Source organism: Flavobacterium sp., assembly GCF_028689845.1.
GTDB lineage: Bacteria > Bacteroidota > Bacteroidia > Flavobacteriales > Flavobacteriaceae > Flavobacterium.
In genome coordinates, this window is sequence record NZ_JAQVCH010000001.1 from 57672 (window position 1) to 115342 (window position 57671).

42 protein-coding genes (2 of these 42 cut by a window edge) are annotated in these 57671 nt (G+C 34.2%); 13 read left to right on the forward strand and 29 right to left on the reverse strand.

The genetic code is table 11. The annotated features are described in order from the left end of the window. On the reverse strand, positions 1-927 hold the 5' portion of the coding sequence (locus tag PHR76_RS00210; protein WP_300057006.1) for a TonB-dependent receptor. Its footprint begins 2058 nt before the window's first position; the window shows 927 of its 2985 coding nt (coding positions 1-927); the start codon lies at positions 925-927; its stop codon lies off the left edge, out of view. 355 nt (positions 928-1282) lie between these two features. Between PHR76_RS00210 and PHR76_RS00215 the strand changes: the two genes are divergently transcribed. Continuing rightward, positions 1283-4192 carry a triple tyrosine motif-containing protein gene (locus PHR76_RS00215; protein ID WP_300057009.1) on the forward strand — a complete coding sequence of 970 codons (2910 nt, stop codon included), beginning with the start codon at positions 1283-1285 and terminating at the stop codon, positions 4190-4192. Between the two features lie 77 nt (positions 4193-4269). Here the strand turns inward: PHR76_RS00215 and PHR76_RS00220 are convergent, their stop codons facing one another. The 5 genes from PHR76_RS00220 to PHR76_RS00240 form a co-directional block, all read right to left on the reverse strand. Further along, complete coding sequence (locus tag PHR76_RS00220) at positions 4270-5028, reverse strand: succinate dehydrogenase/fumarate reductase iron-sulfur subunit (RefSeq protein WP_300057013.1); 759 nt, start codon at positions 5026-5028, stop codon at positions 4270-4272. Between the two features lie 6 nt (positions 5029-5034). Then, entirely contained in the window at positions 5035-7044 is a 2010-nt protein-coding gene (locus PHR76_RS00225; RefSeq protein ID WP_300057016.1) for a fumarate reductase/succinate dehydrogenase flavoprotein subunit, read from the reverse strand. Positions 7045-7061: 17 nt separating this feature from the next. Next, positions 7062-7928: a succinate dehydrogenase cytochrome b subunit gene (locus tag PHR76_RS00230; RefSeq protein WP_300057019.1), complete on the reverse strand. Its 867-nt coding sequence runs from the start codon at positions 7926-7928 to the stop codon at positions 7062-7064. A 338-nt stretch (positions 7929-8266) separates the two neighbouring features. Next, complete coding sequence (locus tag PHR76_RS00235) at positions 8267-9124, reverse strand: ChaN family lipoprotein (protein WP_300057022.1); 858 nt, start codon at positions 9122-9124, stop codon at positions 8267-8269. Next, on the reverse strand, positions 9111-11906 hold the full coding sequence (locus PHR76_RS00240) for an exo-alpha-sialidase (RefSeq protein ID WP_300057026.1): 2796 nt from the start codon (positions 11904-11906) through the stop codon (positions 9111-9113). Before PHR76_RS00240 ends, PHR76_RS00235 begins: the two co-directional genes overlap by 14 nt. A gap of 132 nt (positions 11907-12038) precedes the next feature. Between PHR76_RS00240 and PHR76_RS00245 the strand changes: the two genes are divergently transcribed. The 3 genes from PHR76_RS00245 to PHR76_RS00255 all read left to right on the forward strand — a co-directional run bounded on the left by PHR76_RS00245 (position 12039) and on the right by PHR76_RS00255 (position 15202). Beyond that, positions 12039-13331: an aminopeptidase P family protein gene (locus tag PHR76_RS00245; RefSeq protein ID WP_300057029.1), complete on the forward strand. Its 1293-nt coding sequence runs from the start codon at positions 12039-12041 to the stop codon at positions 13329-13331. A gap of 139 nt (positions 13332-13470) precedes the next feature. Beyond that, the gene (locus PHR76_RS00250; RefSeq protein WP_300057031.1) at positions 13471-14274 is read left to right on the forward strand and encodes a TIGR00266 family protein; all 804 of its coding nucleotides are present in this window, start codon (positions 13471-13473) and stop codon (positions 14272-14274) included. A 145-nt stretch (positions 14275-14419) separates the two neighbouring features. Then, entirely contained in the window at positions 14420-15202 is a 783-nt protein-coding gene (locus PHR76_RS00255; RefSeq protein WP_300057034.1) for an alpha/beta fold hydrolase, read from the forward strand. Here the strand turns inward: PHR76_RS00255 and PHR76_RS00260 are convergent, their stop codons facing one another. The 5 genes from PHR76_RS00260 to PHR76_RS00280 all read right to left on the reverse strand — a co-directional run bounded on the left by PHR76_RS00260 (position 15203) and on the right by PHR76_RS00280 (position 24721). Then, positions 15203-16045, reverse strand: a complete 843-nt coding sequence (locus PHR76_RS00260; protein WP_300057037.1) for a mechanosensitive ion channel domain-containing protein — start codon at positions 16043-16045, stop codon at positions 15203-15205. 6 nt (positions 16046-16051) lie between these two features. Continuing rightward, a complete protein-coding gene (locus tag PHR76_RS00265) occupies positions 16052-18805 on the reverse strand; it encodes a PD-(D/E)XK nuclease family protein (RefSeq protein WP_300057040.1) in 2754 nt (917 codons plus the stop codon). 63 nt (positions 18806-18868) lie between these two features. Next, entirely contained in the window at positions 18869-20251 is a 1383-nt protein-coding gene (locus PHR76_RS00270) for an OmpA family protein (RefSeq protein WP_300057043.1), read from the reverse strand. Positions 20252-20362: 111 nt separating this feature from the next. Further along, positions 20363-21556 (reverse strand): glycine C-acetyltransferase, encoded by a 1194-nt coding sequence (gene kbl, locus PHR76_RS00275; protein ID WP_300057046.1) that lies wholly within the window; start codon positions 21554-21556, stop codon positions 20363-20365. 12 nt (positions 21557-21568) lie between these two features. Next, positions 21569-24721 (reverse strand): UvrD-helicase domain-containing protein, encoded by a 3153-nt coding sequence (locus tag PHR76_RS00280; protein ID WP_300057049.1) that lies wholly within the window; start codon positions 24719-24721, stop codon positions 21569-21571. 103 nt (positions 24722-24824) lie between these two features. Here PHR76_RS00280 and PHR76_RS00285 point away from each other — a divergent pair, with 103 nt between their 5' ends. Continuing rightward, positions 24825-25430: a superoxide dismutase gene (locus tag PHR76_RS00285; RefSeq protein WP_300057052.1), complete on the forward strand. Its 606-nt coding sequence runs from the start codon at positions 24825-24827 to the stop codon at positions 25428-25430. A gap of 128 nt (positions 25431-25558) precedes the next feature. Here PHR76_RS00285 and PHR76_RS00290 read toward each other — a convergent pair whose 3' ends face one another. From PHR76_RS00290 to PHR76_RS00315, 6 genes are all read right to left on the reverse strand, one after another. After that, positions 25559-28351, reverse strand: a complete 2793-nt coding sequence (locus PHR76_RS00290; RefSeq protein WP_300057055.1) for a tail fiber domain-containing protein — start codon at positions 28349-28351, stop codon at positions 25559-25561. Between the two features lie 109 nt (positions 28352-28460). Further along, a complete protein-coding gene (locus PHR76_RS00295; RefSeq protein WP_300057058.1) occupies positions 28461-29291 on the reverse strand; it encodes a helix-turn-helix domain-containing protein in 831 nt (276 codons plus the stop codon). Positions 29292-29807: 516 nt separating this feature from the next. Next, complete coding sequence (locus PHR76_RS00300; protein WP_300057061.1) at positions 29808-31706, reverse strand: amidophosphoribosyltransferase; 1899 nt, start codon at positions 31704-31706, stop codon at positions 29808-29810. A gap of 120 nt (positions 31707-31826) precedes the next feature. After that, positions 31827-32753, reverse strand: coding sequence for a PfkB family carbohydrate kinase (locus PHR76_RS00305; protein WP_300057063.1), 927 nt, complete (start codon positions 32751-32753; stop codon positions 31827-31829). A 208-nt stretch (positions 32754-32961) separates the two neighbouring features. After that, positions 32962-33441, reverse strand: a complete 480-nt coding sequence (gene rnhA, locus PHR76_RS00310) for a ribonuclease HI (RefSeq protein ID WP_300057066.1) — start codon at positions 33439-33441, stop codon at positions 32962-32964. Between the two features lie 5 nt (positions 33442-33446). Next, complete coding sequence (locus tag PHR76_RS00315; protein ID WP_300057069.1) at positions 33447-34016, reverse strand: phosphoribosylglycinamide formyltransferase; 570 nt, start codon at positions 34014-34016, stop codon at positions 33447-33449. A 175-nt stretch (positions 34017-34191) separates the two neighbouring features. On the opposite strand from PHR76_RS00315, the gene PHR76_RS00320 reads away from it, so the two are divergent. From PHR76_RS00320 to PHR76_RS00345, 6 genes are all read left to right on the forward strand, one after another. Beyond that, a complete protein-coding gene (locus PHR76_RS00320; protein WP_007137004.1) occupies positions 34192-34428 on the forward strand; it encodes an acyl carrier protein in 237 nt (78 codons plus the stop codon). A gap of 175 nt (positions 34429-34603) precedes the next feature. Continuing rightward, positions 34604-35857 carry a beta-ketoacyl-ACP synthase II gene (fabF, locus tag PHR76_RS00325; RefSeq protein WP_300057073.1) on the forward strand — a complete coding sequence of 418 codons (1254 nt, stop codon included), beginning with the start codon at positions 34604-34606 and terminating at the stop codon, positions 35855-35857. A 6-nt stretch (positions 35858-35863) separates the two neighbouring features. After that, positions 35864-36607 (forward strand): ribonuclease III domain-containing protein, encoded by a 744-nt coding sequence (locus PHR76_RS00330; RefSeq protein WP_300057075.1) that lies wholly within the window; start codon positions 35864-35866, stop codon positions 36605-36607. 98 nt (positions 36608-36705) lie between these two features. Further along, on the forward strand, positions 36706-37191 hold the full coding sequence (locus tag PHR76_RS00335) for an IPExxxVDY family protein (protein ID WP_300057078.1): 486 nt from the start codon (positions 36706-36708) through the stop codon (positions 37189-37191). A 5-nt stretch (positions 37192-37196) separates the two neighbouring features. Then, positions 37197-38627, forward strand: a complete 1431-nt coding sequence (pyk, locus tag PHR76_RS00340) for a pyruvate kinase (protein WP_300057081.1) — start codon at positions 37197-37199, stop codon at positions 38625-38627. A gap of 37 nt (positions 38628-38664) precedes the next feature. Then, positions 38665-39435, forward strand: a complete 771-nt coding sequence (locus PHR76_RS00345; protein ID WP_300057083.1) for a Bax inhibitor-1/YccA family protein — start codon at positions 38665-38667, stop codon at positions 39433-39435. A 44-nt stretch (positions 39436-39479) separates the two neighbouring features. Here PHR76_RS00345 and PHR76_RS00350 read toward each other — a convergent pair whose 3' ends face one another. Then, a complete protein-coding gene (locus PHR76_RS00350; protein WP_300057085.1) occupies positions 39480-39995 on the reverse strand; it encodes a PAS domain-containing protein in 516 nt (171 codons plus the stop codon). 249 nt (positions 39996-40244) lie between these two features. After that, positions 40245-41327, reverse strand: a complete 1083-nt coding sequence (gene dinB / locus PHR76_RS00355) for a DNA polymerase IV (protein WP_300057087.1) — start codon at positions 41325-41327, stop codon at positions 40245-40247. A gap of 41 nt (positions 41328-41368) precedes the next feature. On the opposite strand from dinB, the gene PHR76_RS00360 reads away from it, so the two are divergent. Next, the gene (locus PHR76_RS00360; protein ID WP_300057089.1) at positions 41369-41839 is read left to right on the forward strand and encodes a CYTH domain-containing protein; all 471 of its coding nucleotides are present in this window, start codon (positions 41369-41371) and stop codon (positions 41837-41839) included. Position 41840: 1 nt separating this feature from the next. Here the strand turns inward: PHR76_RS00360 and PHR76_RS00365 are convergent, their stop codons facing one another. The 6 genes from PHR76_RS00365 to PHR76_RS00390 form a co-directional block, all read right to left on the reverse strand. Next, the gene (locus PHR76_RS00365; RefSeq protein WP_300057091.1) at positions 41841-42344 is read right to left on the reverse strand and encodes a septal ring lytic transglycosylase RlpA family protein; all 504 of its coding nucleotides are present in this window, start codon (positions 42342-42344) and stop codon (positions 41841-41843) included. A gap of 70 nt (positions 42345-42414) precedes the next feature. Next, complete coding sequence (locus PHR76_RS00370; protein ID WP_300057093.1) at positions 42415-42837, reverse strand: hypothetical protein; 423 nt, start codon at positions 42835-42837, stop codon at positions 42415-42417. A 59-nt stretch (positions 42838-42896) separates the two neighbouring features. After that, complete coding sequence (pgi, locus tag PHR76_RS00375; RefSeq protein ID WP_300057095.1) at positions 42897-44540, reverse strand: glucose-6-phosphate isomerase; 1644 nt, start codon at positions 44538-44540, stop codon at positions 42897-42899. A 10-nt stretch (positions 44541-44550) separates the two neighbouring features. Next, complete coding sequence (locus PHR76_RS00380; RefSeq protein WP_300057097.1) at positions 44551-45786, reverse strand: peptidoglycan DD-metalloendopeptidase family protein; 1236 nt, start codon at positions 45784-45786, stop codon at positions 44551-44553. Between the two features lie 18 nt (positions 45787-45804). Then, complete coding sequence (locus PHR76_RS00385) at positions 45805-46740, reverse strand: tryptophan 2,3-dioxygenase family protein (RefSeq protein ID WP_300057099.1); 936 nt, start codon at positions 46738-46740, stop codon at positions 45805-45807. Further along, the gene (locus PHR76_RS00390; RefSeq protein WP_300057101.1) at positions 46737-47534 is read right to left on the reverse strand and encodes a DUF3108 domain-containing protein; all 798 of its coding nucleotides are present in this window, start codon (positions 47532-47534) and stop codon (positions 46737-46739) included. Before PHR76_RS00390 ends, PHR76_RS00385 begins: the two co-directional genes overlap by 4 nt. 914 nt (positions 47535-48448) lie before the next feature. Here PHR76_RS00390 and PHR76_RS00395 point away from each other — a divergent pair. Continuing rightward, complete coding sequence (locus tag PHR76_RS00395) at positions 48449-50224, forward strand: T9SS type A sorting domain-containing protein (RefSeq protein WP_300057103.1); 1776 nt, start codon at positions 48449-48451, stop codon at positions 50222-50224. 696 nt (positions 50225-50920) lie between these two features. Here the strand turns inward: PHR76_RS00395 and hppD are convergent. From hppD to uvrC, 4 genes are all read right to left on the reverse strand, one after another. After that, positions 50921-52081 (reverse strand): 4-hydroxyphenylpyruvate dioxygenase, encoded by a 1161-nt coding sequence (gene hppD / locus PHR76_RS00400; protein ID WP_300057106.1) that lies wholly within the window; start codon positions 52079-52081, stop codon positions 50921-50923. Positions 52082-52150: 69 nt separating this feature from the next. Beyond that, entirely contained in the window at positions 52151-53308 is a 1158-nt protein-coding gene (locus PHR76_RS00405) for a homogentisate 1,2-dioxygenase (protein ID WP_300057109.1), read from the reverse strand. A 315-nt stretch (positions 53309-53623) separates the two neighbouring features. After that, positions 53624-55978 (reverse strand): patatin-like phospholipase family protein, encoded by a 2355-nt coding sequence (locus PHR76_RS00410; RefSeq protein WP_300057112.1) that lies wholly within the window; start codon positions 55976-55978, stop codon positions 53624-53626. After that, on the reverse strand, positions 55905-57671 hold the 3' portion of the coding sequence (gene uvrC / locus PHR76_RS00415; protein WP_300057497.1) for an excinuclease ABC subunit UvrC. Its footprint extends 33 nt past the window's final position; 1767 of the gene's 1800 nt are visible here — the last part of the coding sequence; its start codon lies off the right edge, out of view — the gene reads right to left on this strand; the stop codon is at positions 55905-55907. The genes PHR76_RS00410 and uvrC overlap by 74 nt, the downstream gene beginning before the upstream one ends.

Consider the following 57671-nt stretch of genomic DNA (forward strand, 5'->3'; position numbering starts at 1 on the left):
AACTTTTTCAGTTCCACCTGCATATGAAAAATTATAATTTTGGTCGACACCCGTTCTTAAAATTTCATCTTGCCAATCAGTATAAATTCCGGTGTACTTTGGATCGTTTGCCGTTGTTAAATAACTTGGATTAATTTCATTTAATAATGTTTTATAATCTGACAAATTCAAAACGTCTACATTGCTAACTGCATTTGAAATACCAACATAAGAGCTAAATTGAAAATCATTTTTATTTGATTTTCCTTTTTTTGTTGTAATGATTACAACCCCTGTTGAACCATTAACACCATATATAGCTGTTGCAGTCGCATCTTTTAAAATTGACAAATCCACAATATCTTCTGTGTTTAAACCAGAAATATCTTTAGTTTGAATTCCATCAACAACATATAAAGGTGAATTTTCAGAATTTATAGAACTTAGTCCTCTAATTCTTACATCGAAACTTGCTCCAGGTTTTCCTGAGGTTTGTACAACATTTACACCAGTAGCATTCCCTTGAATTGCTTGAGCAACAGATAAAATAGGACGGTTTTCAAACGATTCAGAATTAACCGTTGAAACGGCATTCGTTAAATTTTTTCTCTTCTGTGTTCCATAACCTATAACAACAACTTCTTCTAAGGCTTTATTTTCCTCGACCAGAATTATGTTAATAGTGTTTTCTGTTCCTACAGTAATTTCTTTTGTTACGTATCCTACAAACGAGAATACTAAAACATCTTTTACAGCTGCTTTGATTACATAATTCCCATCTAAATCAGTGGTAACTCCCTTAGAAGTGTTTTTGACTACAACACTTGTTCCTGGAAGCGGTTGACCACTTGAGCTTTCTGTAACAGTTCCTTTAATTTCAATATTCTGTGCAGTAATCATTGAAAAAGCAAACAGAAAGAGCATACTTAAATACTTGGTAAATTTCATAAATTAGGTAGTTTAAATTAATTGTTACGTTTTTGTCGTTTGTCATTTATTAAAAAAATAGAGAATTCTAATAAAAATCATCTAAAATATAAGATTTAAATAATTTCAAAACCAACTCTAACGATTTCGTTGTTATGACAGTTTAAAATTATATCTAATTAACATTCAATTAAGGTTCTTCTATACACTTGTGTCTCATCAAAAAAATAAAAATTACGCTTTTAACACACTTTATTTTATAATATATTATACATCAACAATTTAAAATATTAAAATAATACACCAAAAATCAAAATTTTTATTATTTTTGATAAAATTTATAGCTTTTTCATTCATATATTAATCAATTGAACAATTGAAAACCATCACACAACTTATAAGTGCCTTCATTTTTATATTTTATTTAAATCTTTTTGCTCAAAATGTAAGCTTTAATGAATTAAAGATAAATCCCGTAGCAAAAGTCACGAACTATAATCGGTCTCATTTTAATGCAGATCCACAATTTTGGGATGGCTGTGAGGATAATGATGGATACCTTATTTTTGGTAATAATGACGGTGCTGTATTTTTTGATGGCAATCAGTGGAGCAAAATCAATTTACCAAATAACTCCTCGGTAAGAAGTCTATATAAATCATCTTCTGGAAAGATTTATGCAGGTGGTTATAATGAATTTGGAACGCTTCAAAAGGATAATAAAGGAAAATATTATTATCATTCGTTAATGAATGAACTGCATTTAACCAATAAACACATCGAAAATATTTGGCAAATTCATGAATTTGGCGATTATATCATTTGCAGAACCTTTAATGGCTTAATTATGGTTAAAGGAAATACAGCCCTTTTTATTCCGGCCAACGAATCTTTCTTAAATTCCGCTGTTATACATGATACTTTTTATATCCAAGACAATAATTATGGTATTTATCACTATAATTTAAAAAACAAAGAATTAAACTTGGTTTTTTCATCCAATTTGTTTCAAAATGAAGAAATTGCCTCAATGCTCGAAAGTGAAAACAAGGAAGAAATTTTATTGTTTTCTAAATCTGGAAATATTTATAAAGGAAATTTAAAATCTTTTAAGGTAAAAAAAATAGCTAGTCTATTTGAAGCGACCAATCCAGATCAAATTTCTAAAGCAATTTTAAAAGATAACAGCACTATTCTAATTGGCACACTAGCTTCTAAAATTATTGAATTTACTATTGCGACGGGCACAATTAACAAAAACAATCCTTCTTATAGAAACTTAAAAAATGTTGCTATTCATAATCTTTTTAAATCAAATTCGAATTATTGGATAGTTACTAATAATGGTCTTTCCTTCGTAGATTTTAATCCTTCTTTTATCAATTTATTTGACAAAGCTTCTGTTTATGACGTGCTTATTCATAATTCAAGAATTTACTTAGCAACTAATGCTGGTGTTTATTTTGCAGATACATCGCTAAACAATAGTTCTAACACATATTATTCCTTTCAGAAAATCAATGAAACTCAAGGTCAAGTTTGGTCTATCCAATTGTTTGAAAATGACATTATCATTTCTCATAATGATGGATTATTTGTACTTAATGACTTAAAGCCAAAACGAATTGGCGATGAAAGTGGTTTTTGGAAAATAACTCCGATTGAAAATAATCCTGGAAAATATTTAGCCTCTAATTATTTGGGGTTATTTCTTTTAGAAAAAAGCAATGGCGATTGGAAAATACGTCATAAAATTGATGGATTTGAAGAATCCGCTAGAGACATACTTGCCTCTGAAGAAAAAAACACTTTTTGGATTTGTCATGGTTACCAAGGTGTTTTTAAAGTTCATTTAAACAGTTCTTTTACCAAAGCCATCGCGGTAGAACATTTTACTGACAAAAACGGATTAAAATCGTTTTATAATGTAAATGTCGTGAAGTGGGATAACCAAACTCTTTTTACAACCAATGATGGAATTTATCAGTATAATCTTAAACAGAATAAGTTTGTTCAATTTAAAAAATTGAACAACGTGTTTGACCCTACAAAAAACACGCGAAAATTAATTACACAAGGGTCTAAAACATGGTTTGTTTTAAATGATGAAGCTGGTTATTTTTATACAAATAGTGAACAAAAAACGCTTCATAAGGATTTGTTTTTAAATCTTAAAGGTTATTTTAACCGTGGAATGGAATGCATCGTGCCATTATCAGAAAACCAAGTGCTTTTTGGTTCAAATCTTGGATTGTTTTTTTATAATTTAAAAACCAATTCCACTAAAACAAAAGTACCTACGCAACTGACCTCTGTTAAATTTACAGCTGATCAAATTCCGTTTTTAGCAAATGTGACTAGTGAAAAGGCAATTGAATTTCCGAACAAGACGGCATTTTTGCGTTTTGAATTTGCCGCTCCTCAAATGACAAAAAACACAAATATTCAATTCAGTTATCAACTAGAACCCATTGACAAAAACTGGTCGAATTGGCAAAATTCTTCCTATAAAGAATTTACACATCTAAACGCGGGTAATTATACTTTTAAAATTAAAAGTCGAAACTTATCTGGAATTTCCGGGACTGAAACAAGTTATAAATTTAGCATTCTTCCAAAATGGTATCAAACCAATATTGCCTTTTTTCTTTACATTTCATCTTTAATTTTATTCATTTATATCATTTGGGTATGGTTAAAGAAAAAAATTGAAAAGGAAAAAACCAAAGCAAGAATAGAGTCTGATAAAACCAAAAAGCTCTTAGAACTTGAGCTTGAGCAACTCAAATTGTTGCGTGAAAAAGAAAAAATAAATGCCGCCAAAGTACATTTAGAGGAAGATGTAATTGAAAAAAGCAAGCAATTAGCTAATTATACGCTTATGCTAAGTCAGAAAAAGGAATTGTTTAATGAACTTCAATTTGATTTAAAAAGTCTTCGCGAAATTAACAAAAATGACGATTTTAGAAAACGTATTAGCCACATCTTTCAAAAATTACATCAGAACAAAATTGGAGAAGAATTTATGGAAATTTTTGATGTGAATTTTGAAAAAGTAAATCACAATTTTTTTGAAAAACTCAAACAAATAAATCCTTCAATAACCAAAAGAGAACTCCGTTTATGTGCTTTTGTAAAAATGGATTTAAGCAATAAAGAAATTGCTCCTTTGCTTAGTATTTCAATTCGTGGAGTAGAAAATGCTCGTTATCGAGTACGCAAAAAACTCAATGTACAACATGAAGAAAATTTTAGTGCTTACTTACTAAGTCTAGTTAATGATTAAAAAAACGCACCCCAAAAGAGGTGCGTTTAGAATATTACTCCCAAAAAATTAGAAGTTTAATAACAACCGTTATATTATTACAAATTCGCTTTTAGATATTCTCTATTTAAACGAGCGATGTTTTCTAAGGAGATGCCTTTTGGACATTCCACTTCACACGCACCAATGTTCGTACAGTTTCCGAAACCTTCTTCATCCATCTGACGTACCATGCTTAAAACGCGTTCTGTGGCCTCTACTTTTCCTTGTGGTAAAAGTGCATATTGTGACACTTTTGCCCCTACAAAAAGCATGGCAGAACCATTTACACAAGTCGCCACACAAGCTCCACACCCAATGCAGGCTGCTGCCATAAAAGCATGATCAGCGTCGTGTTTTGGAATCGGAATAGAATTGGCATCAATTGTATTGCCTGAAGTGTTTACCGAAACGAATCCGCCCGCTTGTTGAATACGTTCAAAAGCCATACGGTCTACTACTAAATCTTTAATTACCGGAAATGCCTTGCTTCTCCATGGTTCTACAAAAATAGTATCGCCATCATTGAACATCCGCATGTGTAATTGACAAGTGGTTATTCCAGTATCTGGTCCGTGAGCTCTTCCGTTAATATACAACGAACACGCTCCACAAATTCCTTCTCTACAATCATGATCAAACGCGACTGGTTCTTTTCTGTCATTAACCAATTGTTCATTTAATTGGTCTAACATTTCTAAAAAGGAACTTGCTGTTGAAACATTATCTAATTTATATGTTTCTATTGCACCCTTTGCTTTAGCATTTTTTTGACGCCAAATTTTTAAGGTAATATTTATATTTTTAGCTGCACTCATAGTATCTTATTTATAATTTCTAGCGGCAATTTTTATTTCTTCATAAACCAACACTTCTTTGTGTAATTCTGATTTAGAAATATCAGAACCTTTATATTCCCAAGCTCCCACAAATTTAAAGTTTTCATCATCACGAAGGGTTTCGCCTTCCGCATCTTGGTATTCTTCACGGAAGTGACCTCCGCAAGATTCATGTCGTTGCAAAGCATCCATCGCCATTAATTGTCCAAGTTCAAGAAAATCGGCTACTCGTAAAGCTTTTTCTAATTCAGGATTTAATTCGTCACTGCTTCCTGGAACGTATACATTTTGATAAAAATCCTCTTTAATAGCAGCAATTTCGCTGATAGCTTGTTTTAAACCTTGTTCATTTCGAGCCATTCCAACCTTATTCCACATTACCAAACCTAATCGTTTATGGAAGTGATCTACAGTTTTAGAACCATTATTGTTCATGAATTTATCAATTGAATTTTGAACTCGGCTTTCTGCTTCAGCAAATTCAGATAAATCGGTAGAAATTTTTCCTGTTCTAATTTCATCTGCTAAATAGTTAGAAACGGTATAAGGCAAAACAAAATAACCATCGGCCAAACCTTGCATTAACGCAGAAGCTCCGAGACGGTTAGCTCCATGGTCAGAAAAGTTTGCTTCTCCCGCTACAAAACAACCAGGAATAGTAGATTCTAAATTATAATCTACCCAAACGCCACCCATCGTATAATGTACCGCTGGATAAATTTTCATCGGTGTTTCATAAGGATTTTCGTCTGTGATTTTTTGATACATAGTAAATAAATTACCATATTTCTCTTCTAACCATTGCTTACCTAATTTTATAGTTTCTTCTTGAGAAGGATTATGATTACCTTGGGCATATGCCGTTTGCTTTCCTTTGCTTAAAATCTCGGTAGAAAAATCTAGGTAAACACCTTCGTTAGTGTCATTCGCTTCAATTCCATGTCCGGCATCACATCTTTCTTTTGCAGCTCTAGATGCCACATCACGTGGTACTAAGTTTCCAAAAGCAGGATAACGTCTTTCTAAATAATAATCTCTATTTTCTTCTGCAATTTGTGTTGGTTTTAATTGACCCGCACGAATAGCTTCTGCATCTTCTTTTTTCTTTGGTACCCATATTCTTCCAGAATTCCGTAATGATTCAGACATTAAGGTCAACTTAGACTGGTTAGACCCATGAACAGGAATACAAGTAGGGTGAATTTGAACATAACAAGGATTGGCAAATAAAGCCCCTTGTTTGTGAATTTTCCAACTTGCCGTAACATTACAACCCATCGCATTGGTAGAAAGAAAATAAACATTTCCATATCCTCCAGTTGCAATTATAACAGCATGACCAGAATGTCTTTCTAATTTACCCGTAATTAAATCACGTGCTATTATTCCACGTGCTTTTCCGTCTACTTTAACGATATCTAACATTTCGTGACGGTTAAACATTTTAACGCGTCCTAAACCAATTTGTCTTGATAAAGCAGAATATGCTCCTAATAATAACTGTTGTCCTGTTTGACCTGCAGCATAAAAAGTACGTTGTACTTGAACACCACCAAAAGAACGATTATCTAACATTCCACCATATTCACGAGCAAAAGGAACCCCTTGAGCTACACATTGATCAATAATATTTCCTGAAACTTCTGCTAATCGATGTACGTTAGCTTCGCGAGATCTATAATCACCACCTTTAATGGTATCATAAAAAAGGCGGTATACACTATCGCCATCATTTTGATAATTTTTGGCGGCATTAATTCCACCTTGAGCGGCAATTGAGTGTGCTCTTCGAGGGGAATCTTGGTAACAAAAAGCACTCACATTGTAACCCATTTCTCCAAAAGAAGCTGCTGCAGAAGCACCTGCTAATCCGGTTCCCACTACTATAATATCAATTTTTGGTCGATTATTTGGAGCAACTAATTTTAAATGGTCTTTGTGATTGGTCCACTTTTGAGCCATTGGACCTACTGGTATTTTGGAATCTAACTTCATAATATGTCTGATGTTGATTATTTACTAAAATGAATAAAGAGTGGAATAATGGCAAACAATAATGGTACAATTACTGAAAATGCTTTACCCACAAATTTAATGGTTGGTGTCCATTTCGGATTATTAATTCCTAAGGACTGGAAGGCACTTTGAAAACCATGCCATAAATGGAAAGCCAAAACCAACATTGAAAATACATAAAACAATGTATAAACCAATCCTAATTTTTTATCTTTAAACAAATCAAACGTAATGGCATATAGATCTTTATAAAGAGAAGCGATTTTAACATCTACTTCTGAGTTATACAAATCAGTTTGATTTTTAATCATCAAACGTTTTGCCGAACCTTCTTCAGGTTTTTCACCTTCTTTCAAAATTTGGTCCGCTTGATAATACTGCCCATCACTTTGTCCTACATAAAAAACGTTTTTAACACCAGGAGTAACTTCAATGATTTTTGTCATCAAAGGCATTTTTTCGTCAAAATGCATTCTTGCCCAAAAATTAACCATGTGTGTTGCGATAAAAACCATAACCAACGTTCCTAAAATCGCCATGTTACGAGAAGCAAAACCACTATTTGCTCCTGGGTTTGTTTTTGCATAAGCAATAGGTCTCGCTTTTCTGTTTTGTATCGTTAAAATGATTCCGTCCACTGCATGAAAAATAATGGAAAGATACGTTACGTAAGATAATATTTTTACGATTGGATTGGTAGTCATAAACAACGCGTATTGGTTGAATTGCATACGTCCATCAGGCATAAGTAATTGTAAATTACCCACCAAATGACCTACCAAAAACAAACATAAAAATAAGCCCGTCAGAGCCATCCAGTATTTCTTAGCAATGGATGACTTTAAAAATGCAGATTTTGCCATAGTGTTTGTGTTAACTTAATTTTTAAAAATTATCACACAAATTTAAAGGTAATTTGAGACAACTACAACCTTTTCGTTATAATTTAAAGTGATTTTAAAGAAGGATTAACAAGTGTTTATGAGGCTCTTCATAAAATCGCCCTAGTTAAAAACTATTGACCGTAAATCGATTAGGCTTAATACCAGCCTTTTTATTCATTAAAATAAATTGATTTGATGAAAAAAAAATTAAGACTTCGCCTTTACAGAACTACTTAAATAGAAAATTTTGAAGAAATTAGAACATTCAACTGCATTCGAGCATTTTTCGCTAAAGCGGATATTTAGTCTCTCTAAACTCAATATGTTTTGGTCACATCTTCATCAATTACCAAGATAAAATCGGCTTTTTTCAATTCTTCTTTATTAAATTTTGAAATGTCTTTTTGCTCAATAGTAGCAATCGTCAGGATTTTGACCTCTGGTTTATATTTTTTTAAATACCAACTAATTCCTTCATAATTATCACTATGATAGGTGCCATTATAATGGATAAAAATTGTATTCGGCTTACTGTTTTGCACAATAAAATGAGCCATCGTCGCGTCTTTTATCGCTTGAGCTTTCGGCATTTTGTCGCCAGCATGACCGCCTTGCATCGACATCATGTTTTGATATCCGGGCAAAGTTATGTCAAACAAAATAGGTAACGGAGCAATCCAGCTTTTGTCTTCCTCTGGGAGTTGCTCTAATTCTTCTAACCCTTTTTTAAAAACCATACTTGCATAACGCCTCGGAATATTTGTGGCTACAAACGAAATGTTTTTTTCTTTCGCAAAATCAACAAGCGGCTTATAATCGGTTTTATAATTGTTCCATAATCGTGCAGTAGAATCGAATTTCTTCTGGTCTATTTCACTTTTTAAATATTGATTTAATTGAATTTGATTATCGGCTTCTAACATTTCAGCTCCTAAAACAAGACTGTTCTTTTCTGCTAAATCTTTGGTTAGTTCCAATTGAAGCCAATGTACAATTGAATTATTGTGGTATTCGCCAAATAATACAATCTCATTTTTCTGAGCCGTTTTTAATAATTTTTGATAGCATGTTTTTTTACCTTTTGCCGTATAAAGCTGGTAAGATTTTTTGTTTTGACTCCAAGCGTTGATTTGAAAAAACAGAAAAAGTGTAAGTATAAAATTAATTTTTTTCATTTCTGATGATTTCTAGAGGTTTGATTTGTGAACTGTTTTCTGTGTTTATTTTGATTGAATAAATACCCGGAATTAAATAAATTTTACCGTTTTTAGATGGCGTTAAGCTCACCTTCTTATCTTTTTTTTTCCATTTTTCCGCAATTGCGGCTGTTATTTCTAAATTGTAATTCCATGAATTGATTCCAGCAGTAACTTGTTGTTTTTCTTCAAATAGCAACAATCCCTTTTCATTAAAAACCTGAATGGTTACTTCGGTTTGTTTTTTTACATAAAAATCAATTTGATTTTTTGGTTCAAAAGGTTCGTCCCAAACATTCCAACTAGAACCCCAACGTTTAGAATGAGTAATTTTATCTGTTTGAAAGATTTCTATCTCTTTTGCCAGAATTTCTTCTGTGAGTTGTTGAATTGATTTTACGTTTACCTTATAAATAGAACGTCCGTGTGTACCTATGACCAAATCATGAGTTTCCGTTTGCAAAACCACGTCATGTACCGCCACTGGAGGCAATCCATTACTAAATGGCAGCCAATCTTTACCCCGATTTAGGGAAATAAAAAGACCATTATCGGTTCCGACATATAAAACAGCAGGATTTATATTGTCTTCAACCAACACATTTACAGGAAATTCAGATAAGCCTATGGCACTATTTTTCCAAGTTTGCCCATAGTCTTCCGATACAAAAACATACGGTGCAAAATCATTATTTCGATAGCCGTTCAAAGTAACATAAACCCGTTCTTTTTGATGTTGCGACGCGACCACTCTCGAAATCCAACGATTTTTGGGTAAGGTTGTAGAAATGAGTTGCCAATTTACTCCGCCATCTTTTGAAACATGAAGCAAGCCATCATCCGAACCAACATAAAGCAATCCAAATTGAAACGGACTTTCACTTAACGTTGTAATGGTGCCAAAAGCAACATTTCCTTCTTTTTCACCTAAAGTCAAATCGGGTGAAATGATCGTCCACGAATCGCCTTGGTCAAATGAACGATGCAGTAGGTGCGAACCTAAATATAAAATATCTTGGTTCTGTTTAGAAAGTAAAATGGGCGTTTGCCAGTTAAATCGCAACGGTTTTTCCTCTTTTTTGGCGGCTGGTGAGATGAATTTTCGCGTATCTTTTTCTCGGTTAATTCGATAATAATTCCCAAATTGAAAACCCGTAAAAATGATGGAAGGATTTCTACTGTCGATTTGTGTTTGCATTCCATCACCGCCCATTAGAAATTCATATGGATACTGTCCTTCTTGATGCCAAGTTACGTCATACTTATACGTGCTCGGCCCTGCCCAAACACCATTGTCTTGCATTCCACCATAAATGGTATAGGGTTTTTGATAATCAACATTAATCGAATAAAATTGACTTACGCCGTGCGGATTACATTTAATCCAATTGGCACCATCATCGTAGGAAATATTTAAACCTCCATCATTTCCATTAATTAAATGTCCGGGTTTTTTCGGATTAACCCATACCATATGATGATCGGCGTGAACATTCTCTCGGTTAATGGAAACAAACGTTTTTCCGCCATCATCGGATTTTAAAATAGGAACACCCGAAATATAGAGCTTATCCGAATGAGTTAAATCAACACTGATTTTTCCAAAATAATAGCCGTACGAATAATAAAAATCATCTAGGTAATCCTGATTCATTTTTTGCCAAGTTCTTCCGCCATCTTTAGATTGGTAGATTTCTGCTCCAATCACTTCGGTTTCAAACAAAGCGGCATTGGCATCTTTTAGTAATTTTTTTACTTCAGAAGGCGACAGATTCGTTTTTTGAATCCAATTTTTGAGGTTTTCTGCCCGATATTTTTCGGTTAAACCCTGCTTTTTTAGCAACGCATTTAATTCTTTGTTAGGTATTTGTAAAAAAACCTCGCCGGGAGCACTAAACATTTCCGACTTTGATGCTGTTTTTGCGGCTGTAATAGGCCGCTTATTCTGATTGTCTAAAATTGCATAAATTATCGTCTCATTGAAAGCAGCTAAGCCAATTCGGCCAACCCCATCTCCCGTTGGAAAATTACTTTCGGCTGTTGATATTAACGTCCAATTAGAACCGCCATCTTCACTTTTATAAATTCCCGAAGCAGCTCCGCTTCCATTAAAATTCCATGCTTTCCGGTCTTTTTCCCAACTTGAAGCATATTGAATATTGAAATTTTGCGGCGACACTGAAAGATCCGCAACACCTGTTTTGTCATTTATATATAACGTTTGTTTCCATGTTTTTCCGCCATCCGTAGTTTTATAAATGCCTCGTTCACTATTTTCTGTATATAATTTTCCGGTAACGGCAACAACAACTTCGTCAGAATTTTTTGGATTAATTTCTATTTTTCCAATGTGATGACTTTCTTTCAAACCAACATTTTGCCACGTTTTGCCTTTGTCAATCGATTTTAGTACTCCAATTCCGGCATAAGAAGACCGCGAAGCATTGTTTTCTCCTGTTCCTACCCAAATAGTGCCCAATTTCCAATCGACTGCAATATCACCAACATTTTGAGTAGGTGAATTATCCATCACGGGCGTAAAACTCATTCCGTTGTTATTGGAATACCAAACGCCGCCAGAAGCATACCCAACATAAAATTCAGTTGGATTTTCGGGATTGACATCCACATCTACCACGCGTCCGCTCATAATGGAAGGACCGACACTTTGAATTGGAATTTGTTGTACCATTGAATTGGACTGTGACCAAAAGCCATGGCAAACCATTATCAAAAGACAAGAAAAATATAGGTTTTTCATTTCACGGATTTCTATTTGCATCTAAAAGTAAGAATAAGTCATTTGTTGGCAAAATTTTATAATTGATTTATCTACAAATTGCCATATTCTTGTTATTTTTGGATAATCATATAAAATTCTAATACAACTATTATGAAATACCATCCAATCGACCGCAATTTATACATTAAAAATCGTGCTAAATTCATGGCACAAATGAAGCCGAATAGTGTTGCTGTTTTTAATTCAAACGACATTTATCCGGTTAGTGCCGATTCTACCTTGCCTTTTGCACAACACCGCGACATTTTATATTTATCAGGGGTTGATCAAGAAGAGAGTATCTTATTGCTTTTTCCAGATGCTCCGTATGAACACTTAAAAGAAATTTTATTTGTTAGAGAAACCAATGACCACATTGCCATTTGGGAAGGTGAAAAACTGACTAAAGAACGAGCTTTTGAAGTGTCTGGCATCAAGACTGTGATTTGGGTGCAAGATTTTCATAAAACATTGAAAGAAGTGATGATTTATGCGGATAAAATGTACCTCAACACCAATGAACATTACCGTTCGTCGGTTGAAACAGAAACCCGTGAAGACCGTTTTATCAAATGGTGGAAACAAAATTATCCCGCTCATCAAGTGGAAAAAAGCAATCCGATTTTGCAACGGATTCGTTCTATCAAGGAAAGCGAAGAGTTGGATTTAATTCAAAAAGCATGTGATATTACCGAAAAAGGTTTTCGTAGAATCCTTTCGTTTGTGAAACCGAACGTCATGGAATATGAAATTGAAGCCGAATTTGCTTATGAATTTTTACGCAATCGCTCAAAAGGTTTTGCATATACGCCGATTATCGCTTCGGGAAACAATGCGAATGTGTTGCATTATATTGAAAACAACCAACAATGTAAAGCAGGCGATTTGATTTTATTAGATGTAGGAGCGGAATATGCCAATTATTCGAGTGATATGACGAGAACAATTCCTGTTTCAGGAAAATTCTCAGACCGACAAAAAGAGGTTTACAATGCCGTTTTACGGGTTAAAAATGATGCCACAAAAATGTTAGTTCCAGGAGCTTTATGGAAAGAATACCATATAGAAGTTGGTAAAATCATGACTTCTGAATTGTTAAGTTTGGGTTTATTGGACAAAGCCGATGTGCAAAACGAAAATCCAGAATGGCCAGCCTACAAAAAATATTTTATGCACGGAACTTCGCATCACATGGGCTTGGACACCCACGATTATGGTTTATTACACGAACCAATGCAGGCCAACATGGTTTTTACAGTTGAACCAGGCATCTATATTCCAGCTGAAGGATTTGGAATTCGTTTGGAAGATGATGTAGTGATTCAAAAAAGTGGTGAACCGTTCAATTTAATGCGAAACATTCCGGTTGAAGTAGAAGAAATTGAATCGATTATGAATAGTTAGTTTGGTTTAAGAGTTTAAAAGTTTAAAAGGGGACTTGTAGGAATGTGGGTCGTTTTTTTGTTTTAAACAAAATGTTCTGAACATTGTAACATTCTAAATTAAACTCTGACTTACTTTATACACTTAAAAAATAGAAATTATGCAAGCACACGAAATTGAATATCAGATTTTTGGAGAAGAAATGCAGTATGTTGAAATCGAATTGGACCCACAAGAAATTGTGGTAGCCGAAGCGGGAAGTTTTATGATGATGGGAAACCACATTGTAATGCAAACCATCTTTGGTGATGGCTCGGAGCAACAAAATTCGGGTTTGTTTGGCAAGCTTTTGAATGCTGGAAAACGAGTTCTTACCGGAGAAAGTTTATTTATGACCGCTTTTTTAAACCAAGGTCAAACCAAAAGTAAAGTTTCTTTTGCCTCGCCTTATCCTGGAAAAATTCTTCCGATTGATTTAACGCAGTTTCAAGGAAAATTTATTTGTCAAAAAAGTTCTTTTCTCTGTGCTGCCAAAGGTGTTTCTGTCGGAATTGAATTCTCCCAAAAACTAGGTCGCGGACTTTTTGGTGGTGAAGGTTTCATCATGCAAAAAATTGAAGGAGACGGCATGGCGTTTGTGCATTCTGGCGGAACAATGGCAAAAAAGGAATTGGCTCCTGGTGAAGTACTCAAAGTTGACACTGGTTGTATTATTGGTTTTACAAAAGACGTTGATTATGATATTGAATTTATAGGTGGAATCAAGAATTCGCTTTTCGGTGGCGAAGGATTATTTTATGCTACTTTAAAAGGTCCGGGAACTGTTTACATACAATCATTACCTTTTTCTCGATTAGCAGATAGAATTATTGCTTCCGCACCAAAATCGGGTGGAAAAAATCGCGAAGAAGGAAGCTTATTAGACGGTTTAGGTAATTTATTAGATGGTGATAATCGGTTTTAGTTTTAAAAACTACACAACAAATCATATTATTTCCAACGAGTAAACTAATCTTGGCTCTTTTGTTTGTCAAACTTTATCAACAATAATTCAGAAATTGATTGGGATGTCTTATTTTTGAAATCCTTTTTAAAATGACAGTCAAAACATGAAACAAACCTTTTTCAAAAACACCAAAATCAATTATACCGACACCGGAAAAGGTACGGTAGTGGTTTTATTACATGGTTTTTTGGAAAATTTAAGCATGTGGAATTCCTATATTGAACTTTTTTCTAAAAAAAATCGGGTTATCGCGATTGATTTGTTAGGTCACGGAGGAACGGATTGTTTAGGCTACATTCATACCATGGAAGACCAAGCTGACATGGTTCATCAAGTGTTGCATGATTTAAAAATTCGGAAAGCCATTCTTATCGGACATTCCATGGGTGGCTATATTGCGTTGGCTTTCGCCGAATTATATCCTGATTATATGAAAGGATTAGTTTTACTCAATTCGACCGCTCGAGCGGATAGCGACGAGCGAAAACTAAATCGCGATAGAGCCATCGCAGCCGTTAAGCAAAATTATACCGCTTTTGTGCGAATGTCGATTGCCAATTTATTTAGTGAAGAAAATCGTAAAAAATTACTTGAAGACATCGAACTTGTGCGAAAAGAAGCATTAAAAACGCCTTTACAAGGTATTGTGGCCGCATTAGAAGGAATGAAAGTCAGGAAAGACCGTGAAGTGCTTTTACATTTTACTAACTTCCCAAAGCTTCTTATATTAGGAAAAAAAGATCCTGTTTTAGATTTTGACGAACAGTTGTCACAAATTGAAAATACGAAGGTTGCATTTGCTGCTTTCGATGACGGTCACATGACGCACATTGAAAATCAAGCCGAATTGAAAACAATCTTATTGGCTTTTTTAAAACCAATTTAGTTAGCTTTTGTATTGCTTAATTTCTACAATATCAGACGGCATTTCAAAACCTTCCTCTGTTAATCGGAATAAAACCTGCTGCATCACCACATTCTTAATATTCATGTGATAGGTTTTAGAACTCGACTTTGTGGTATCAATCCAAAAGAAAATCTTTAGATTAATTGTGCTCGCCGCCAATTCATCAATGACAACAGTTGGAATTTTATCTACTTTCACTACACCTTCTATTTGTTGTAATGTATCCAAAATAAGAAGTATCGCTTTTTTTACATCACTACTGTAATCTAAACCAAGTTTAAAATCATACCGTAAAAAACCGTCTAACGTATAATTAATTAAAGGGTTTTTTAGAATTTGAGAGTTTGGAATAAAAACATCTTTACCATCGGTTGTTTTCACTAGCGTTTCTCGTATTCGCAATTCCTTCACATAGCCCACAATTCCTTCTGATTCTATCAAATCATTTTCTAAAAACGGACTTTTAAAGGCTAAAATAATCCCGGCTAAAAAGTTTTCGCCAATATCTTTAAAAGCAAAACCAATCACAAAGGTTAAGATTCCTGCTCCTGCTAAAATCTTAGTTGTAATATCATTGAATCCCAATAAACTAAGAAAAAACAAAAAGGTAATCACCTTTAAAATAATACGAATAATTTGAGCAATAAACAATTCAGACAAACTGCTGGTTACTTTTGTTTTTATTCTTTTCGTGAGTACTTTACTGATAAGATTTGCCAATAAAATTCCGATAATTAAAACACTAAAAGCCACTACTAAAACCGACCAGTTCTCTTGAAAATAGGTATAGGCTTCTGTTAGTTTTTCGTTTAATTTTTCCATTTGTTTTTATTTTTCTTCAAAAGGTATGTTTTCATCTAAAATTAAATTAATCAACTGAATTAATTCTGTTTTAAAATCTTCTATAACTTCGTTATTAACCAAATGAGTTACCACTTCTCGTCCTTCTTTAATTTGAAATGGCATAAAACCCGCTCTTAAATTTTTAAAGGAAATAATGCCTACTTCCATTTCTTGCTGGGGAAATTCAGTTTGAACCATCAAGGCATAACACATTAATTGAATGATTTTGTCATATTTAATGTCTTCCGTTAATCCCGTCCAACCTTGAATAGATAAACTCGGTTGTTCTACTTTTCCTGTTTTATAATCGATGATGCGAAGTGTTCCGTTTCGCAGTTCAATTCGGTCTACATTTCCTCTAATTTTTACAGGAAACGGCAATCTGTTATCTACGATTTCTTGACTAAAGTTTTGCTCTAAAAAGAGGATTTTAATTGCATCCCCTTGTTCCAACGCTTTTTTTTCTTGTTGTAGAAAATTAAAAACGTTGCGTTTAGCTACTTCAAAAGCTAAAAGGTTTTTCCCTTTGGTGATTTCGCCTTCTTTGTATTCTTTTTTAAATTGGTTAAAGACTTCCTCATTAACCAATAAAAATAGTGAATCTACAATTGAAACCGTCAAAAAAACATTTAAAAATGGTTTATAGAGTTCTTCTAACGTTCCGTGAATAATAGTTCCAAGTGTGTTCACCGCAATATTTTCTTCTACCTCTTCTGTCTCGCGAATGCGTAAAATCCGTTGAAAATAAAATTGGATTGGATTTCGGATATAGGTCGTTAAAGTAGAAGGCGAAAATCCTTCATTTGCCATTATTTTCAATCGCTGCAGCACTAAATCAGATTTAGGAACGAGCATTAATTCATTTGCCTTTTCGGGTAAAACGGCATTGTAAAGCTGATGTGAAATCACATGATTGGGTTGTTTTTCAACTTCCAATTGGGTAATAAACCGACTTTTTTCGCCTGCATCAAGTCCTTCCGCCTCTGTATTATAAAGCAAATAAATGGTTTTTGCCCGTTGCAATAAATGATAAAAATGATAGGTATAAATAGCGTCTTTTTCTTTAAACGTAGGCAAACCTAATTCTCGTTTTACATCAAGAGGAATAAATGAATTTTGAGATTTTCCTGCTGGAAAAACACCTTCGTTCATAGAAGTAATGATTACCGTATCAAAATCTAATACCCGGCTTTCTAAAACACCCATAATTTGAAGTCCTTCCAAGGGTTCTCCTTCAAAAGAGACTTCGGCCAAATCAACAATTTGTTTGTACAGGGCAAACAATCCTTCAATAGAATTAATATGCGAGTGCTCTGTACAAAAGTTGGTTAACTTATTTATAATCTTAAAAATAGCATATAAAAAACTTACTGTAATTTTATCTTCAGCAGATTGAGTTTGTAAAAACTGTTTTATTTCTAATAAGATAGTGGTAATCTTAGCCAAGATTTCCGTTGGATTACTATTCCATTTTTCCATCAAAAGCAAAAAAAACGGGGTCGGTTGTTCATTAAGTTCAATTACTTTGGCATAAGAAACAAACGTGTAATTATTTTGGTTGATTCGGCTAATTAAAGATTTTGCTCCTACAAATGGCTCCACCAAAGGATTTTGGAGCACATCCAAAATGTCTTTGTAATAAAACATATAACTTGTTGCACTGCGTTTAAATGCGTTTTGATGCATTCGAAATAATTTTGAAACAAGTAATTGGGCTGGATTATTTTTACCTGAATAACCCATCGTAATATTAAGTTTAGAAGCCGATTGCGGTAACGAATGCAACAACGGAATTAACAATTCCTCTTGTCCAAGCACCAACGCTACGTTTTCTAACGATTCTTCTGCAGCAATAGTTTCAATAAGATGACCTGCTAATTTTGCTTGCCCGATGGTTTTGGGCGTTCCCATGATGTGGATATTTTTTGATTCTTTAAATTCATTAAAAATCCATTGATAGGGGTTGTTTTTGTAAAAAGGCCAGCTTTTTTTAATTTTTCGAGCAAACAATCCGGCATCGTGATAAGGGTCGTTTAAAAATGTTTCTTCTACGTCCCACAAAACAGTTGCTAGTTCCTGGGTTAAAAGGTGTTGGAAAATCTTTTCTTCTGCTTGATTAAGTGCGTTAAAACCTGCAAAAATGTAATGATTCGACGTATTATTCGACGAAAAATGAGTTAGATTATCCACAGCTTCTCTATAGATCAAACCTTGGTATCCAATTCCTTTTTTAACTAAATAATCATAGAATGCTTCATAATACAAAGGCATTTTTTCCCAAAACTGAAGATAATTATCTATCAATTTCGTTTTATCTTCTGCCTCTAAGTTCCATCGTTTGATGGCTTCAATATCTTTTAGATAAGAAAAAACATGTTTTGGTTCTAAAAGATAGCGGTCAATTTCATTAAAATCGTGTAGCAAGGTTTTTCCCCAATTTGAAAATTGTTCAAAGGCTTGTTGTTCTTTACTTGGCGTAAGCGATAAATAAAGCGTATAAAATTCAAACAACAGTGTGATTGCATCGGCAGAACGAATTCCAGCAATGTCTTGCACAAATTCTTCAATACTAACAATTTTTGGAGCAAAGCTGTTTTGTTGAATTCCCTTTTTTAATTCTTCCAGCAAAAACACTTTTGCTCGTTTATTAGGAAGAACAACAGTTAAGCACTCCATCTTTGTGGAATGGTGTTTCAAGATATGATGGGCTAGCGTAGAAAGAAAAGGAATTGTTTTCATTTTATAAAAATAAAAAAAACGTCCCGATAAATCGAGACGTTTTAAAATATATTTAGAAGAAAATTATTTTATTAATTTCACTTCAACTCTTCTGTTATTAGCTTTACCAGCTCTAGTTTTGTTAGAATCAATTGGCATTGACTCACCAAATCCTTTAGAAGTTAATCTAGAAGCATTGATACCGTTTTCGATTAAATAATCTTTTACAGCAGCAGCTCTATCTTCCGATAATTTTTGGTTTAATGCATCACTACCATCACTGTCAGTATGACCTTCGATAGAGAATTTAGCACTAGGATATTCTTTTAAGATTCCAGTAATATTTTGTAAAACTGTGAATGTTCTTTGTTGGAAAGCAGCTTTACCAGATTCGAACAAAATTGTTTTAGCATAATCATTTAAAGATTTAATAACCGCTTCGCTCATTTCTGGACAACCATTGTTTTCAACAGTTCCTGGCTCGTCTGGACATTTGTCATCTTTATCAAATACTTTGTCACCGTCTCTATCTGGCCATGGACAACCTTGGTTTTCTTTTGGACCTTTAACGTCTGGACATTTATCATCTTTATCAGCAATTCCGTCACCGTCAGTATCAGGACAACCGTTTAATTCTTTAGGACCTTTAACGTCTGGACAAGAATCGTCTTTATCAGCAATTCCGTCACCATCAGTATCAGGACATCCTTGGAATTCAGCTAAACCGAATACATCTGGACAAGCATCACTAGCATCTACAATACCATCACTATCTGTATCAGGGCATCCTTGGAATTGAGCTAAACCAAATACATCTGGACAAGCATCATCTTTGTCATAAATACCGTCTCCATCAGTATCTTTACCTCCAAATTTGAAGATAACACCCGCAAAGTGTTGCATGTGTGTTGGCATCTCAGTTCTTACATCATCAAATGAATATTTGTAAGTTGAACGAAGAGTAAGACCAATTTTTTCAGATAACCAGATGTTTAAACCTAAACCTCCATTAACTGTTCCACCACTGTAATCACCAATGAAAGTATAACCTCCACCTACGTGTGCAGTTGGTTCGAAAGCATTTAAGTAAGTTCCGAAACTATAATTTACAACAGCATCAATTCCATAATACATTTCGTCTACTGTAGCGACAACATATTCGCCACCTACTCTAGGAAGAACAAGTTTTTCTAATCTGTTGAAAGATCCTGTTAATCCGAAAGAGAAATTGTCTCCAACGTATTTAGAAACTGACACATAAGAAACAGAAGGAACCATGCTCCAGTAATCTTTCGCGTTAAAATATTCAGAAAACTGATCTGCAACGCTTCCGGCGGCACTCACACGACCACCATCTAATGCATTAACCCCAAAAGCCAGAGACCAAGGGTTATTACTATCTTGTGCTTGCGAACTAAGACCCGCAAACATAAAAATAGCTAAAACTAATTTGTTAAGATGTTTCATACTTGATTTTGTTTTGTTACAATATATTGTTTATTACTTGCAAAAATAAGGTGTTTTAAATTAACTACAAAATTTAATGTTAAATATTTTAATAAGAATACTAAACAGTTATTAGATAACCTTCAGTGCTTTTCCTACTTCTATAAAAGCTTGTATCGCTTTGTCAAGGTGTTCTTTGGTATGTGCTGCCGACAATTGCACTCTAATTCTCGCTTTGTTCTTGGGCACAACCGGAAAGAAAAAGCCAATTACATAAATGCCTTTTTTCAATAATTCGTCTGCCATGACTTGCGATAATTTTGCGTCATACAACATTACAGGGACAATCGCTGAATCACCATCGATAATATCAAAACCAGCATCTTTCATTCCTTTTTTGAAATAATTCGTATTCCACTCCAATTGATCGCGTAACGTGGTGTCATTTTCTAACAACTCAAAAACCTTTATAGAAGCTCCCACGATAGTTGGAGCCAACGAATTAGAAAATAAATACGGTCGTGATCGTTGTCTTAAAATTTCAATAATTTCTTTTTTAGCGGTAGTATAGCCGCCCATTGCCCCACCTAATGCTTTTCCTAAAGTTCCAGTAATAATATCTACACGGCCTAAAACACCTTTTGCCTCCATTGTCCCTTTTCCTGTTGCTCCAATAAATCCAGCTGCATGACATTCATCAACCATTACTAACGCATCATATTTTTGGGCTAAATCACAAATTTTATCTAAGGGAGCTACGAGTCCATCCATAGAAAAAACACCATCGGTTACGATTAACTTAAAACGATGTCCTTGTTCGTTTGCTTTGATGAGTTGTTGCTCTAAATCTTCCATATTACTGTTTTCATATCGATATCGAGCTGCTTTACACAAACGGACTCCGTCAATAATGGATGCATGATTTAGACTGTCCGAAATAATAGCATCTTCTTCTCCTAATAAAGGCTCAAAAACACCGCCGTTGGCATCAAAAGCTGCTGCATATAAAATAGTGTCTTCCGTTCCGTAAAAACGTGCAATAGATTCTTCCAGTTTTTTATGAATGTCTTGGGTTCCACATATAAATCGAACCGAAGACATACCAAATCCATGAGAGTCTAAGGTGTCTTTTGCTGCTTGAATTACGGCTGGATGCGACGATAATCCTAAATAATTATTGGCACAAAAATTCAAGACTTTTTCACCCGTAGAAATTGTAATTTCTGCTCCTTGAGGCGATGTAATAATACGCTCTTTCTTGAATATCCCATTGTCTTCAATGGTTTGCAATTCTTTTTGTAAGTGTTGTTTGATTTTGCTATACATTGTTTTGTTTTTTTACAAAGTTACTATTTCCAATTTCTCACCAATATAAACTAAGGCTTTTTTAACGACTTGAAAGCCCATGTTAGTTATTGCTGACTCATACATTTCTAATTGTTTTTGATGTTTTTGATGTTTATCACCTGTTTTATAGTCTAATAATAGCACTTGATTTTGCGAATTAAAAACGATTCGATCGGGTTTAATCAAGCTCTCCGATTTTCTTAAAATTGTTTGTTCGGCTAAAACGTTATTCGATTCTTCAAAATACATTTGCAAATCGGGATGTAAACAAACTTGTTCAAGAATTGATACCACTTCTTTTTGTTGTCCAAAAGTAATCAAACCTTCTTCAATTGCTTTTTCAACAGTTAAACCGATGTCTTTTTTAGACTTAATATGTGCTAAAATTTCATGAATTACATTTCCGTATTCGATGGCTTTTTGTTGATGTGTTCCCCACATCAAACTTTCGCGTTGAGCGATTTTAATAGCATTTGATTCTAGTAAGGTTTTTACTACAGCAATTGGCGTTAATTCCATTGTTTTTTTGCTTGGCGAAGAAATTCGATTACCTATTCCTTGTTCATATACAAACTTGTTTTTGTCAAAAATTCCCTGATACATTAAAAACCGAATAAAAAACCCAGCCATATTGTTTTGTGGCGGCTCCTCTTTTACCGATAATTTCATTTCTGAAATAATATACAATTGTTCTTCTGCTCGGGTTAAGGCTACATATAGAATATTAGTGTTATCTAGTAATTCTTCTTCCTTTTTCTGCAGAAAAACTTGAGCGGCCGCTTCTCCTAAACTTTCTACCGTTTTATTATTATCTACTAATATTTTAGGCAATGCTATTAAAGATGATTCAGCTTCAATCCACAACTTATCTTTTGGGGTTCTAGAATAATCTTCATCGGCAAACGGAAAAATAACAACAGGAAATTCTAATCCTTTCGATTTATGTACCGTCATGATGCGAATTGCGTTATTTCCTTCTGGAGAAGGAATGCTAAATTTTTCACTATTTTCATCCCAATACATAAGAAAATCAGCAATGCCAGATTGGTTTTTGGCACTTCGCTCCAACACTCGGTCTAAAAAATCTTGCACATATGCGTTGGAAATGGTTGGTTGAATAACGGCGTGAATAATTTCTTCTACCACTTCATACAAGGCTTTTTTTCTGAGTTGCGAAAAAGATAACCGAATATCGAACGAAGTTAACCAAGCTTCAAAAGCGATTTCTTCTTTTAATTCCATTCCGTGTGCAATGAAATCATGAAGTTTATCGGTTTGACCGTTTTGTTTTCCTATATAATACAAAACATGAGCTTTCGACTCCTTATCATTTTCATTTTTTAAATACCGAAGTAAGGTGATGATGAAATTCACCTCTTTTGAATTTTGTAATAAAAGCGATTGAGAAGAAACAATTGGAATTCCGTGTTCGGTTAAAAACGTTGCGATTTTTATTCCGGCATCTGTTTTTCGAGTTAAAACAACGATGTCGCGATATGTAAAGCCTTCTGCTTGCACTTTGGTTAACGTTTCTAAAACGGCATTTAAGTATAAGTCATCTTTATTGTATTCGTCGTCGTCTTTTTGTTTAGACGGAATAAAGGTAAGGTTTACATAGCCGCCTATTTTATCATTTTTTTCTTGATGACTATGGTTTTCATACAGATCTTTATAATCAGGATGTTCAAAATCTTGAGCAATAAATTTAAAAAAAGCATTGTTAAAATCGATAATTTCCGAATAACTTCTCCAATTGGTTTTTAAGGATTTTAATTCTTTTGTTGGATTGGCAAACGGACTCTTATTTTTGCTCAACTCAATAAATTGTTCGGCTTTTCCACCACGCCAACGATAAATGGATTGTTTGGGGTCGCCCACAATGAGTAAAGAACCTCTTTCGCCAGATAATTCTTCGCCCGAAAGGGCGTTATTAATCAACGGAAATAAATTTTCCCATTGCATTTGTGACGTGTCTTGAAATTCATCAATAAAAAAATGTCTATAACGTTCGCCCATCCGTTCATATATAAAAGGAGCAGGTTGGTTTTGAATTTCGTTGTGAATTATCGTATTGAACTCAGAAATAGAAAGAATATTCTGCTCTTCTTGAATTTTATGCAATTCTTGACTGACACGATTGAGCAAGGATAAAGGTGTAATGTTTTTTAAAAAGGCATGGTACAACAAATATTCTTTTACCAACGTTTCAAGGTCTGAATAAAAGGTCAAAAGTTGAGAAGCTATAGCATCTACTGCCATTTTTTGTGATTCAGGAATGCTTTTGGCATACCGATTCCCTTCCGTTAAATAACCGATAACGCTGTCGTTCAGCGAAACATCACCCGCTTTTATTTTTTCAAAATAAGCATATACGGTTCCTCGATTAAACGATTTTTTATCTAATTGATTATCTAAAATTAATTGAAAAGCTTGTGTGCCAATTTCAACACTCTCTTTTTCTAAAACTTTTATTTTGTCGCGAACGGTTTTTTTGAGCTCTACAAATTCGGGTATTTGTTTGTTTTTAAAGTGCTCTAATTCATTCCGATTATTTTCTTTATTTAATAATTTCGAAACTTCTTTAATATCGCGAGTAACATCCCACGATTTATCATCGTCTGTTTTTTCTAAGGTAAAATCAACTAATAATTTGGTGAGCGTTTCATCTGTTCCTGCTTCAGCAATAATGGCATCAATGGCTTCTTGTAGTAAACTTTCGGTTTCTAAAGAAACTTCAAAAGTGGATGGCAGATTTAAATCATGGGCAAATGTTCGAATGACTTTATGCGTAAATTTATCAATCGTTGAAATATCAAAAGCGGCATAATTATGTATAATGTTTCGAATAATTGCTTTTGATTTGCTGTGAATTGCCTTTTTATCTAAAGCTGTTTCTTCGATTAGGGCTTCTAAAACGTTCATTGCTTTGGCATTGGGTTCTTCTTTTGCAAATTCTGAAAGCGTGTCCAAAACACGTGATTTCATTTCGCCTACCGCTTTATTGGTAAACGTAATCGCCAAAATTGATTTATAGGCATCTTCCCTTGGCGAAGTCAAAATAATTTTTAAATATTCTTTGACCAACGTGAATGTTTTCCCCGAACCAGCCGAGGCATCGTAAATTGAAAAAGCAACTTTATCCAAAGTTAAAAATGTAAATTAATAAAACTATAACAACTAGAATTTTATATTCCAAAGTTAATTGTTTAAATTTGAAGAACTATTGTCTAACTTAAAAATTTATACTATGTCTTTTGAATTACCACAATTACCTTATGCATATAATGCTTTAGAGCCTCATATTGATGCTCGAACGATGGAAATCCACCACACAAAACACCACGCTGCCTATACAAATAATTTGAATGCTGCTATTGCTGGTACGGATATGGAAGGAAAAAATATAGAAAATATACTAATCAATTTAGATAAATCTAATGCCGCTGTCCGTAATAATGGTGGTGGTTTTTATAACCATAATTTATTTTGGACAGTGATGTCTCCGAATGGTGGCGGCGAACCAAAAGGCGAATTAGCTGCCGCTATTGATCACGCTTTCGGCTCTTTTGAAGAATTTAAAGCAAAGTTTTCAAAAGCAGGAGCAACACAATTTGGTTCTGGCTGGGCTTTTATGTGTGTGAAAGACGGAAAATTAGAAATTTGTGGAACACCAAATCAAGATAATCCCTTAATGCCAGGTGTAGGCTGCGGCGGAACACCTATTTTAGCAATGGATGTTTGGGAACATGCTTATTATTTACATTATCAAAACAGAAGACCTGATTATATTCAAGCCTTTTTTAATGTTGTAAATTGGGAAGAAGTTTCTAGAAGATATGCTTTAGAAAAATAATTAAGAATTAAATGCAATTAAAAAGCAACCGCCTCAATACTGATAGTTGAGGCGGTTTTTTATTTGATTAAAATTTTAAGGGGTATAGCTTAAAAGGGTTCATCTCTAGTTCTTTTACTGTTCAGCAGCTATTTATTATGCTTTTCCTCTATTGCTTTTACTCTTTGTTCTAGAATTTTTATAATTTGATTTTGTTGTTCGATGATTTCTTGTTGTTCTTGTACTGCTTTTACGAGTGGGACGACGAATTCTGCATAGCGAAGACCGTACAGTTCGGCTTGGTCTGTTGGTGTATCGATGCCGGAAAATTCAAAGTTGTTTTCGAGGGCTGCCTGGGCTACTTCTTGAGCGATGAACCCAGTCTGTTTTATTTTTTCGATGTGGTATTTTCCTTCGAATTCTTCATTAGCTTCCTCTTTGTTTTGGTAGACAATTTGGTTTTGTTTTTGGATGTCGAGGTTGTATGTAACGGGACGTAGCTTTGTTATAAAGCTTAGTCCTGGGACGTTGTTTTGGATGTTGTTTTTGATTCTTTGGTCGCTGTAGGTTGTCCAGTTAACTTGTCCTCTTATTCTTGTGATACTGGTGTTTCCTATGTCGATAGAATTACTTATTGACGTTACCCCGCCAGCGTTATATCCAAGAGCAATAAAATTAGTTAGATTGTTTGTAGTTGGGTAGGCATTGTAACCTATTGTTGTATTGTATGACCCTGTAGTGTTTACATATAATGTGCGGACTCCTAGTGCGGTATTATAATAGCCTGTAAGGTTTTGTAATAATGCATTTTGTCCGATTGCTACATTTTCTGCTCCTGTGGAATTATTGCGTAAGGCATCTGTTCCATTAGCGGTATTGTTTTGTCCAGTGGTATTTCTATATAATGCACCGTTTCCTGTTGCGGTATTGTATACTCCAGTAGAATTATAATATAAGGTAGACATTCCTATTCCCGTGTTGCTGTAGCCGGTAGTATTACTGTATAATGATGATACTCCGATGGCCGTGTTTAATCTTCCGGTGGTGTTACTTGACAATGCTGAATTACCGAGAGCAGTGTTTAATTCCCCCTCTGTGTTGTTATATAAAGCGTGGTACCCTACGGCAGTGTTTCTCTCACCAATGGTATTATTATTTAGGGCATTTGTACCAATGGCTGTATTATCTATTCCAGTTATGTTTTCTTCTAGTGCATTAATTCCAAAGGCTGTATTTGCATATCCTATGGTATTTCTTCTTAAAGCACCACTACCTGTAGCCGTGTTTCGTGAACCAGTTGTATTACTGTTTAAAGCTCTATAACCTGTCGCTGTATTGACTGTTCCAGTAGTATTGCTACTTAGGGAATGATATCCTAGTGCAGTGTTGAGTCGCCCTGATGTGTTGTTGTTTAAAGCATTTGAGCCTACAGCTGTGTTCAAATCGCCCGTAGTGTTAGCATTTAATGCACTGTTTCCTATTGCAGTATTTTCATCTCCTATAGTGTTTGCATATAGGGCTCTATAACCTATGGCTGTATTGTTGTTTGCTGTTGTGGCGTTGTACAAGGCATTAAAACCATTTGCTACGTTAAAACTTCCTGTGGTATTATTGTATAATGCTCTATAGCCAATTGCATTGTTACTGTTAGCGGTGGTATTATTGTATAAAGCTTCAGGTCCATTTGCCACGTTAAAACTTCCAGAAGTATTACTGTATAATGCATGGTAACCTATGGCATTGTTATTATTTGCAGTAATACTGCTATATAAAGCTCTAGAACCTAGAGCAGCGTTTCTGCTTCCAGATGTATTATTTAATAAGGCATTATAGCCCATGGCAGTATTATAAACCCCGTTGATGTTTGAACCAAGAGCATAATTACCATTTGCGGTATTTTGAGAACCCGTGGTGTTTAACTGAAGTGCACTATAGCCATTGGCAGCGTTAAAATTTCCGGTGGTGTTGCTTAATAAAGCTTGAGATCCGGTTGCTGTATTTTGGGCACCTGTGGTATTAGCAGCTAATGTTCTGTAACCTAGTGCAACATTATTGTTTCCACTTATGGTGTTAACAAGCGACTCGTAACCTACGGCAGTATTTTGACCGCCATCGGTGTTATTATTTAGGGCTCTATAACCAATTGCTATATTGTAATTTCCTGTAGTGTTTTCTCTTAAGGCATATTGTCCAGTGGCGGTATTTTGATTACCGGTTGTGTTACTGTATAACGCTTCAATACCTATAGCATTGTTGTTACTTCCAGTAGTGTTACTATATAAGGACGAAAAGCCAATTGCGGTGTTTCCGATACCGGTGGTGTTTAGGAATAAAGCACTGGCACCAACAGCGGTATTGTTATTAGCTGTAGTGTTTGAGAATAATGAAAAAGCACCCACGGCAGTGTTTTGAGAGCCGGTGGTGTTTAGTTGCATTGCATTATATCCAATTGCTGCATTATACTGACCATTAAGGTTATTTAATAAACTTCGATGTCCAAATGATGTTGTGTAAGGAGTTTGTGACTGAATTTTTCCTGAGTTTATATTGTTAACTCTAAAGTTTAGCGGTGCATTTGTTGTGGTTCCAATAAAGTGTGTAGCATCCACAATACCCGCATTACCCGTGATTTGCCAATCTTTTCCACTACCATCATTTTCTAATGGTTTCCAATTCAACAAAGCATGATTCCAGTAGTAAAATCCTGGAAGACTGCTACCTACAGCAGTGGTTAAATAGACAAGCATACTGTTTTGTGCTGCTGTTGGATTGGTAGCAGGAAATGTATTTACTTTAGGAATTAATACACCATCTGTTGGTGACGGCATTGCGGCATTACTAGACTGAATCTCTAACCTTGCTTGTGGTGTCGTGGTACCGATACCTACTTGAGAAAAAACTACTGTAGTAAATAATAAGAAGATTAACTGTATAAACCTCACGATTTTAATTTTTAAAATTACGAGGTGAAGTTCTATAACATTTTATGGATAGGATAGGAAAAAAGGGACAGCTTAACTTGTGTTTAAAAAGTCAAGGTTTTCGTTGAGTCTATATTACTGGAATTCTGAATTTATTTACGTCTCTTTTTAAGTTCGTATGGTAAACAGTCGGTGTCATACCGGAGAAGCGTTTAAATTCTGATAAAAAATGTGATTGGTCAAAGTAACCTAATTCACTGACAATTGATATCGTGTCTATATCTAACGCGTTTTGCACCATTATTTTTGCTTTATTGTGACGTATAATTTGACTGTATAATTTTGGACCAATTCCGATATGGCTTGTAAAAGCTCGATGTAAACTTTTCTTTGAGGTGTGGATTTTGTTTTCGAGTGTATTAATTTTAATGTTTCCGTTTTTGGAATGCATTGTAACAAGAGCATTTTCAACCATTTTTAAATTATTGTTTTTTTGAGCTCGTGCACGCATTTTTTTTAAAAGAAATCTTTCTAAAACATTAATCGTTTGATCAACAGAGAGAGAGCTTTGCATTTCGTCATAGAGAGACTCCATTTCATTTGGCCAAATATCAGTCATACAGATAAATTTATTGGCGATATGTTTCATACTAATACCTGTTAATCTAGAGATTGCAGTGGGTTTAAGTTTTACTCCGTATATGGCAATTCCTTTAGGATCTGTGGTAAATAATCGAGGACTGAGCGGCTGCCCGTAGATATAACCAGTTTTATATAGACTCAACTGTACATTATCGTAGTTTACGGTATCTCGTAGGTTTGAAAAATTGAATGCCATTCCTTGTAAAAGTGGAGTTGAATACTCATGAATGACCGATTCGTTTTTTATTGTTTCAGAATACCAATAACATTGAACTATTTCGGCTAACTCGAGTACTGGAAGAAATATTCGATTTATCATAAATAAAAATGTTAAGTAGACAAACATAAACAATAAGTTGTCATTAACTATTTTTACTGCCAATACTTTACAATTTCTCGCTATTTTAGGACGAGGAATTTTTATTAAAAAAAGCGGCACAATGATGTGTCGCTTTTTTTATATAAAATAAAAAGGTGGAATTTCTTCCACCCTTTTGCCCCAAATCTACCATAAACTTAACCGTGCGTACTATGGTAGGTACAAATATACAACGATTTTTAACACCTAACTATTGTGTAGCGGTTTAAATTTTAACATTTGGCCTTATAAGGGTGGATTGTGCAGTTATATGGGTTTACTGCAAGCAAAAAAGGGGTTTTGTAAAGTTATAAAAATAAAAAAGGTGGAATTGCTTCCACCCTTTTTGCCCCAAATCTACCATAAACTTAACCTACTAATGCTATGGTGAAACAAATGTATACTATCACTATTTTGATTACAAATAAATTAGATGAACGGCATCAAAAGTCGTTAAAAAGCAGAAAAACTTGTGCCCTAATAGGCTCTCGCGTCTTTTCCCTCGTAAAAATTCATAAACGCACGATTGACGACTCGGTTTCCACCCGCTGTGGGATAATCGCCCGTAAAGTACCAATCTCCTAAATTATCCGGACAGGCAACATGTAAATTTTCAACCGTTTGAAAGATAATTTTAATAGCCGCTTTAGTGTCTGAAGAACTTAACATCGTTGCTATTTTATCAGAAATTTGTTGGTCTGTAAACGGAGCATAAATTTCTTTTACATAATTAACAATTTCACCATCTTTCCAGCTTTCTTGCAGTTTACACTTTTTATAAACTTGATCGACTAGGTGATATTGGTTGGTTTCTGTTAATAATTCTAATACCGCCTGAAAAGCTATTAATCCTTCTAGTTTTGCCATATCGATTCCGTAACAATCTGGATACCGAATTTGCGGAGCAGACGAAACAATTACAATCTGTTTTGGATTTAAACGATCCATCATTCGGATAATACTCTTTTTTAAAGTTGTTCCTCGAACAATACTGTCATCAATAATCACCAAGTTATCTGTTGGCTTGATTACGCCATAGGTGACATCATAAACGTGTGCAACTAAATCATCGCGACTACTGTCTTCGGTAATAAACGTGCGTAGTTTGGCATCTTTAATCGCTACTTTTTCGGTTCTAATTTTTACAGCTAAGATTTCTTCTAATTTTTCCTTCGTAAGCGTTTTTCGATGGTCTAAAATATATTTGTTTTTTCGTTTATTCAAAAAATCATTCGCAGCCTCCACCATTCCATAAAATGAAGTTTCGGCAGTATTCGGTATATAAGAAAAGACAGTGTTGTCTGTATCGTTAGCAATGGCATCTAAAACAACGGGCAGGATTAATTTTCCGAGCATTTTTCGCTCTTTATAAATTTCGGCATCGCTCCCGCGTGAAAAATAAATTCGCTCAAAAGAACACGCTTTCTTTTCTAGCGGTTCTACGATTTGTTCAAGCGTAAAACTTCCATTTTTTTTAATAATTAAAGCTTTTCCAGGGTCTAATTCTTGTACTTTTTCAAACGGCACATTAAAAGCTGTTTGAATAACTGGTCGTTCTGATGCAACCACTATAATTTCTTCATCTTCATAAAAAAAAGCTGGCCGAATTCCGGCAGGATCTCTAAAAACAAAGGCATCCCCGTGACCTAACAAACCGGCCATTGCATAACCCCCATCCCAATTTTTAGAAGCTTTTTTAAGAATCTTTCCAATATCTAATTTTTCTGCAATTACAGGTGAAGCTTCTCGTTTAGACAGGCCGTTATTTTTACATTCTTGGTATAAGTCGATTACTTCATCATCTAGAAAGTGACCAATTTTTTCCATAACCGTAACCGTATCGGCCAACTCTTTAGGATGTTGACCCAATTCTACTAAACTATCAAAAAGTTCTTTGACATTGGTAAGGTTAAAATTTCCTGCTACAATCAAATTTCGATGCATCCAATTATTTTGTCTCAAAAAGGGATGTACATTTTCAATACTGTTTTTACCAAAAGTTCCATAACGAACATGGCCTAAAAATAATTCGCCTATGTAAGGAATATGCTCTTTTTGTAAAGCTACATTATTTTGATAAGTTGGATTTTGCAAAAGTTCATCATTAATTCGAGTATTTATTTGCTGAAAAACATCTTGAATCGCTTGGGGATGATTAGATCGCACACGACTGATATACCGTTGACCCGGTTCTACATCAAGTTTAATACTTGCAAAACCAGCTCCGTCTTGTCCGCGGTTATGCTGCTTTTCCATTAAAAGATACATTTTTTGAATCCCGTAAAAAGCAGTGCCATATTTATCTTTATAAAATTGCAATGGTTTTTTTAAACGTAAAAGTGCAATTCCACATTCGTGTTTGATTGCGTCACTCATTGATTTGAAGTTTTATTTAAATTAAAAATTTTATGTTTTTGAATCATCCGCCAAGTTTGTTTTTACTTCGCTCTTACAGATTTAAAATAAAAATGCCCCGAGATTTCGAGGCATGCGTTATTAATTAATTTCTATATTAAATTGTGTTAAGGAACGAAATTGTTTGAGGCGGTCAAACACATCGTATTTATCTAGTTTAAGCATTCGCTCGGTTCCAAATTTTTCTACACAAAAGGAAGCTAAATTAGAGCCATAGATAATGGCGTTTTTCATGTTTTCAAAAGAAATATTTTCGCTTTGAGCGATATATCCTGAAAACCCACCCGCAAACGTATCGCCTGCACCTGTTGGGTCAAAAACTTCTTCTAAAGGCAAAGCAGGAGCAAAGAAAACATCTTTTCCTTGAAACAATAACGCTCCATGTTCTCCTTTTTTAATGACCACATATTTTGGCCCCATTTTATGAATCTTAGCTGCCGCTCTTACTAACGAGTATTCGCCAGAAAGTTGACGAGCTTCTTCGTCGTTAATCGTAATTACATCGACGCGTTTCATTACTTCATGTAATTCTGGCAAGGCACAATCCATCCAAAAATTCATGGTGTCTAAAACAACCAATTTTGGTTTTTCGTTCATTTGGTCTAAAACACTAATTTGAACCATCGGGTGTAAATTCCCTAACATCACAACATCTGCATTTTTATAATTTTCAGGAACTTTAGGCTGAAAATCGGCCAATACATTTAATTGTGTTTCTAAGGTGTCTCTTGAATTTAAATCGTTGTGATAACGGCCGCTCCAAAAGAAGGTTTTCCCACCTTTTACAACTTCAATTCCAGAAATATCAATGTTTCTATCGGTTAATAAATCTAAATATTTTTGTGGAAAGTCATCGCCAACTACAGAAACAATGGCCGCATCAACATCAAAAAAAGAAGCAGAAAGCCCAATAAACGTGGCTGCTCCTCCTAATATTTTATCTGTTTTTCCAAAAGGTGTTTCGATGGCATCAAAAGCAACAGTTCCTACGATTAAAAGCTTGTTCATGAGTTTAGATTTGTAATAAGATGCAAAGGTAAGTTATAGTTTAGAAGTTTAAAAGTTTATGGGTTTAAAAGTTTTCCGAGTTAAACAATAAAAATTGATATGACGTTTTTGAAAATGCGAATTAATTTGCATTCTTAATTTATAGTTTTAATTTTTTGAAAAGAAGATAATGCTAAAAGTTAGGATTCTCAGTGTATTGATTTAACATTCAAAACAACTTCCCCTCCTCCTTTTCATAAAACGAATCCACAGAAAGAGTGGGCAAACCCGAAGCATAAACCGCTAATTCATCACATCGTTCGTTTTGTGGATGATTATTGTGGCCTTTAATCCATTTAAAATCAACTTGGTGTTTGCGATAAACTTTTAGAAATCGCAGCCACAAATCAGGGTTTTTTTTACCTTCAAATCCCTTTTTTTCCCATTGAAAAACCCATCTTTTTTCGACCGCATCTACTACATATTTAGAATCCGAAACAACTAAAACGGTCATTTTCGGGTTTTTTAATTTCTCTAAACCAACTATCACTGCTAAAAGCTCCATTCTGTTATTGGTAGAATATCGAAAACCTTCAAAAAACTCTTTTTTATAGTCGGTGCCCACCAATTCAATCACCACACCATACCCTGCAGGGCCTGGATTTCCTTTGGCGGCTCCATCGGTATAAATATGTACTTGGTGGCTCATTGGGTTCAAGTTTTAAGTTTTAGAAGTTCGTGAATCACTTCTGGAAAATAGCGATATTCCAATTCGTGCACTTTATGGGCAATTTCTTCGGGCGAAGTACAATTTGAAATGGAAATAGATTTTTGAAAGATTATTCTTCCTTTATCGAATTCTGCATTTACAAAATGAATCGTAATTCCTGTTTCATTTTCTTGCTGGTTTAGCACTGCTTGATGCACATGAAAACCATACATTCCTTTTCCGCCATATTTTGGTAATAATGCAGGATGAATGTTAATAATTTTATCTGGATAAGCAGCGATGAGATGTTCTGGAAATTTCCATAAAAAACCCGCTAACACAATTAAATCTGGTTTATATTCAGCTAATTTTAAAAGCACCGATTCGCCATAAAGCTCATTCTTATTGAAGGATACAGCATCCACAGCTAACTTTTTAGCTTTTTCTAAAACGAGGGCATTTGGATTGTTTGAAAATACCGCCACAACCGAAATCGCTTCTTTTTTTTGAAAATATCGAATTATATTTTCTGCATTAGAACCTGTTCCCGAGGCAAAAATAACGATGCTTTTCATTTCCTTTTTATATTTGGTTATGCAAAAAAACGAAATAAAAGGGAGAATTTATAGGTAATAAAACAAGAATGTCAAATAAATTTTTTAACTTCGTTGAGAACATTTATCAACTAAAATGTTGTTTTAAAATAAAGTTTTTTATTTTTGCCAACTATTAAACTAAAATTTAAAGATTATGTCAGACATTGCATCAAGAGTAAAAGCGATTATCGTAGACAAATTAGGTGTTGACGAGAACGAAGTTGTAACAGAAGCAAGCTTCACTAACGATTTAGGAGCTGATTCATTAGACACTGTTGAGCTAATTATGGAGTTCGAAAAAGAATTTGATATTCAAATTCCAGACGACCAAGCGGAAAACATTGCTACTGTAGGTCAAGCTATTTCTTACATCGAAGAAGCTAAAAAATAATAACGACTAACATCCCGTTCTGAACTAATCAGAACGGGTGTTATTATTTTATTTAATTTTAAATTACCGATTGGAATTCAATCAAACCTATACAAAAAAAATTACCCCTGTTTTTTACTTTACTACAAAAATCAGGGTTTTTTTGTTTATATTCGTACCAATAAATTTTTAAACAATGGAGTTAAAACGAGTAGTTGTTACCGGTTTAGGAGCTTTGACCCCTATAGGAAATAATATTCAGGAATATTGGAATGGTCTTATTAATGGCCTAAGTGGTGCCGCACCTATTACTTATTACGACACAGAAAAGCACAAAACCAAGTTTGCTTGTGAAATAAAAAATTTCAACATTGAAAATCATATTGACCGTAAAGAAGCCCGGAGAATGGATAAATTTGCTCAATATGCCATTGTGGCGAGTGACGAAGCCATTAAGGATGCAGGTTTAACAGACGACAATGTAGACAAATACCGCGTTGGTGTAATTTGGGGTGCTGGAATTGGCGGATTAGAAACTTTTCAAGATGAAGTTTTATACTATGCTAAAGGAGACGGAACACCAAAATTTAATCCTTTCTTTATTCCAAAAATGATTGCCGATATTGCTCCTGCACACATTTCCATGCGAAATGGATACATGGGTCCAAATTATACTACGGTTTCTGCTTGTGCTTCTTCGGCCAATGCCTTAATTGATGCATTTAATTATATCCGATTAGGATTATGTGATGTCATTATTTCGGGCGGATCGGAAGCCGCAGTAACTATTGCTGGAATGGGCGGATTTAATTCGATGCATGCCTTGTCAACACGTAACGATAGTCCAGAAACGGCTTCTCGTCCGTTTGATGCCACGCGTGATGGTTTTGTTTTAGGTGAAGGTGCTGGTGCTTTGGTTTTAGAGGAATATGAACACGCCAAAGCTCGTGGAGCTACGATATATTGTGAAATTGGCGGAGGCGGAATGTCGTCCGATGCCTATCACTTAACGGCTCCTCATCCAGAAGGAATTGGAGTTATCGCCGTAATGAATAATTGCCTGCGAGATGCCAAAATGAAACCAGAAGAGGTAGAACACATTAACACACACGGAACCTCAACTCCTTTGGGCGATGTGGCCGAATTAAAAGCAATTAGTGCTGTTTTTGGTGAACATGCTAAAAATATCAATATTAATTCTACTAAATCCATGACAGGTCATTTACTTGGAGCCGCTGGTGCAATAGAAGCAATCGCCTCTATTCTTGCAATTAAGCACGGAATTATTCCGCCAACTATTAATCATGTAAACGTAGATGAAAATATTAATCCTGAATTAAACCTTACGCTAAATAAAGCTCAAAAAAGAGACATTAAAGTAGCGATGAGTAACACCTTTGGATTTGGCGGTCACAATGCTTGCGTTTTATTTAAAAAATTGGAAGAGTAAATTTAAATGAGTCTTTTTAAAAAAATATTTACCAAATCCCGTCCTCTCGAAGGCGGGATTTTTTTTCAAGAAATTCATAAAATACTAGGCTTTAAACCTAACGATATTGAAAATTATCGCAAAGCATTTACGCATCGTTCCTCAAATAAATTAGATTTAAAAGGAAATCCAATAAATTATGAACGCTTAGAATTTTTGGGCGATGCCATGCTAAGTGCTGTTATTGCGGGACATCTATTTAATGAAGTTCCGTCTGGAGACGAAGGCTATTTAACCAAAATGCGTTCTAAAATTGTGAGTCGCGAACATCTAAACGAATTAGGTAAAGATTTAAATTTAATTGGTTTAGTTGATAGCAAAGTCCCTTCACAACACTTTGGCGAAAATATTCATGGTAATATTTTTGAAGCTTTAATTGGGGCTATCTTTTTGGATAAAGGTTTTAATTATTGTGAAAAGTTCATTCGCAGAAGAGTAATCCTTCCTTATGTTGACATTGCCCGATTAGAAGGAAAAGTAATCAGCTACAAAAGTTTAGTCATCGAATGGTGTCAAAAAGAAAAAAAAGCGTTCCTTTTTGATGTTTATGAAGATAATGGAAATGATGGACAACGTTACTTTGGTGTTAAATTAACTATTGACACTAAAGTGATTGCCAAATCAAGAGCTACCTCCAAAAAGAAAGCAGAAGAAATCGCCTCAAAACGTGCTTTTTATGCCTTGCAAGAAATAATCGACAAAAAGATATAAACTATATCGTTTTCGTTCATAAATTATCGTTAAGTTGGAGAAAACGTCCTAATTTCTACCTCAAAAGCAGTATATTTACATCTTGTTTAAATATATAAATGGCTATTCACAAATTATTTATGGATGATTTCGAAGAAGTTGATTATCAACTTATCGCTATTCATACTGCATTAGAAAATTATCGAATAGCGTTTTTCATTAATCAACAATTACCGATTCTTTTAAGCAAAAACAAGGAAGATATTCTGATTGAAAATGAAGATCAACCCATTGCTTTTTCTTATTTTGAATATGAAGACGAAGTTAAAGGTATTCAATGGTCGTTAATTGAAAATAAAAAAGAAATTACAATTACTCAAGGAATTTATTTGACCAATTTATTCTCAGAAAAAGAAGGCTTTACTAACACTTTTTATTTTTTACCAGAATTTAAAAAAGCAGCCTATTTCCTAAAAATTGAAGGAGAGAAAAACCAAATCAATACCAATTTAATTATCCAAAAACTAAAAACAATTGACCAAGTATCAACGGTATATGCTGTGGAAAAAAGTCAAATAAAATCAAAAAACAATTTAATTTTTTAAACCATATGCCAATCAACAAAAAAACTAAAATTGTTGCCACACTAGGTCCTGCCTGCAGTTCAAAAGAAATTATAAAAAAAATGGTGGATGCGGGTGTCAACGTTTTTCGTATCAATTTTTCGCATGCTGATTATGAAGATGTCAAAGAACGCATTGCTATCATTCGTGAATTAAACGAAGAATTTGGATATACCACTGCCATCTTAGCCGATTTACAAGGGCCAAAACTTCGCGTAGGGGTGATGAAAGAAGATGTAGTCGTGAGCAAAGGCGATATTATAACGTTTCAAACAGCCGAAGACATTCCAGGAACGGCTGATCGCGTTTATATGAATTACAAAGAATTTCCTAGTGATGTAAAACCAGGAGAGAAAATTCTTTTAGACGATGGAAAACTAATGTTTGAAGCAATTGAAACAAATGGTACAACCGAAGTGGTGTGCCGCGTTATTCAAGGTGGTCCTTTAAAGTCTAAAAAAGGGGTCAACTTGCCAAACACTAAAGTATCATTGCCTGCATTGACTAAAAAAGACGTTAAAGATGCCTTGTTTGCTATCGAAAATGAAGTCGACTGGATTGCTTTATCCTTTGTGCGAACACCAAAAGACTTGGAAGAATTGCAAGACATGATTGCGAAACATTCGCATTATAAAATTCCGATTATTGCCAAAATAGAAAAACCAGAAGCCGTTGAAAATATTGATAAAATTGTTGCTTTTTGCGATGGTTTAATGGTAGCTCGAGGCGATTTAGGGGTTGAAATTCCAGCAGAGGAAGTACCGCTAATTCAGAAAAAACTAATTCATCGAGCCAAAACAGCTCGTATTCCAGTAATTGTGGCCACACAGATGATGGAAACCATGATTACGAGTTTAACTCCAACACGAGCTGAAGTAAATGATGTTGCAAATTCTGTAATGGATGGAGCAGATGCCGTGATGCTTTCTGGCGAAACTTCGGTAGGAAATTATCCAGTAGAAGTGATTGAAACGATGACTCGTATCATCAAATCGGTAGAAGACAGTCCGCTAATTCAAGTGCCACACAATCCGCCACATGTACGAACAAAGCGATTTATTACTAAATCCATCTGCTTTCATGCAGCGGTCATGGCCAATGAAATTAAAGCAAAAGCTATTTCAACCTTGACTAACAGTGGTTATACCGCCTTTCAAATCTCGGCTTGGCGACCAAGTGCACATATTTTAGTATTTACCTCGAATAAACGTATTTTAACCCAATTAAATTTATTGTGGGGCGTTCGTTCATTCTATTATGACAAATTTGCTAGTACCGATGATACGGTTGAAGATGTCAATAAAATTGCCAAAGCAAAAGGGTTCGTAGATAAAGGAGAAATGGTTATCAACCTTGCCGCAATGCCAATTTCAGAAAAAGGAATGGTCAATACATTACGCGTTTCAGACATTTCATAAATTTAGTTATATTTGAGTTTTATATTATTTTAATTTTATGACATCCAACAATCCTTTTTTTAAAAGTAAATCCTACGATAAGCCGCAATCTGTTCATGTTGACGAACAAGGAAATCGTTCGGTGCTTATTGATTATCAAGAAACCATGACCGTGAATGGAACCATCAACAAAAGCTTAACGATGCTTTTACTGTTAATGGCGACGGCAACTTTAACATGGGTAATGACGGCTAGCGGTTACAATCCGATGCCTTTTTTAATTGGTGGAGGCGTGGTGGGTTTTATTTTAGTTTTAGTAGCGTCATTTAAACTGCAGCTGTCGGGTTATTTAGCTCCGGGCTACGCTGTGTTTGAAGGATTATTTATCGGAGCCGTTTCTGCTTTATTTGAAGCGATGTATCCGGGAATTGTAATTCAAGCTGTCGGAGCCACGTTTACGACCTTTCTCGTTTGTTTTTTATTGTACAAATACAAAGTTGTAACGGTAACAGAAAAATTCAAATCAATTGTCATTGGGGCAACCATTACTATTGCAATTTTTTATGTCATTACTTGGTTATTAAGTATGTTTACTAGTTTTCAGCCGGTGCATTACGGTAACTCGTTGATGAGTATTGGAATAAGTGTAATCGTTATTGTTGTAGCAGCTTTAAATTTGTTTCTAGATTTTGATCAAATTGAAAAAGGTGCCGAAAAACAATTGCCTAAATACATGGAATGGTTTGGAGCAATGGGCTTAATGATTACGTTAGTTTGGCTTTATATCGAATTTCTAAGGCTTTTTTCTAAACTAGCAAGTAGAGATTAAAAAATTATATATCATTGAAAAAAGGAGCTATATGGCTCCTTTTTTTATGCTGCTTTCTCAAAAGCAATGAAATTTTGAAGTTTACCATACTTATCAAAAACGGGAAATGCTTTAATATGACATTTATATAAGGAACCATCTTTACAGTAATTAGTCACAATTTTATCAAAGGGTTCCTTGTTATGAATTGCCTTTCGGATAGCCAACGAGGTTTTGGGACAAGTGGCTTCACCCTGAAACATCTTTGGCGATTGCCCTAGCACTTCTTCTGGTTGATAGCCATTCATTTGAACGATGTTTTTAGTTGCGTAGACAATTTTCAAACTTGGACAAGTCACCACAACTACTGTGTTTATGTCCCAAATTTTACGAACATCCATATTAAAACACCAATGCTTATCTTTTCCTAAATGATAAAACTGATTTTGGTCTGAAAAATGGTGGATGAGTTGGTTTAAATACTCACCATAAAAATTCCATGAAAGCAAAGGCATTTTAATAGTATCTAACCGATTGAGGTATGTCGCCATTCCTTCATCATAGTTTTTAAATTCTAACATTTCTAGTCAATTTTAAATTCAAAAGTAGGAGAATAAATAATCTCGAAAAACTTTCTGAATAAGTTTAACGCTTGTTGAAGCCTTTTGTTTAATGGTTCTCTCAACGAATTGACACTTTCAATTGTTTCTGATTGCTTGCTTTTATTCCAAGTAAAAGCCTTGCGTGTTATTTTTGAATAATTTTTTAATCAATTATGGGTTAAACAGTTTGTTTTTCTTTTTCCTGCATAAAACTAGTTTTTAAGCTTTTTAAAAATCAAATTTCAATTGAACCACCACCGTTTTTTTTGTTTCGGTATTTAAATTAGTCAACGAAATGCCTAATAATCGTACCGAGTCTTTTAATTTTTCTTGGTATAGCAATTCCTGAGCCGTTTCAAGCAGCAAAGCCTTATCCGAAATAAAATAAGGCAAAGTTTTACTTCGTGTTTGTTGTGTAAAATCGGAATATTTAATTTTTAACGTAACTGTTTTTCCTGCAATTTTGTGTTTTTGCAAACGGCGTTCCAATTCTATCGCTATATTTTCTAATCGTTCAACCATAAAAATTTCAGAAGAAATATTTTGATTAAACGTTCGCTCAGCTCCAACCGATTTAGATATTCGATTGGGTTTCACAGGACTGTTATGAATTCCTCGAACGCTATAATAATAATGTGTCCCGCTTTTTCCGAAATACTTTTCTAAAAAATCAAGAGTTCTCTCTTTTAAATCTTTTCCAGTAAAGATGCCTAATTGATACATCCGTTCGGTAGTCACTTTTCCAATTCCGTAAAATTTTCGAATTTCAAGCGATTCTAAAAAAGATTGAACCTCATCAGGATTCACTGTTTTTTGGCCGTTTGGTTTATTATAATCACTGGCAATTTTAGCCACAAATTTATTGATAGAAATTCCAGCAGAAGCCGTCAAACCGGTCGTTTCAAAGATGCGGTTTCTAATTTCTTGAGCCAACAAACTTGCACTCGGATTTCCTTTTTTATTTTGGGTTACATCTAAATACGCTTCGTCTAAAGAAAGTGGCTCGACCAAATCGGTATATTCATAAAAAATCTTCCTAATTTGTTTAGAAATCGCAGTATAGCGGTCAAATCGCGGTTTTACAAAAATGAGTTCTGGGCAAAATCGTTTGGCCTGTGCACCGCTCATCGCACTACGAACGCCAAATTTTCTAGCTTCATAACTGGCTGCCGAAACAACGCCTCGGGTTTCATTTCCGCCCACAGCCAATGGTTTGCCTTTTAACTCCGGGAAATCCAATTGCTCCACCGAGGCATAAAAGGCATCCATATCGATGTGAATGATTTTCCGGTTTAAAATAGGCTCGTCCATCTCACAAATTTATGGTATCTTTCGCATAGATATTACATCTTATGATAGAAATAGAACGAAAATTTTTAGTGACTTCAACCCAGTTTATAAGCGAAGCTTTTCGGAGTACGCGAATAGTGCAAGGTTATTTAAATTCTGATCCAGAACGAACAGTTCGTATTCGTATTAAAGGAGAAAAAGGATATTTAACCATTAAAGGTATTGGAAGCGAGTCCGGTTTATCTCGCTTTGAGTGGGAAAAAGAAATTCCGTTAGGTGATGCCGAACGATTATTGATTCTTTGTGAAAAAGGCATCATTGATAAAATTCGCTATGAAGTAAAAGTGGGCAAACACTTGGTTGAAGTAGATATTTTTGCAGGAGAAAATGAGGGATTGATTTTGGCCGAAATAGAATTAAAATCGGAAGAGGAACACATTGAAAAACCGAATTGGTTGGGAAAAGACGTCACCAATGACAACAAATATTACAATGCTTTTTTAAGTAAAAACCCGTTTCAAAAATGGAAATAGATTAGTTAGACAAGGTGTCTTTACTTTCTTCTACAACTTCAATGGTCACTTTCATTGTTCCATAACCTGAATGACGAACAATGTCTCGAAAGGCTCTTTTTGATAAATCAATTTCTCTTCCTTTGGTGAATGGCCCGCGGTCGTTGATGGTGACAATAGTCGATTTTCCATTGGCTTCATTAGTAATGCGGACTTTTGTTCCGAACGGTAATTTTCGGTGTGCCGCAGTATATTTTTGGTTGTCAAAAAGTTCGCCACTTGCTGTTTTTCTACCCGTAAACCGATCGGCATAATAAGAAGCATGAGCCGCTTTTTTATATAATTTAAAAGTAAAATCTCCTTCGGTTTGAATACTATCGATGATGGTTTTTTCGGCTTTAACCGTATCTTTTAAAAGAATACGTTGAAGCGTTGGTTTTTCAAAATGATTTGTCTTAAACGAAAAACTGCTAAAAAACAATAGCCCGAAGAAACCCATTATCAACAGTTCTATTTTATGTTTCATTATCCATATTTTTAGCGTAGTTATCATATATAAAGGAATAAAAAAGCCACGTGAAACGCGGCTTAGTAAATTATCCTAACCATAAACTCCACGGGATTCGGCTTAAAATAAGCAGTAATCCTAAACCATAAAAAATCATAATTTTTTGAAATTTTAAATGATTTTCTGCTTTTTTATGTTTTGACCAACCTATGGTAATTAATACGATTGCAATGATATTAATTAACGGATGCTCTAAAGAAGTTAATCGTATAGCTGAATCTTTCATTTGTCCCAAGGAGTCTAATCCTAAAGGTGAAACCACATACAGCAATAACCCTAATAACAACTGAATATGCGTAAAAATTAACCCAAAAAGTGAAATGCGTAAATCTTTGGGTTGGAATAGTTTCTTACCACTATAACCAATGACCGCATTAATAACGGCTAAAAAAAGAATGATTAAGGCTAAATAAGCCCACCAAGAATGCAATTTTTGTAATAAATCGTACATGTCTAATTTTTTTTAAAAACAAATATACTAAAAAACACCATCATTAACACCGTTCCATTTTACTTTTGATTTAAAAATTGCGTCAGTAAAAAAGTGGTTGAACTGTCATGCTTTTTGATATTTCCAGAATTGATTTCATCTAAAATAGAATTAGCTAATTGTTTGCCTAACTCCACACCCCATTGGTCATAGCTAAAAATATTCCAAATAACACCTTGCACAAAAATTTTATGTTCATACAAAGCAATTAATGAACCCAATGTTTCTGGCGTCAATTGCTTGATTAAAAAAGTATTGGTTGGTCTATTTCCTGAAAAAACTTTAAAGGGCATTAAAAAGGCTGCTTGTTCTTTTGTAATTTCTTGTTTTTTGAACTCGGCTTCAACTTGTTCGGCTGATTTGCCATTTAATAAAGCTTCTGTTTGAGCAAAAAAGTTTGACATTAGCTTTTCGTGATGGTCTTGATTTCCGTATAATGAATGTACAAAACCTATAAAATCGGTTGGAATTAATTTTGTTCCTTGGTGAATTAACTGAAAAAAAGCATGTTGTGAATTGGTTCCTGGTTCGCCCCAAATAATGGTTCCCGTTTGATAATTCACTGGATTTCCATCACGGTCGATACTTTTTCCATTGCTTTCCATAATTCCTTGTTGTAGATAAGGAGCCAGTTTTTGTAAATACTGTGAATAGGGAATCAAGGCTTCACTTTCAGCTCCAAAAAAATTATTATACCAAATGCTCAACAAAGCTAAAATGACTGGGATATTGTTTTCAAAAGGCGTCGTTCTAAAATGCTCATCCATGTCGTGAGCTCCAATTAATAGCTTTTCAAAATTAGCATAGCCAACCGCTATACTAATGGATAATCCAACGGCACTCCACAACGAAAAGCGACCACCAACCCAATCCCACATGGGGAAAATATTATCGGGATGAATACCAAATTCAGATACTTTTTGAATATTTGTTGACACTGCCACAAAATGCTTGGCAACATCTTCTTGTTTTGCTGATTTTAAAAACCATTCTCGAATTGTTTCTGAATTAGACAAGGTTTCTTGCGTCGTAAATGTTTTTGAAACAATGACAAAAAGCGTTGTTTCTGGATTTAATTTTTTAATCACTTCATTCACATGGTCGCCATCAATATTCGATACAAAATGGACATTCAAATGGTTTTTATAAAACTGTAATGCTTCCACCACCATGGCTGGTCCTAAATCTGAACCGCCAATTCCGATATTCACAATATCCGTAAACGGAAGATTGGTAAATCCCTTTTGTTCCCCAGAAATAATTTGTTCTGTAAAATTTTTAATTTTGTTTTTTACCGCTACAATTTCTGGCATGACGTTCATTCCGTCCACCATTATATTTGCGTTTGATGGGGCTCGTAAAGCGGTATGTAAAACGGCTCTATTTTCGGTTTGATTGATTAAATCTCCTTTGAAATACTTGATAATGGCATCTTTTAAATCGACTTCATTTGCTAATTCAAGTAAGTATTTTTTTGTTTCATCTGTTATGATGTTTTTGGAATAATCAATTAAAAAATCATTCCATTGCATGTGGAATTTCTTAGTTCTATTAGCATCTTGATCAAATAATTCCTGCATACAAACATATTGCATTTCTTCAAAATGTTTTCTCAAATTTTGCCACGCTTCGGTACCTGTAGGATTTGTGCTTTTTAAAGCCATGAATTCAAATTTATTTAATTTGTATTTTTGTAATGCTGTCTAATTCTTTTTTCAATGGTGCGATATGTATCAAATATTTTTGACGGTGTTTCTCACTCATTGGCTCTGCGTTTGGCAATTTTTGTGAAAGCGGATCTACTTGTTCGCCATTTTTCCAAAAACGATAACAAACGTGAGGTCCAGTTGCTAAACCCGTACTTCCAACTTTGCCAATAATTTGTCCTTGCTGCACATGTTGCCCTTGTCGGACTAAAATTTTCGACATGTGTAAATATTGGGTCGAATAGGTGCTGTTGTGTTTTACTTTAACATAATTTCCATTACCGGCAGTATAACCAGTTCGTTCTACTGTTCCAGAAGCCGTTGTTTTAATTGGTGTTCCTGTTGCCGCGGCATAATCTGTTCCTTTATGAGCTTTCCATCGCATTTGCACAGGATGAAAACGTTTTGGTGAAAAGCGGGAAGAAATTCTAAAATAATCTAACGGAGCTTTTAAAAACATCGTTTTTAGGCCTTTTCCTTCTTCGTCATAATAGTCTACCTTTTTGACTAAACTATCTAATTTATAAGGGAAAGCATAGATTTTTTTTCCTTTGTGTTCAAAGAACGAAGCTTCCATTCTATCAATTCCGGCATAAATACTATCATTGATATAGCGTTCGTAAAAGGTAATTCCGAATTGGTCATCTTTTTGAATTTTAAAGAAATCAATGGAATATTCGTAGATTTTAGCCAAATTAAAAGCCATCGAAGCATCTACCCCATTTTTACTCAAGGTTTCTGACAAGGAACCTGTGATTTTAGAAGCAATTGTTCTTCGTTTAATCGTAATTGGTTTCCGCTTATTATAAGCTAAGACAGTTGAATCCTTAAATTCAACAACGCTATAATTGATGTTATCAGGTTGATAAATAAAAGCGTATAATTGATGTGGCGTTTTTTTGGATTTTAAAAGTGTAAATGGTTTTCCAATTTGCAAATCACGTAATTTAAAACTATCACGAATACTTTCTGTTACTTCATGAACTTTGAAGTGGCCGATGTTGTTTTCTTCGAGCAGCTTTCCGAATGTATCTCCACTATGAATCGTGTCTCGCACGACGACATAATCATTTAATGTAAATCCAAATTCTTCCACAATTGGTTCTTCTGGAACGATTTCTTTAGAGACAACTTTTTTTTCTTTTTCTTCGCAGGCGAGCAAGAGTAGTATTAATAAGGTAAAGGATACTATTTTGAATTTCAAGATTTCATTTTTAATCAATTATACATTTTCTTTTTCGCCCCACGAGGCTAATTCTTCTGGAGACCATAATTCTGGAAAGAAAATTCTTCGTTGGTATTTAGGAAGCATGTATTTTTTCCAATCACTTCCACCCGTTGCTTCACCAGTGCCATGACCACTTTCAATGTATTTTTTGGCGGCGTAATAATGTCCCATCACCCAAGTAATATTAACGGTATAATCATAATGTCGCATGGCTTTTACTAAATCTTCATTTTGCTGATCTTGTTCTGGTAATTGTTTGAATTTTTGCCATAAATTAGAAGTATTATGCTCTTCCATATAACGCAAAAACTCCTTTTTATATTTTCGTTCAAACTCTAAAATTAAAAACGATTTTTCACCTGTTTGATAATCTTTTCCTGCTGCTTGCCAGTATAAATGTTCAAAAGCGTGTTCATACGGTGTGTTTCTGTCGATAGTTGCTCTAAAACGGTAGTCGATTAAGTTTATTAAATCGGTTGAAGCAAATTCAATTAAACGATATTGAGCACTTTGAAAACCACTTGCCGGTGTTAACGTATTGCGGAATTTCATATATTGTTCTACATCCATTCCGTCTTTCATGATGGTAAAGGAAGTGGTTAACATATCAAAATAGCGACTAATTCGCATTAACTTTTCGGAAAAATAAACCGTTTCTGGTTTTTCTGTTTGACAAATTTGCTCCATTTCCCACAAAATCATTTTAAAAAGCAATTCATTCACCTGATGATACATCACAAAAACCATCTCATCGGGCAAGGTGGTGCGTTGGGTTTGAAGATTCAACAACGCATCGGTTTGAATATAATCCCAATAGGTAATTGGTTTTGCCCATAACAACCCTTCTAAATGCGTTTCGGTTTTTTGATTTATCGCTTGAAATTTTTCTTCAATTTTTTCTAATATATCTTGGTGAGCTGCTAAATTCATTTTGGTTTAGATTTTACGGTGAATGTGTTTTTTAATCCTTTGAATTGATCCAAATCTGCTTTGATTGAACCTACTGCTAGATTCGCTTTGATGCGAAGCGGTAATTTATTCTTATCATCTGATATCCAAACGGTTAAGCTTTCTTGTTCTTTAAAAACACGACCAGCTTGCACATAAGGTCTAAATATCATTGTAGAAATAACTCCAAATTTAGTTTTTAAATCTTCACGACCAATAAATTTTAGCTTAAATTTAGTCGTTTCATCGTCAAAAAACATATCCACATTGATGGATTCGCCCACTTCGAGATGGTCAACTTCGGGATGGTTTCGCAAATAATAAAAAGTAGATAAAATATCTTGTGTATTATAAGGAACTTCAAAGGTTTTCTCCGTCTTCTTTTTGTAGTCTTTTACCATAACCGTTTTGGTTTTATGGTCAAAAAAACCCTCTTGATTTTTGGTATAGCCTCCTTCGTCAATTTTTCTAACAAATTGATAAGGACTACCCGATTCTTTATCAAAATAAGATTGGTAATCGTCGTTTACTTCAAAGAAAAACTTGGTCATTCCCACGGTGTATCCTTTGCCTTTGGCATGATAGACTTTTTTGTTATTTCTAACAGCATCTTTTACTTCTAACTCAGCGTATCCAGCATTGATAATTCCGTAATGAATTCTAAACCGAAACCATTCGCCTACCTCAAAAGCAGAAGACTGAGCAGGTTGTGTTGCTGTTGGCGTATCAAAACTAACCGTGGTAAGAAATAGTATAAAAAACAGTAATTTTTTCATTTGAAGATTTTTATTGTTTTTAAAACTATAATGAAATCAGAGTTTTATCAAAACTCATAATCAATTTTCGATTTCAGAATAGCACTTGATTTTCAACAATTAAATCAATTTCTGTTCCAAATGTAGTAAAACTAAAAAAGACGTCAAAAAATGTGAGGTATTTAATGTTTTTTTAAGATTGTTTTGGGAAGATGGCACCTTGAATGCTTTTGAGAAGACAGTTGGGCTTTTATGAGGTTGTGAATGAGTTGCAAGGTGATCGAAGAATTTAATAATAAAAAAAAACATTTATAAAAATGTCGCTTAACTTTAACTTCACTATTTATTTGCCTATTCCTTATTCTAATTTAAAAGAAGGGCTGATGGGGCATAGAGCATTTATAGAAAACATTTTATTGAAGAAAAAAACGTGGTAGGTGACAGTTGTCATTTTTTAGGATTATTTAATTTCTAATTTTCAATGGAAAAGTAATTTGATTATTAGCGAAAGAATTGATAGAGGAAACCGTTTAACTAATTTTTTGATTCTTTTCGTTTCCCGTTTTCACCGGAATAATTATATAATTCTTTTCATTTTATGATTTTAACGAGGTGATGAAAAAGTAATTAACAATACGCTTATTGTTGACTAAAATATTTAACATTTAAAAAATATTTTGTAAGATTTTTTTAATTAGCTTTACTCTTATTTAAAAATAAGATGCTGACTATCAATAACTATAGCTTTTCGACCTTCGACCTTCGACCTTCGACCTTCGACCTTCGACCTTCGACCTTCGACCTTCGACTTTAATTCCAATCTTCAAATGGAATAAGCTCAAATATGGTTTTCGTAGGGATTTGCTAGTGTTGCCCACGTTAATCTAAAAAACTAGTTTTAGTAATTCTATTTTTTAATCTAAAACTTATTTATCATGAAAAAATATTTTAATATCATTATTTTGGTTTTTGGTTTGATTGGAAACGCCCAAACTAACTATATCAGAACATTAGGCACTTATTATGGAGATGAAAACATGCTTATCACAGATAGCACCTCTGATAGTGAAGGTAATATAATCATTATAGGGAACATTACAAATTCTGAAAACACAACGCAGTTCACTATAGCTACAGCTAATGTTCATCAGGAATCTTTTGGAGGTGGGTTAAGAGATGGATTCATCGCAAAATTCACTATAGATGGGCAACTTATTTGGGCAACTTATTTTGGTGGTGAGAATGAGGATATCGTGACAAATTGTACTATTGATCATGAAGATAATATTTTAATTATAGGACATACTAAAAGCACAACAGGTATTGCAACTACAGATTCCTTTCAACCTTTTAAAATTGGAATAAAAGATAATTACATAGCAAAACTAGACAAAAATGGGATTCTAATTTGGAGTACTTATTATGGTGGTATTGACGAAGTTGATAGTGCATTACCAAACGAAAATGAGAATAATTCTGCCTTCAATGGTTTTTCTTGTATAGAAACCAATAATAACGGTGCTGTCTTTGCTGTTATAGATACTCGGACGTCTAACGGAATGGCTACTGAAGGTGTGTTTCAAGAGATTATCAATCATAACAATCATTACATGATTGTAAAATTTTCAACATCTGGTGAACTCCAATGGGCTACCTTTTACGGTGTAAATGGTTCAAAAATTAATGGTTTACAATGTGACAATGATAGTGTTTATGTGTTAGGAAATGCTGTTGATTGTCCTCCTAATTTTTCGCCAAATATTTATTTTGCGACTGATGAATGTCATCAGCCGAATCCAGTTACATGTTTAAATGCTTTTATTTCGAAATTTGACACAGAAAACGGAACAAGAATTTGGAGCACCTATTTTGGAGGATTAAATAGGGATCATTTATTTAAAAGCAGTTTCAAATTATATAAAAATCATTTATACTTTGCTGGAATAACTGGAAGCAATACAAATATTACAACTTCAAACAGTTTTCAACCTACTAAAGATGTTGGTCTTTCAATTTTCTTTACCAAATTTACTACAACTACAGGACAGCAAGTTTGGGGAACTTATTACGGTAATTATGTTGAAAACCAAAACCTTGGTAGGGTTGGCATTACTGCATTTGATGATTATTTGTATATTTTTGGACAAACCGATTTAGCTTCTAATTTTACAACACCAAACAGTTATCAAGAAAATTTTAGTGGTGGTGGCGATGGTTTTCTTCTAAAATTCACAACAGATGGCGAACGTGATTGGGCTACTTATTTTGGTGGTTGGAGTGAAGATAGAGTAGATAATGTATTGTTTAAAGAAGATGCTATTTTTCTACTTGGTATGACAAAAAGTTCTCAAAATATTTCAACCCCTAATGGGTTGCAGCCAAATTTATTAAATTATGGTGACCCCAATCTTGGTGCTCCAAGCAATATCTTTATTGCTAAACTCGAACCAAACGTGCTTTCGTTGCAAGAAAATCTGCTTGGAAAGCCGACTGTATTTCCAAATCCAAACCAAGGTAGTTTTACACTTGTTTTGCCATCAGCTTCAGAAGGTTTTCTTGAAATTTATAATGTTTTAGGCAAGAAAATACATCAAGAAAAAGTAAATTCAAATCAAGTTATTTCTACTGTCAATTGGTCAAAAGGCATTTATTTTGCTAAAATTACTAGTGAGAATGCTGTTTTTGAAACGGTGAAGATTATTGTGGAGTGAGCTAGTTGGAGTAGTGATTATTGGCCACAGATTTGACGGGCTTTTTGATTCTTTTCGTTTATTATGATTTTGGCCTACAGAGCATGAGGTTTAAGGAAATTTTCGGAGCATATTTTAAAAAAGTTAGCACCTCTTTTTATGTTAAAAAAATCGTGAAACTAACTGTTAATTATTCCATTTTAAATAGACAAAAAATAGTTTTATTCTAAAGCCAGAAATTAAAAGAGTTGTAAATAGTTAAGATATAATTGGTTTAGTTTGTTTTGATAAGAATTTGAATAAAAACTCCATTTAGCGAACTAAAAATGCCTTAGACTGAAAGAAGATGTAATGTTTAAAATTGAGGTGAATTAATTGAAATGAAAGTAATCTTTTAATATAATAAAAAAGCCAATTACAAGACGTAGGTGGATAATGGAATGGTTTAAAGATTGAATTAATTCGTGCTTTTTTGAAAAGTTATAAAAAACACAAAACCCAACCGAAACCGATTGGGTTGTATGCTATTAACTAACCAAAAAACTATAAATTATGAAAATTTATAACATCAGCAGGTAACCACTCCCGCTTTTGCGAGTGCAAAGGTAAGTAGCTTATTGTGTTATTAATAACAAATAATCGACTTTAACTAAACATTTGCAAAAAACACAGTATTTGAATGCCTAAAATTTCATTATCTGTAATTTTCAGGTGTTTTTATAACGTTCCTCTCAACGCTTGCTCTCTTTCAATTGATTCAAAAAGGGCTTTAAAGTTACCTGCACCGAAACCTCTTGCACCCATTCGTTGAATAATTTCAAAAAACAAGGTTGGTCTATCTTCAATTGGCTTGGTAAAAATTTGTAATAAATAACCTTCTTCATCGGCATCAATCATGATTCCTAATTTTTGAAGCTCTTTAATATCTTCTTTAAATTTGTGCATATGATCTTTTAAGCGTTCTGGAATGGCATCATAATAGGCTTGCGGAGGCGTACTTAAAAATTCAATTCCTCTTGACCGCATATCAGCAACTGTGGTAATAATATCATCGGTTGCTACAGCAATATGTTGTACCCCTGGCCCTTCATAAAAGTCTAAATATTCTTCAATTTGCGACTTTTTCTTTCCTTCTGCAGGTTCGTTGATTGGAAATTTAATTCTTCCATTTCCATTACTCATCACTTTAGACATTAGAGCAGAATAATCCGTAGTGATTTGCTTATCATCAAATGAAAGGAAATTCACAAAGCCCATCACATCTTCATACCATTTAACCCAAGTATTCATTTCGTTCCAGCCCACATTTCCTACCATGTGATCAATATATTTTAATCCTACCGCAGCTGGATTATAGTCTGATTTCCATTCTCTATAACCAGGCAAGAAAGCTCCTTTGTAATTTTTACGTTCTACAAACATATGAACGGTTTCGCCATAAGTATAAATTCCGGCTCGCACTACTTCGCCCTGTTCGTCTGTTTCCACGGTTGGCTCCATGTATGATTTTGCTCCTCTTTTCATCGTTTCTTCGTAAGCTGAACGTGCATCTTCTACCCATAAAGCAACAATTTTAACACCATCACCATGTTTTTTTACATGCTCACCAATTGGCGAATTGCTGTTTAGAGCAGTTGTTAAAACCAGACGGATTTTATCTTGTTTTAAAACATAAGAAGCTCTATCTCTTACTCCTGTTTCTAACCCTGAATAAGCTAATGATTGAAACCCAAAAGCTGTTTTATAAAAATGGGCTGCTTGTTTAGCATTGCCAACATAAAACTCTACATAATCTGTTCCGAGTAAGGGAAGAAAATCTTGAGCTCCTTCAAATATTTTTTCTAATCCGTATTCTACGTTTTTAATTTCTTGTGACATAATTGATTTATTTTAAAACTTTTGTGTGTTGTTGTATTTTTTTTACTCTAAAAATTAGGCTTTATTATTTTATTCTAACCAAGACAAATAATAGCTGTCATCTGCAATTTTCATGGCTTCTTCGGTAACCATTAAAGGTTTAAAAGTATCGACCATTACGGCTAGCTCTTGGGTTTCTTTTTTGCCAATACTTCTTTCTGCAGCTCCTGGATGTGGGCCATGTGCAATTCCTGCAGGATGCAAAGAAATATGTCCTGCTTCAACATCGTTACGACTCATAAAATCGCCATCTACATAATACAATACTTCATCTGCATCAATGTTACTATGGTTGTAGGGTGCTGGTACAGATAATGGATGATAATCATATAACCTTGGCACAAATGAACAGATTACAAGTGCACTCGTTTCGAAGGTTTGATGAATAGGTGGTGGAAGATGAATTCTACCTGTAATAGGTTCAAAATCATGAATAGAAAATGCGTATGGATAATTAAATCCGTCATAACCAATCACATCAAAGGGATGGGTAGCATAAATCATGTCGAAGATTTCATCTTTTTTCTTCACTTTCATTAAGAATTCTCCTTTTTCGTTATTGGTTTCTAATTCGTATGGACGACGAATATCTCTTTCGCAATAAGGCGAATGTTCTAACAATTGTCCGAACCAATTTCGATATTGTTTTGGCGTATAAATTGGCGAATGTGATTCGACAATAAACAAACGATTATCTTCTGAATCAAAATCAATTTTATAAATAATTCCACGTGGAATAATTAAATAATCTCCGTATTTAAAATCAAGGTTGCCATAAATCGTTCTCAACTTACCTGTTCCGCGATGAATGAATATCATTTCATCCGAATCTGAATTTTTATAAAAATAATCGGTAGTTGATTTTCTTGGAGCAGCCAAAGCAATATGACAATCAGAGTTTGTCAATACAATTTTTCTGCTTTCTAAATAATCGTCTTCTGGAGGAACTTGAAACCCTCTTAATCTAAAAGATTGAATATTGTTTTCTCGAGCAATTTTTGGGGCAACATTATATTGTCTTTGAATTTCTTTTACTTGTGTTGGCCGATGTTCATGATAGGAATTGGTTGACATTCCGTCAAAACCAACTGTTCCAAATAGCTGTTCATAATACAAATCGCCATTAGGCTTACGAAATTGTGTATGTCGTTTTGGTGGGATGTTACCGAGTTTATGATAAAATGGCATATTCTTTTTTAATTAGAAATTAAACAATAAGAATGATTAAACAAACGTGTTTTTAACTTGTTTTAAAAACAGTAATAAAGCAGTAGTGCTTCTATTACTCAGGATTTCTTTTCATCATAAAATGAAGAAAAACTAGCCGTTCTTGCCAAAATTTTAATTGCATCACGAGTTGTTTGTTTTAACTATTTTTCTTGATATTGATTCCAACAATTATACCTACGGCAAACGCTATTAACAAACCGATAATTAAAATCATTACGCTATTTTTAAAATCCTATTACAAATATCGTAAAAATTATTCGATAGTAGGCAAAATTAAAACCAAAACCCAACGGCAAACCACGTATAGGATTCTTTGGTTTCGGGCGACCAGCTTTGTTTAATTTCCAAAGGGCCAAATATGGTTTCTATTCCATAACCAATGGCATAGCCGGAATAACTAGGCAATTTAAGCCAACGGTCATTTACAAAAATATCATTTCCAATATTGGCAAAATTAGCACTTACATTCAAATGGTTTTTTTTAAAAAGCTCATAATCCAGTGTGATTTCGGCCATTACATAACTGTTTCCTGTTAAGCCTACAAAGTTATATCCATAAAAATGACGGAAATTATTGAACTGTTTAAATCCATACCCTCCTAAAAAAAAGTTGAGTAACGGAATACCTTGTTCACCTAGCGTAAAACCTCCTTCTGTTTTTAAGAGAACGGTTGCTCTTTTAGTGATACTTTGGGCATAGACTGCTTCTGCTTTAAAAACAGAATGTTTTAAAAGTATTTCTTCAAATTCAGACGACGCTACATACGACTGTGCATCACCCATGAAAAACCAACCCGTTTTTGGAAAAAATTTATTATCAAGCGAATCAAAATTAAGATTCCCAAAAAGCGAGACATAATCTCCATTATCAAAAATACTATTTGAATTGGAAAATGTTTCTGATTGAAAGCGGATGTTATCATATTGGACTCCTACTTTTGCACTAAATTTTTGCACAAATAAGGTTTGAAAATACAATTGGTTAGAAAAATTGCGATAGCCTAAATTAATAGAATTGGTTCCGTCTTCTTTATAGATGTCCCATTGTTCAAAATTAGTTTCTACATTTCGATTAAATTGGTACAATTTGGCATTGAGCCCCACACTTAAATTGTAACCCACATCGACATTATAATCAAAGAAATACCGAAAATTATCGCCTAAAACAAAATCGGAAGAAAACACATCGTTTTTGAACAATAGTTTTCGTTTTGTAAAATTGAGGAGTACACCGCTTTTAAATAATCCGTCAAAATGTAATCCGAATTTTAAATAGGTTTTTGTTTTATTCTCTACCAAAAAAAGATTGAGTTCATCACCTTCTCCGTTTTTATCTAACGTATAGGACAAAGAACTAAAATTCTGTGTAGTATTTAAAAAATCAATTCCTTGAACTAAATCCAAATAGCTAACTTTTTTCCCAGGTTTGAATCGTAGTTTACTTTGAACATAATAGTTAGTATAGTTTTCAAGGTCGTTGGTAATGATATCTGTGATGAGCAAACTGTCTTTTTCGCTTTTAGGAATAACTGTTTTTTGAACAATATAATTTGTGCTTAATTTTTTAAATTCTGATTCAAATTCACGGGCAGCTTCTGCTCCATTTTGAATAATTTCTGGCCCTTTTTCAAATGAAACTAATGTAAAATCATTAATGTTGGGTTTAATATAAATATCAACTAATGGTTTTTTTTCATCCATTTTTTTAATCATCTGCAAATTTGAAATTTGAGATAATAATTTTGTTGCTTCATTTAATTCCGCTCTTTCTTTCATTTCGTATTGAACGTCTACGCCAATAATAATGTCGGCACCCATTTTTTTTACTTCTTCTACCGGAAAATTGTTTAATACACCGCCATCAATTAAATATTTACCATCAATATTCACAGGTGCATAAAGGGTTGGTAATGCTCCACTAGCCACAATTGCTTGTGCTAAAAAGCCTTGGTCTAAAACAACTTCTTCACCCGTTTCTATATCAGTTGCAACACAAACAAAAGGAATAGGTAGTTTTTTAAAATCTCGAATATGTCGCACATGGTGTGTGAGTCGCGTTAATAAATTATAATTATACAATCCTCTTGAAAGCGAGATAGGAACGCCAATTTTAAACTTATTAAAAGGCAAAGTCACCGCATACCGATCATTATATTCCCGTTCATAAAAATCTTTTGATTTTCTAGGTGTGTAATCTCGAATAATCGCATCATAATCGGCGGCACTAAAAATACTATCAATTTGAATTCCGGTATATCCTGCCGCATATAATCCGCCGACAATTGCTCCCATGCTCGTTCCACCAATATAATCGATTTTAATACCGTATTCATCAATCATTTTTAACACGCCAATATGAGCCAAACCTTTTGCTCCACCACCAGATAAAACAAGTCCGATCTTAGGTTTTCTTAAAGTATCTTGAGCGAATAAGGTTGAAGGTTGAAGGTTGTAGAAAAGAAATAGTAAGTATGTAAGAAGTATAAAAGGTTTCGAGAGAAATTTTTTCTCTATTTTCTTTTCACTATTTTCTATTTTTAAAATGGTCAAGGTATTAATTTTCTGATTCTTTGTAAAATTCGGTAATTTTTTTGGCTTTTGACAATCCAACAACGGCGGATATTTCATTTTCTGTTGCTAATTGTATTCTTTTAACACTTTTAAACTGTTTTAGCAGCAAAACCATCGTTTTTTCGCCAATGCCGGGAATAGTTTCTAATGAATTTTGTAAAGCCGATTTGCTTCTTTTATCGCGATGGTGCGTTATTCCAAACCGGTGAGCTTCATTTCGCAATTGCTGAATAATCTTTAAGGTTTCTGATTTTTTATCTAAATATAACGGGACAGAATCTCCGGGATAAAATAATTCTTCCAATCGTTTAGCGATGCCGATGATGGCAATTTTTCCGCGTAAGTCTAACGCATCTAAACTCTTTAAAGCAGATGAAAGCTGTCCTTTTCCGCCGTCGATAATAATTAGCTGAGGTAACGGCTGGTTTTCTTCCGTCAGTCGTTTGTAGCGGCGATAAACCACTTCTTCCATCGAAGCAAAATCATCCGGCCCGACTACGGTTTTGATATTAAAATGACGATAGTCTTTTTTACTTGGCTTTCCATCTTTAAAGACTACACAAGCGGCAACGGGATTTGTACCTTGAATGTTTGAATTATCAAAACATTCAATGTGACGTGGCTCTACAGAAAGACGTAAATCTTTTTTCATTTGAGCCATGATGCGATTGGTGTGCCGTTCTGGGTCAACTATTTGTATTTGTTTTAATTGTTCCAACCGATGGTATTTGGCATTGCGTTGCGAAAGTTCTAAAATGCTCTTTTTATCGCCCAATTGTGGAACTGTTACTTTTAAAGTGTTTCCAAAATCGAGTTCAAAAGGCAAAATGAGTTCTTTGGAGGTTAGTTGAAATCGCTCACGCAATTCGACAACCGCTAACGCTAATAAATCTTCATCCGATTCATCTAATTTCTTTTTAAGTTCTAGTGTATGCGAACGAATGATTGCTCCATGAGCTATTTGAAGAAAATTGATGTACGCCATCGTTTCATCAGAAATAATAGAAAACACGTCAATATTAGAAATTTTTGGATTTAAGATGGTTGATTTTGCTTGGTAATTCTCCAAAACCTCCATCTTTTCTTTTATTTTTTGGGCTTCTTCAAACTGCAAGTTATTCGCTAATTCTTGCATTTTTAGTTTGAACTCCTTGAGACTTTCTTTAAAATTCCCCTTTAATATATGCCGTATCGCATCGACTTGTTTTTGATAGTTTTCTAAGGATTCCAAACCTTCACAAGGCCCTTTGCAATTTCCGATATGGAATTCTAAACAAACTTTATATTTATGGTTTTTAATATTAGATTCGCTCAAGTCATAATTACAGGTTCGCAACGGATACAATTCTTTAATTAAATCCAATAGCGTGTGCACCGTTTTAAAACTTGTATACGGACCAAAATATTCTGAGCCGTCTTTAATCATATTACGAGTTGGAAAAATTCGGGAAAACGGTTCTTTTTTTATGCATATCCACGGATAGGTTTTATCGTCTCGTAAAAGCACATTATATCGCGGTTGCAGCTTTTTGATTAGATTGTTTTCTAACAATAAAGCATCTTGCTCTGTAGAAACTACAATATGTTTAATTTCTACAATTTTGCGAACAAGCACATTGGTTTTTGCGTTATCGTGAACTTTATTGAAATAAGAAGCTACTCTTTTTTTGAGGTTTTTGGCTTTTCCAACATAGAGAATTTTTTCATCTTTATCAAAATACTGATACACTCCCGGACTATCGGGTAAGGT

Coding starts and splice junctions, on each gene's coding strand:
- PHR76_RS00235 (WP_300057022.1), bottom strand. CDS start 9,124: ATGAAAAAAATTAATTTTATACTTACACTTTTTCTGTTTTTTCAAATC.
- PHR76_RS00405 (WP_300057109.1), bottom strand. CDS start 53,308: ATGCCATTTTATCATAAACTCGGTAACATCCCACCAAAACGACATACA.
- rnhA (WP_300057066.1), bottom strand. CDS start 33,441: ATGAGCCACCAAGTACATATTTATACCGATGGAGCCGCCAAAGGAAAT.
- PHR76_RS00345 (WP_300057083.1), top strand. CDS start 38,665: ATGACATCCAACAATCCTTTTTTTAAAAGTAAATCCTACGATAAGCCG.
- PHR76_RS00240 (WP_300057026.1), bottom strand. CDS start 11,906: ATGAAAAACCTATATTTTTCTTGTCTTTTGATAATGGTTTGCCATGGC.
- PHR76_RS00390 (WP_300057101.1), bottom strand. CDS start 47,534: ATGAAAAAATTACTGTTTTTTATACTATTTCTTACCACGGTTAGTTTT.
- pgi (WP_300057095.1), bottom strand. CDS start 44,540: ATGGCTTTAAAAAGCACAAATCCTACAGGTACCGAAGCGTGGCAAAAT.
- PHR76_RS00305 (WP_300057063.1), bottom strand. CDS start 32,753: ATGAACAAGCTTTTAATCGTAGGAACTGTTGCTTTTGATGCCATCGAA.
- PHR76_RS00225 (WP_300057016.1), bottom strand. CDS start 7,044: ATGAAGTTAGATTCCAAAATACCAGTAGGTCCAATGGCTCAAAAGTGG.
- PHR76_RS00230 (WP_300057019.1), bottom strand. CDS start 7,928: ATGGCAAAATCTGCATTTTTAAAGTCATCCATTGCTAAGAAATACTGG.
- PHR76_RS00300 (WP_300057061.1), bottom strand. CDS start 31,706: ATGAGTGACGCAATCAAACACGAATGTGGAATTGCACTTTTACGTTTA.
- hppD (WP_300057106.1), bottom strand. CDS start 52,081: ATGTCACAAGAAATTAAAAACGTAGAATACGGATTAGAAAAAATATTT.
- PHR76_RS00250 (WP_300057031.1), top strand. CDS start 13,471: ATGCAAGCACACGAAATTGAATATCAGATTTTTGGAGAAGAAATGCAG.
- PHR76_RS00255 (WP_300057034.1), top strand. CDS start 14,420: ATGAAACAAACCTTTTTCAAAAACACCAAAATCAATTATACCGACACC.
- dinB (WP_300057087.1), bottom strand. CDS start 41,327: ATGGACGAGCCTATTTTAAACCGGAAAATCATTCACATCGATATGGAT.
- PHR76_RS00350 (WP_300057085.1), bottom strand. CDS start 39,995: ATGTTAGAATTTAAAAACTATGATGAAGGAATGGCGACATACCTCAAT.
- PHR76_RS00410 (WP_300057112.1), bottom strand. CDS start 55,978: ATGAAATATCCGCCGTTGTTGGATTGTCAAAAGCCAAAAAAATTACCG.
- PHR76_RS00360 (WP_300057089.1), top strand. CDS start 41,369: ATGATAGAAATAGAACGAAAATTTTTAGTGACTTCAACCCAGTTTATA.
- PHR76_RS00285 (WP_300057052.1), top strand. CDS start 24,825: ATGTCTTTTGAATTACCACAATTACCTTATGCATATAATGCTTTAGAG.
- PHR76_RS00295 (WP_300057058.1), bottom strand. CDS start 29,291: ATGATAAATCGAATATTTCTTCCAGTACTCGAGTTAGCCGAAATAGTT.
- pyk (WP_300057081.1), top strand. CDS start 37,197: ATGCCAATCAACAAAAAAACTAAAATTGTTGCCACACTAGGTCCTGCC.
- PHR76_RS00335 (WP_300057078.1), top strand. CDS start 36,706: ATGGCTATTCACAAATTATTTATGGATGATTTCGAAGAAGTTGATTAT.
- PHR76_RS00365 (WP_300057091.1), bottom strand. CDS start 42,344: ATGAAACATAAAATAGAACTGTTGATAATGGGTTTCTTCGGGCTATTG.
- PHR76_RS00245 (WP_300057029.1), top strand. CDS start 12,039: ATGAAATACCATCCAATCGACCGCAATTTATACATTAAAAATCGTGCT.
- PHR76_RS00315 (WP_300057069.1), bottom strand. CDS start 34,016: ATGAAAAGCATCGTTATTTTTGCCTCGGGAACAGGTTCTAATGCAGAA.
- PHR76_RS00270 (WP_300057043.1), bottom strand. CDS start 20,251: ATGAAACATCTTAACAAATTAGTTTTAGCTATTTTTATGTTTGCGGGT.
- PHR76_RS00330 (WP_300057075.1), top strand. CDS start 35,864: ATGAGTCTTTTTAAAAAAATATTTACCAAATCCCGTCCTCTCGAAGGC.
- PHR76_RS00395 (WP_300057103.1), top strand. CDS start 48,449: ATGAAAAAATATTTTAATATCATTATTTTGGTTTTTGGTTTGATTGGA.
- PHR76_RS00370 (WP_300057093.1), bottom strand. CDS start 42,837: ATGTACGATTTATTACAAAAATTGCATTCTTGGTGGGCTTATTTAGCC.
- PHR76_RS00260 (WP_300057037.1), bottom strand. CDS start 16,045: ATGGAAAAATTAAACGAAAAACTAACAGAAGCCTATACCTATTTTCAA.
- fabF (WP_300057073.1), top strand. CDS start 34,604: ATGGAGTTAAAACGAGTAGTTGTTACCGGTTTAGGAGCTTTGACCCCT.
- kbl (WP_300057046.1), bottom strand. CDS start 21,556: ATGTATAGCAAAATCAAACAACACTTACAAAAAGAATTGCAAACCATT.
- PHR76_RS00265 (WP_300057040.1), bottom strand. CDS start 18,805: ATGAAAACAATTCCTTTTCTTTCTACGCTAGCCCATCATATCTTGAAA.
- PHR76_RS00385 (WP_300057099.1), bottom strand. CDS start 46,740: ATGAATTTAGCAGCTCACCAAGATATATTAGAAAAAATTGAAGAAAAA.
- PHR76_RS00220 (WP_300057013.1), bottom strand. CDS start 5,028: ATGAGTGCAGCTAAAAATATAAATATTACCTTAAAAATTTGGCGTCAA.
- PHR76_RS00320 (WP_007137004.1), top strand. CDS start 34,192: ATGTCAGACATTGCATCAAGAGTAAAAGCGATTATCGTAGACAAATTA.